The following is a 56,614-nucleotide window of genomic DNA, read 5'->3' on the forward strand; positions in this document are numbered from 1 at the left end:
CCGGACCGAGGTGCTCGGACAGGAAGCCGTGGAGGTGCTTCAGGTAGCGGCGGGGGCTGGGGGCGCTGAGCGTCTCCAGCGGCGCGTCGAAGCCGTGGAAGGCCACCTGCTCGTCCGCCGGGCGGCCCTCGTTGTGCTCGCGCAGCCATGCGACGAGCTCGCGGTTGGCGTCGAGCCGGCCGAAGCCGTGGCTGAAGCCCTCCGCCATGACCTGGTCGAGCGTCCCGGCCCCGCCGCGGACGAACGCGTCGACCTCCAGTGCGGCGATCCGGTCGGACTCCACCGCGATCGATCGGAACCCGTGCTCGACCAGCACCTTGAGGATGCGGTTGCGCAGGTGTGCGAAGGCCGGCTCCAGGTGGGTCGGCTCGCCGAGCGCCAGCAGCGCCGGCTGCGGCTCCAGCGCCTTGAGGAGGGCGGACAGCGCGGCGGTCAGCCCGCGGCCGCCGTCGAGGACGAACGATCCGTGGACGGCTTCGGTGACGGAAGGTGTCGAAGTCATGGCTTCGACCGTATCGTTGAACCAACGGTGTAAAGCTGAGTGCTCCGGCACGCAAGGGACAGGGCATCGAGCCGCATGAACCTTAAAACGAGGGGTCGCGCCGAGAGCGACCGCCGCCGCCCCGTGGACCTCGCCCGGGAGCACGGGATCTCCACCCAGGCGGTACGCAACTACGAGCGGGACGGCGTGCTGCCGCCGGCCGAGCGCACCCCCAGCGGCTACCGCAGCTACTCGGCCGTGCACGTCCGCGCCCTGCGCGCCTTCCTCGCGCTCGTCCCCGCGCACGGCTACCCGGCCGCCGGCGAGATCATGCGCGCGGCCAACCGCGGCGAGCTGGACACCGCCCTGACGTGGGTCGACCGCAGCCACGCCCAACTGCTGCGCGACCGCGAGACCTTGGACGCGGTCGAGGCGGCCGTCGCCTCACTCGGCCGGTCGGCGGCCGGTGGTGCACCGGCCGCCGGTCCGTCCGGAACCGCCGCCTCGGACCGCCCCTTCTCGGTCGGCCGACTCGCGCACCGCCTCGGCCTCGCACCCGCGACCCTGCGGAAGTGGGAGCGGGCCGGGATCCTCGTGCCGGCGCGCGACCCGCAGACACACCACCGCAGCTACACCGCGGGCGACATCCGCGACGCGCAGCTCGCCCACCTGCTCCGGCGCGGCGGCTTCCCGCTGGCCCACATCGCCACGGTGCTCCACCAGGTCCGCGGCGCCGGCGGGCCCGAGGCGCTCGCCCTCTCGCTCGGCGACTGGCGGCAACGGCTCACCGACCGCGGACGCGCCATGCTGACGGCCGCCGGAGAGCTCGCCGCGTACCTGCGCGCGCAGGAGACCGACTCCGTTGCGGCTCGTTCCACCGCCCGGTCGTCACGGGAGGCAACGCCGGACGGGTCCGGCCCGGCGGCCCCGGCCGGGACGGCCTGACCTGCCGCCCGAGCCCGACCGAGCCCGGGTGCGGGTGCGGGTGCGAGGCGGTGGGCCGGCTACAGCAACCCGTGCAGACGGTGCCCGGACCGTCCTCCGTCCGTACGCCGGACGGCGACGACGGCGGCGTCGTCGCCGAGCCGCCCACCGGCGTGTGCCAGCAGATCGCGGCGGATGTGGTTGACCAGCGCCTCCGGCGTACTGCCGGCCCAGCGGGCGACCCGTTCCGCGAACGGGTAGAACGCACCGGAACGGTCGCGGGCCTCGACCACACCGTCGGTGTAGAGCAGGAGCACGTCCCCGACCTCGAAGGGGAACGTGTCGTCCGGGTAGTCGGCCGCCGCCAGGACGCCGAGGCCGAGGGGCGGCGCGGCACCCGCTCCGTCGAGGCCGATCACGCGGTCGTGGTGAAGCAGCAGCGGTGGCGGGTGTCCGCAGTTGGTCATGCGGGCCACCGGGGCGTCGTCGGGGATGTCGAGGAACAGGGCGGTGACGAAGTGCTCGGCGGCCTCCCGCTCGGTCTGGGCGAAGTCGACCAGGTACCGGCTGACATTGTGGTCCAGCGTCCGGGCGAGGTCGGGCAGCGTGGCGTGCTCGGCGGCGACGAGCCGGAAGGCGCTCAGCAACAGGGCGGACTCCCCGATGGCCGCCAGGCCCTTCCCCCGGACATCCCCGACGATCATCCGCGCCCCGCCGCCCGTGCGGGTCGCCGTGTAGAGGTCACCGCCGATCTGTGCCTCCTGCTCGGCGGCCAGGTACACGGTCGCGATCTGCAGCGGGCCGATCCGCTCGGGAATAGGGCGCAGCAGGGCGCGCTGGGCGGCTTCGGCCACCGACTGGGCGCGGGCGAGCTGCCGGTCGCGGCGCTCCCGGACCACTGCGAAGACCACGATCATCATGGACAGCGCGGCGAGTGCGACGAGCTGGGCCGGGTGGCTTCCGGCGGTCAGGCCACCGCGCAGGACGCCGATGAGGACGCCGACGGCGACCGTGAGCGCTGCGACGGCGGCGGTCACCCGCGGACCGGCGAACGACGGGGTCAGCGCGGGAGCGATCACGAGCAGCGGGCCGAGCCGAACCGAGTCGGGCGACCGGACGATCACCACGAGGAGTACCAGGAGGAGACCGACCGGTACCAGCACCAGGGCCGGGACGCGCCCCCACGGCCTCGCCTCGGCCGAGCGCCGTTCGACGTCCATGCCCCAAGGATGCGCCGCACCCGCGGACCGGCGCATCCGGCACGTGCGGGGTCGGTGACAGGCCGCCCGTACGGCGTACGCCACGACGGAATCCGGTCACCGGGCGCGGTGGCCGTCGTCGAGCCGTCCCGGGCAGGCCGGCGGCCAGGCGGGACGCCCGAGCCCCGGCACCCTGGCCGGGAGCCACACCGCTCCGAGGGCATCGCCCTGCCGCTCACCCGCTACCGAACGAGTAGAACTGCTCCGCCCAGATGATCTTGCAATCGGGGGTGTAGCGCGTCCCCCAGCGCTCGGCCGACTGGGCGACGAGGAAGAGTCCGCGTCCGCCTTCGTCCGTGGCCGCGGCGTAGCGCAGGTGCGGGGCGGAACTGCTGGTGTCCGAAACCTCGCAGATCAGCGCGCGGCCCAGGATGAGGCGCACGGCGATCGGCCCGGCGCCGTAGCGGATCGCGTTGGTGATCAGCTCGCTGAGGATCAGTTCGGTGGTGAATTCCAGCTCCGCCAGCCCCCACTCCGCCAGTTGTCGACCGGCCTCGGCCCGGATGCCCGCCACGGCCGCCGGATCCGGCGGGACGTCCCACCGGGCGATCCGGTCGGCCGGCAGTGCGCGGGTCCGCGCGACGAGGAGGACGACGTCGTCCGTGGAGCTCGCGGGCCGCAGCGCCTCCAGCACCGCGTCACAGGTCTCCTCGGGAGCCCGGTGGGCGTCGGCCAGGGTCGTGCGCAGCACTTCGAGTCCGCGGTCGATGTCCCGGCGCCGGTCCTCGACGAGGCCGTTGGTGTACAGGACCAGCCGGCCGTCGTCGGGCACCCGCAGCCGCGTGGTCTCGAAGGGCAGTCCGCCCACGCCGAGCGGAGGTCCGGCCGGCACGTCGACGTACTCGACGGTGCCCTCGGGCGTGACGAGCGCGGGCGGGAGGTGGCCGGCCCTGGCCAGCTCGCAGTACTGCGACACCGGGTCGTAGATCGCGTAGAGGCAGGTGGCTCCGGTGATCCCAGGGTCGTCACGCGTGGTGACGTCGTCCCTGTCGATCCGACTGACCAGCTCGTCGAGGTGGGCGAGGAGGTCGTCGGGGGGCAGGTCGAGCATGGAGAAGTTGTGCACGGCCGTCCTGAGACGGCCCATGGTGGCGGCCGCGTGCACACCGTGCCCGACGATGTCGCCCACCACCAGGGCGACGCGGGTGCCCGACAGGGGGATGACATCGAACCAGTCCCCGCCGACGCCCGACTGCGCGGGCAGGTAGCGGTAGGCGACGTCGAGGGAGTCCTGCTCGGGCAGCCCGTGCGGCAGCAGGCTCCGCTGCAGGGTCACGGCCGTACTGTGGTCGCCCGTGATGGCCGAGACGATCTGCTCCTGGGTGGCGTACTTCGTGTCGAAGAAGCCCCCGTTGCGGCCCAGGCGCAGCACCGCCACCCGGTCGGCGACCGCCCGCACGTTGTCCAGGTCGTGGCTCACGATCAGCACACCGAGTCGCTGCGCCCGCAGGCGCTCGACCAGCTCCAGGACCACTGCGGTCGCACCGATCCCGAGGGCGGCGGTGGGCTCGTCCAGAACGACCATCCGGGGCTCGCCGATCATTGCGCGTGCGATGGCGACGCTCTGACGCTGGCCGCCGGAGAGCACGCCGACCGGGACGCGCAGGCTGGGGATCCGGAGGGACAGGGCGCTCAGCAGTCTGCGGCAGCGCTTCTCCATCTCGATCTCGTCGAGGACGCCGAATCTGCGCAGTTCACGACCGAGGAAGATGTTGGCGACCGTGTCGAGGTTGTCGCAGAGCGACAGGTCCTGGTGGACGGTGGCGACGCCGAGGTTCTGGGCGTCGATCGGCCTGCGGAAGTCCACGCTCCGCCCCTCCCACTCGATCGCTCCGCTGTCCGGCGCGGACACCCCGGAGACGACCTTGACCAGGGTGGACTTTCCGGCGCCGTTGTCCCCGACCAGCGCGACCACCTCCCCCTCCTCGATGTCGAGGTCGACGTCGCTCAGCGCCTGGACGGCGCCGAACCGCTTGGAGATGCCGCGTACGGCCAGCAGCGGAGTTCGTACCAAGGGAAACCGTCTCCTTCCCGTCGCGGTTCACCGGGGACGGACCGGACCGGAGCAGCGCGATGTCGAACCTCGTTCGGACCGACGAGTGGCGCACAGCCTCCTTCCCATACTGACCCGGGCGGGCACAGGTCCCAACTCCGGTCGATCACCGCACGCGGGCCGGCTCCCGCGCCGGCGGGAGCCGAATCCTTTTCCCGGCCGGTGGCTCTTATGGTCGAACGGCTGTGAGGGCGTGTCGGAGGAGGCCCCCCGTTCCGCGATCGATCGAACAGCGAGAGGCCCCTGGTGAATCCTTTCCCATCTTCATGTGCATCCCGAGGGGTGCTGCTGGTGCACGGCGCGTGGCACACCGGTCGCGCCTGGGACGGCGTCGCGGCCGGGCTGCGGGCACGCGGTGTCCCCGTGGCCGTCGCCGAGCTGCACCGCGGGTCGCTGGCGGCCGACATCGCCGCGGCGGAGACCGCCCTGGACCGGCTGACCGAGGTGGGCGGCCCCGCCGTCGCGTGCGGTCATTCCTACGGCGGTGCCGTCATCACCGGCCTTCCGCCGCGCAAGATCGACCACCTCGTGTACCTCGCCGCGATGATGCCCGACCGCGGCGAGACCGCCCTCGGCCTTCTCGCCGGTGCACCGCCCACCGACCTGGGAACCAGCATGATCGGCGATCATGCCGGAACCACGACGATCGACCCGGAGGCTGCGGGAGGACTGTTCCACGCCCAACTCGGCACGGAAGGACGTGCCCGCCATGTCGCCGAGCTCGTCCCCCAGCTGATGGCCCCCGGCCATCAGCCGACGGCCAGCGCCGCCTGGCACCAGCGGCCCAGCACCTACGTGGTCTGCACCGAGGACCGCGCCATGCACCCGGACCTGCAACGCCGATTCGCCGCTCGCGCAACTCGCGCGCTCGCCTGGCGGAGCGACCACGGCGTCTTCGCGTCGCACGAGGAAGAGACCATCGGACTGCTCCACCGGATGGCCACCGGACGCCTCCTCACCCGGTCCGCTGCGTCCGTGCCGCTGCCGGGGCGACGTGACGGCAGGCGGCCGGAGCGCGGCGGAGCGACGGTGCCCGGGGGCCGGAACGGTGGTGATTCCGGGTGAACGGACGCGGCGCGTCGGCACGATGGCACGGGAGACCCGCGGGTGGGCGGCTAGGACGGGGGAATGCACCTTCTCTCTCGGACCGCGCTCCTCGCGGTCGCGCTCGTGATGCTTCCCGGTACCGCCCGGGCGAGCGGGCTCGGCGGGTGGGATCCGGCTGCCGTTCGGGCGGCGGCACCTCCGGTCGTCCGTCCCGCGCCCTTCGCCGCGCCCCATGCCGCGCCGCCGGACGACTCTGCAGACGGACTGCCCGAGTACCGGTTCACCGGGGCCGGGTTCGACGCCTGCTCGGCCCCGCCGCTGGAGGCCATGTCCGCCTGGAGTGTCGCCTCGCCGTACGGTGCGGTGAACATCTACAGCAGTGGCGGCCAACGCGCCTGCAGTCAGGACCGGTTGACGCCGCAGTGGGTCGGCATGGTCCGGGCGATGGGGTGGCGGCTGGTGCCCACGCACGTCGGGCTCCAGGCACCGTGCGCCGAGCGGGCCGACAAGCCGCTGCGGATCACCCCGGCCCGGGCCGAGGAGCAGGGCGAGCAGGAGGCCGGTGAGGCGGCCGCGGCGCTGCAGGTGCTGGGTCTGGGGCCGGGCAGCCCGGTGTACCTCGACATGGAGGCGTATCCGACGGGCGACGCGGTGTGCAGCCGGGCGGTGGTCGACTTCACCGTCGGCTGGACCCGGGCGCTCCGGGCGGCCGGGTACCGGTCGGGCTTCTACTCCAGCCTGAACTCGGGCATCGCCGACCTCGTCACCGCCGCCCGGGCCGGCCGTGCCCCCATGCCCGACGCGATCTGGTACGCCCGCTGGGACGGCCACCCCACGACCACCGGGCAGGCCGGGCTGCCCGACGACCTGTGGACCGGCCGCCGCATCCACCAGTACCGGGGCGGCGCCGACGAAACGTACGGCGGTGTGACGCTCAACGTCGACCGCGACGAGCTGGACGGCCTGGTGGCCGGTGGGGCCTGGTAGCGGCGGGCGGGCCGGGCCGTGACGATCCGCCCGGAGACCGCGGGCTCGGACGCGACGTCAGGGTGACGCCCTCCGGCGACGCTTCCGAGAACACGGAGGGGGCCACCCGTCCTGGGGCACCACCCCGGGCCGGGCACGTCCGGTCGGATCGTCGCCGGCCCCGACCGCCTGCCCCGGCCGCCTGCCCCGACCGCCTGCCCCCACCCGGCGCGGGCGGTCGGTGCGCTGCCGGCGGGCGGGCCCCGAAATCGCCTACCGCGCACGGCGCCGGCCCTGGACAATCGGGTCATGCGCATACGAGAAGTCCGCACCGTGGACCTGCCGCTGCTCCAGGACGTCGAGCGAGCGGCCGGGCGGCGCTTCAGCGACATCGGCATGCCGGAGATCGCGGATGACGAACCGCTGCCGCTCGACGAGCTCGCGCGCTACCAACGGGCGGGGTTGGCCTGGGCGGCCGTCGACGGGGCCGACGTTCCGGTGGCCTATCTCATCGCCGAGCACGTCGACGGCAACCTGCACGTCGAACAGGTCTCGGTGCACCCCGACAGCGCACGCCGAGGAATCGGACGGTCCCTGCTGGACCACCTCGCCGAACGGGCGGCGGCCCACGGCATCCCGGCCCTGACCCTCACCACGTTCGCCGACGTGCCGTGGAACGCCCCCTACTACGCACGCTGCGGGTTCCGACCGATCGACGAGGACCTGCTCGGCCCGCACCAACTGGACATCCGCGCAAGGGAAGCGGCCCACGGCCTCGACAGGTGGCCGCGGCTCTTCATGAGCCGACCGGTGTGACGGCGGCCCCGTGCTCGCGGACACCACGAGGCCGACGGGCTCCACCGGCCCGGCGGGCCTGCCTACCCCAGGAAGGCGTTGACGGCCGACACGAATCGGGCGGCGTCGTCGAGCCACGGGAAGTGACCGGCGCCGGGTTGGACGACCAGCTGGGCCTCCGGGTAGAGACCGGCGAGCTCGGCGACGGCGCTCGGCGGGGCCGACAGGTCGACTTCACCGGCGAGGACCAGGACCGGCGCGGGAAGCGTCGCGAGCGCGGCCCGGGTGGCCTCCGGGTCGAAGGCGCCCTCGGAGCCGTACACGGCCGCGGCCTCGCCGTTGCGCAGTTCGTCCCCCGCCGCGGCGTGCGCCCGGGACGGCTCGTCCCAACGGCCGTACGTGAACGGCGCGACGGCCTCCCAGGCGGTGGGCGTCGGCCGACCGGCCACGATCGTCTCCAGGGCCGCGAACGCCTCCGGGAACCACGGCTCCTCCTTGCGGAGCAGCGCCGTCTGCAGCCGGGTTTCCCCGGTGATGGTGACCCCGACGGCGAACACGCTCGGCGTGATCAGGACGAGCCTGGCGACGCGTTCGGGGTGCCGCTCCGCGTAGCGGGCCGCCAGGTTGGCGCCGGCGGAGTGCGCGAGGAGGTCAATCCGCTCCAGGCCGAGGCGCTCGCGAAGGGCCTCGACGTCGTCCACCAGCCGGTCGCAGCGGTAGCTCGCGGTGTCCTCGGGCACCGCCGACCGTCCCGTCCCCCGGTGATCCAGCATGATCACCTGGCGGTGGGCGGGCAGACCGCCGAGGTCACCGAGGTAGCGGGAGTCGGACATCGGCCCGCCGGGCAGGCAGACCAGCGGGGCCCCGTCACCGAAGACGTGGTAGGCGAGTTCGGTGCCGTCGTGGGCGAGGAAACTGGGCATGGCGGCGACCGTCTCATCCGTGGTCCGTCCGGGTCAACCGCGCTGATCAAGGATCACCCGGTGCCCGGCGGCGATCCGGGGCGGCCGCTTCCACGACGCGTGCCGCGGCGGCGCCGCCGCCGCTCCACCGGCACGATCGGCACATCGCCCTGGCGGTACATCATCCCTCCCACACCGGCACCACCGGGCGTCGGAACTCCCACGGTCGGAACGTGGCCCGAGGGTCTGACAACGCGCCCGGAATACACCCCCGCCGCCGGATTGTCCGACCCGACTGGTAGACATCTGTCCGGTCCCGACCCCGGAGGAGCAGCGCATGACGGTCAACGAACACATCCAGCAGTTCCACGGCCTGCCGGTCTTCGACCTCTACCAGGCGGTCGAGCAGGACGGCGAGCTTCCCGACCCGGCGTCGGTCGCGTGGAAGATCGGCATCGAGTTCGACTCGTCGTGGACGTTCGCGGACCTCTGGGAGCACTTCGTCGAGAAGGTGGACACCGGGCGGGTCACCGCGGTGGTGATCGGCGAGTGGTCGCACGACGGACCGGAGAGCTTCGCCGGGCCGCTGGCGGCCGTCCTCGCGTCGGCCGACCGGCTGCCGGCACTGCGCGGCCTGTTCGTCGGTGACATCACGTACGAGGAGAGCGAGATCTCCTGGATCGACATGGTCGACATCACGCCGGTGCTCACCACGTTCCCGCTGCTCCGGGAGCTGGTGGTGCGCGGCGCGGCCGGGGAGACGGTCGAGGGCGAGGGCATCGGGGTGCAACCGGTTCGGCACGAGCACCTGCGCGCGTTGCGCTTCGAGTCGGGCGGCCTGCCGGCCCAGGTGCTGCGGGCCGTCGCGAGCAGCGATCTCCCGGCGCTGGAGCGGCTGGAGTTCTGGCTCGGTGTGGCGGGCTACGGCGGTGACGCCACCTTGGACGACCTGGCGCCGTTCCTGGACGGCTCGCGGTTCCCGGCGCTGCGCCACCTCGGCCTGCAGGACAGCGAGATGCAGGACGAGATCGCCGCCGCCGTCGCCCAGGCTCCGGTCGTGGCCCGGCTGGAATCGCTCAACCTCTCCATGGGCATCCTCACCGACCAGGGCGCGGCGGCCCTGCTGGAGGGCCAGCCGCTCACCCACCTGCAGGCGCTCGACCTGCACCACCACTACCTCACCGCGTCGATGCAGGAACGGGTGCGCCGGGCCCTGCCCGGCGTGGCGGTCGACCTCTCCGCGCCCGGTAATCCGGACGACCGGTGGCGGTACGTCGCCGTGGCCGAGTAGCGGACGCGTCCGCGCGGCCCGGACCGCCGACCTACCCGCCGCCCCGCACCCGCACCCGCACCTCAGCCGAGCACCAGCACCGCCAGGAGAAGCCGTGGCCGTCACCCACCACATCGAGGAGTTCCACGGGCTGCCCGTGTTCTCGTTCTTCGCCGATCCCGGTGCCCGGCGCGAGCTGCCCGCCTCCGACGCGGTGGCTTGGCGGATCGCGGTGGACCACGTCTCCGGCACCGAGTTCGAGGACTCCTGGCGGGCCTTCCACGCCGCCGTCGACCCGTCCGCGGTGAAGGCGCTGGTCCTCGGCCCCTGGTGGGCCGAGGACTACGAGCCCGTCACCGCCGCGCTGGCCGCAGTCGTCCGCGACGCCGCGCTGTTCCCGGCGCTCGAAGCGCTCTTCGTCGCCGACGTGACGTTCGACGAGTGCGAGATCTCCTGGCTGGAGATGGCCGACGTCACCCCGCTGCCGACGGCGTTCCCGCGGCTCACCGAGCTCGTGGTGCGCGGCGGCACCGACCTGGCGCTCACTCCGTTCCGGCACGAGCGGCTGAGGGTCCTGCGGTTCGAGGCGGGAGGCCTGCCGGGCTCGGTGGTGGAGGCGGTGACGGCGTCCGAGCTGCCCGCGCTGGAGCGGCTCGACCTCTGGCTCGGCGTCGACGAGTACGGCGGCGACGCCGGCCTCGGCGACCTCGCCCCCCTCCTGGACGGGGCCCGCTTCCCCGCGCTGCGCCACCTCGGCCTGGCCAACAGCGAGATCCAGGACGAGATCGCCGCCGCCGTCGCCCGGGCCCCCGTGGTGGCCCGGCTGGAGTCCCTGAACCTCTCCATGGGCGTCCTCAGCGACGAGGGGGCCGCCGCCCTGCTGGAGGGCCAGCCGCTCACCCACCTGCGGGCGCTCGACCTGCACCACCACTACCTCACCGAGCCGATGCAGGAGCGGCTGCGCCAGGCCCTGCCGGGAGTGGAGATCGACCTCTCCGACGCCGAGCACGAGGACGACCCGGAGGACCGCTATGTCGCGGTCGCCGAGTAGCCCGCTGGCGGTGCTGGGCAACCCGGGCCACCGGCGGGTGACGCTGTTCACCGCCGCGGCCCTGGCCGCCGGCCTGCCCGAACCGGTCGTGGTGCCGTGGATCGACGTCCTGCGCGGCACGCACCGCGTGCCCGAGGGCAGCCTGCTGCGGATCGACTCCCCGGGTGAGGAGGAGGCCGTGGACGCTCTGCTGCGCCGGCCGGTGCTGGGCGCCGGCTACGAGCCGACCCGGGTCGAGGGCGGGGCGGCCTGGTACGCGGGGGTCGTCGCCGCGCTGCGCGCGGTGGCCCGGGTGCCGGGCATCCGCCTGCTGGGCGATCCGGAGGAGATCGCCGTGATGTTCGACAAACGCCGCGCCCACGCCCGGCTGGCCGCCGCCGGGGTGCCCGTCCCACGGGCCCTGGCCGGCCCGCCCGTAGCCGGCTGGGAGGACCTGCGGGCCCGGCTGGAGGCGGCCGGGCTGCGCCGCGTCTTCGTCAAACCGGTGCACGGCTCCTCGGCGTCCGGGGTGGTGGCGCTGGAGTTCGGCCCGCGCGGGCAGGTCCTGGCCACCACCTCGGTCGAGTCGGCGGACGGCCGGCTGTACAACTCGCTGCGCGTCCGGCGCCATCGCGACGAGCGAACGGTGGCCGAGCTGGTCGACCGCCTCGTGCCCGACGGTCTGCACGTCGAGCAGTGGATCCCGAAGTCCGCGCAGTCGGGGCGCTCGGCGGACCTGCGGGTGGTGGTGATCGGCGGGCGGGCCACCCACGCGGTGGTGCGGACCAGCACCCAGCCGATCACCAACCTCCACCTCGGCGGCGCCCGCGGCAGCCTCGACCTCGCGCAGCAGGCCGCGGGCGACGCCTGGCCGGCCCTGCTGGAGACGGCGGAGCGGGCCGCCGCCTGCTTCCCGAACTCCGCCATGGTCGGCGTCGACGTGCTGCCGGCCGGCGGCTGGCGGCGGGGTCTGGTCGGCGAGGTGAACGCCTTCGGCGACCTGCTGCCCAACCTCACCGGCCTGCCCGGCGGCCCGGCCGAGGGACTCGACACCTACGCCGCCCAGCTCGCCGCACTCCCCCGCACCGACCCCGACGGCCGGCCCGGACCGGTCGACCGCACACGCCTGGAACCGACCGGATGAACCACCGACACCCGCCTGCCCGCCACCGCACGGACGCCGACGCGAGCCCGACCGTGACGGCCAATGCCACGGCCCCGGGCGCCGTCACGGCGAACGCCGTCGACGCCGCGCCCGACATGAACACCGTGGTGGGCAGCCACGACCTGCTCCTGGTCACCCTCGACACCCTGCGCTTCGACGTCGCCGAGGAGCTGGCGGCGGAAGGGCGGATCCCCAACCTCGCCGCCCACCTCCCCGGTGGCCGGTGGGAGCGCCGGCACTCGCCCGGCAGCTTCACCTACGCCGCGCACCAGGCGATCCTGGCCGGCTTCCTGCCCACCCCGGCCTCCCCCTCGGGACCACACCCGCGACTGTTCGCGGCCCGCTTCGCCGGTTCGGAGACCACTGCCCCGCGCACCTGGGTGTTCGACGCGCCCGATCTGCCGAGCGCCCTCGCCGGGGCCGGGTACCGAACGGTCTGCATCGGCGGCGTCGGGTTCTTCAACAAGCAGGGCGCCCTGGGTTCGGTCCTGCCCGGGCTGTTCCAGGAGAGCCACTGGGAGCCCGAGATGGGCGTTCCCTCGCCCGTCTCCTTCGAGGCGCAGGTCGCCCGGGCCGAACGCGTGGCCGCCGACCAGCCGGCGGAGCAGCCGCTCTTCCTCCTGCTCAACGTGTCGGCCCTGCACCAGCCCAACTGGTTCCACCTGTCCGGCGCGACCCGCGAGGACGGTGACTCCCGTGCCAGCCACGCGGCCGCGCTCGAGTACGTGGACGCGCACATCGGACGGCTCTTCGCGGCGATGAGCGCGCGCCGGCCGTGCTTCGCGATCGTCTGCTCCGACCACGGCACGGCCTACGGCGAGGACGGCTACACCGGCCACCGGATCGGCCACGAGGTGGTCTGGACGGTCCCGTACGCGCACTTCACCATCCCCGCCACCGGAGCTACCGCATGACCGTCACCCCGGCCGTCCCCACGACCTCGGCCGCCGCGGCGTCCACCGCCGCCGGCGCGTCAGGCTCGCCGTACCAGTCGTACGTCTACGCCTACCCGCACAAGACCGCCTACCGGGCGCTGCCGGAACGCCCGCCACTGCGCGGGCTCTGGGCCGGTGAGCCCCAGCACGCCCTCTCGCTGTACCTGCACATCCCGTTCTGCGAGGTGCGCTGCGGCTTCTGCAACCTGTTCACCCGGATCGGCAGTCCCGAAGGCCTGACCACCGCCTACCTGGACGCGCTCGACCGCCAGGCCGTCGCCGTCCGCGAGGCGCTCGCCGGCGACGCCCGGTTCGCGCTGGCCGCGTTCGGCGGGGGAACGCCGACCCACCTCTCGGCCGCTGAGCTGGAGCGGCTCTGCGACATCGCCGAGCAGCGGATGGGCGCCGACCTGCAGGCCGTCCCGCTCTCCGTGGAGGCCTCCCCCGCCACCGCGACCGCCGACCGGCTGGAGGTGCTGGCCGCCCGGGGCACCACCCGCCTCAGCCTGGGCGTGCAGTCCTTCATCGACCGCGAGGCCCGCTCCGCCGTGCGCCCGCAGAAGCGTGCCGAGGTCGAGGCCGCCCTCGGGCGGATCCGCGCCGCCGGGTTCCCCGTCCTCAACATCGACCTGATCTACGGCATCGACGGCCAGACCGAGGCCAGTTGGCGGCACTCGCTGGACGCCGCCCTCGCCTGGCAGCCCGAGGAGCTGTACCTCTACCCGCTGTACGTCCGGCCGTTGACCGGCCTGGCCCGGCGCGGTGAGCCGGAGAGCCCGGCCGCGTGGGACGCCCGGCGGCTCGCGCTCTACCGGGCCGGCCGCGACCACCTGCTCGACCGGGGCTACCGACAGGTCTCGATGCGGATGTTCCGCCGCGCCGCGTCCCCGCAGGCGACCGCCGGCGAGTACGCCTGCCAGACGGACGGCATGGTCGGCCTCGGCTGCGGAGCCCGCTCCTACACCTCGCGGCTGCACTACTCCTTCGACTACGCCGTCGACGCCACCGAGGTCCGCGGCATCATCGACGCGTACGTGGCCACCGAGGACTTCCACCGCGCCGAGTACGGGCGGTACACGACGTCCGAGGAGGCCAGGCGGCGCCACCTCCTGCAGTCTCTGCTCCAGGCCGAGGGCATGGAGGTGGCGGACTACCGGGCCAGGTTCGGCTCGACGCCCGCCGACGACTTCCCGATCGAGCTGGCCGCGTTCGGGGCACGCGGCTGGCTGGCCGACGGGAGCGGCGGGCGCCTGGTGCTCTCCCCCGAGGGACTGGCGCACTCGGACGCCGTCGGGCCGGTGCTGTTCTCCCGGGAGGTTCGCCGGCTGATGGCGGAGTACGAGGCGAAATGACCTTCCTCGGCATGCCCTCGCGCGGCCCCGGACCCGGCGCCGGCCCCGCCGGCTCACCCGCCCCCGCCGCGCCGGGCGGCGGCCTCGACCTCTCCCTGCTCTACCGGGGCCCGCTCGCCTCCTGCGACTACGACTGCCCGTACTGCCCGTTCGCGAAGCGGCGCGACACCCCGGAGCAACTGCGGACGGACCGCGCGGCGCTGGAGCGGTTCACCGGCTGGGTCGCGGACCGGGCGGGAACGGGCGACACGCTGTCGCTGCTGTTCACCCCGTGGGGCGAGGGCCTGGTGCGGTCCTGGTACCGGCGCGCCCTCGTCGGGCTGAGCCGCCTGCCGCACGTCCGGCGGGTGGCGATCCAGACCAACCTCAGCTGCCGCACCGACTGGCTGGCCGAGGCCGACCTCAGCACCCTCGCGCTCTGGGTGACGTACCACCCCGGGCAGGTCGGCCACGACCGCTTCGTCGCCAAGTGCCGGGAGCTCGACCGGCTCGGTGTGCGGTACAGCATCGGCGTGGTGGGCGAGCCGGAGCACCTGGCGGCGGCCCGCCGGCTCCGCGCCGAGCTGTCCCCGGCGGTCTACCTGTGGATCAACGCCGCCGAGGGCCGCAGCTACCCGGATGCCGACGCCGCCGACTGGCAGGCCCTCGACCCGCACTTCGGGTACAGCCGGAACGCCCACCCCAGCGCCGGTCTCCCCTGCCGCACCGGCGAGTCCGTGCTGTCGGTCGACGGCGACGGCACCGTCCGCCGCTGCCACTTCGTGCGGGACGTCCTCGGCAACCTGTACGACGGCTCGTACCGGGCACGGCTCCGGGCCCGCCCCTGCCCGCTGCCGGTCTGCGACTGCCACATCGGCTACGTCCACCTGGAGACCCTGCCGCTCTACGAGGTCTTCGCCGGGGGCGTGCTGGAGCGGGTGCCGCACGACTGGCGGCCGCGACGGGAGCCCACGACGCCGGGCCCGCCGTGACGGCGGCGCCCGGGTGTCGCCGGGCTGCCGCCGTCACGGATCGGACCGATGTCGCAGGTCAGTTGACGTTGACCGCCGACCAGGCCGCCGCGACCGCCGCGGCCTCGGCGGAGCCGGCGCCGTAGAGGTCGGTGGCGGCCTTGAGGGTGGCGGTGCGCGCGCCCGCGTAGTTGGTGGTGGACGTCATGTAGACGGTCAGCGCCCGGTACCAGACCTGCAGCGCCTTGTCCCGGCCGATCCCCGTGACGGTGGAGCCGTTGGAGGTGGGCGAGTTGTAGCTGACGCCGTTGATGGTCTTGGCGCCGCTGCCCTCCGAGAGCAGGTAGAAGAAGTGGTTGGCGACGCCGGAGGAGTAGTGGACGTCCAGGTTGCCGACGCCGGGCGACCAGGAGTCGGCGGAACGCCCGTCCCTGGAGGGCTTGTCCATGTAGCGCAGCGGTGTGCCGTCGCCGTTGATGTCGATCAGCTCACCGATCAGGTAGTCCGGGGTGTCGGCGGGCAGGTCGGCGTACCACTCGACGCCGGTGCCGAAGATGTCGGAGGTGGCCTCGTTCAGGCCGCCGGACTCGCCGGAGTAGTTCAGGCCGGCGGTGTTGGACGTGACGCCGTGGCTCATCTCGTGCCCGGAGACGTCGAGGGCGGTCAGCGGGTGCCGGTTGGAGGCGCCGTCGCCGTACGTCATGCAGAAGCAGGCGTCGGACCAGAACGCGTTCACGTAGTTCCTGCCGTAGTGGACGCGACTGACGGCACCGACGCCGTCGCCCCTGATGCCGAGACGGCCGAAGGTGTACTTGTAGAAGTCCCAGGTGGCGCCGGCGCCGAACTGGGCGTCCACGGCGGCCGACTGGTCGTTGGCCGCAGTGCCGTCGCCCCAGACGTTGTCGGCGTCGGTGAAGAGCGTGCCCTGGCCGCCCTGCTTGTTCTTCAGCGAGACGGTGTACTGGCCGCCGCGGGTGTTGTCCTTGAGCTCGTAGGTCGATCCGGTCCAGTTGGTGGTCAGCGAGACGCTGCCGACGAACACGCCCTTGCCGGAGCCGGTCGCGTTCGAGGTCTGCACCTGGTCGTGGGTGGAGAGGACCTCGCCGCCGACGGCGTCGGTGACGACCAGCATGCTGCTCGGGGTGCCGTCGGCGCGCATGCCCTCGACGGTGGTCCGGTAGGCCAGCCGCGGGGTGCCGGAGGCGGCCCACACGACCAGGTGCGCCGTGCCGGCCCGGTCGACGGAGACGAGGGCGGGCTCGTCGCCGTCGGAGACCCCGACGGTGGCGCGCACCGCGGCGGTCGCCGTGGCGGCGGCCTGCGGGGCGGTGAGCTTCGGCGTGAGCGAGGCCGGCGCGACGGAGCCGCGGACCGCGCGGTCGGTGGACTTGACGACCCCCTCGGCGTCCTGGTGGACGATCAGGTCGCCGCCGAGCACCGGCAGGCCGGCGAAGGTGCGCTCGTAGCGGAGGTGGTGGGTGCCGTCGGCGTCCACGACGGTCTGCTTCACGACGAGCCGCTCCTGAGCGGAGAGGCCGAGCGCGCGGGCCGTGGCGTCGGGCGCGGGTGCTGCGTGTGCCACGCCGGCACTGACCTGGATCACGCCGGCCAGCAGGGCCGAGGCGGACAGAACGGCTCCGAGGGCGAGCTTACGCTTCACGAAGGTTCCTTCCGTGTCTACCGCGTGTGCGCGGTCGCGCCACGCTCCGAGGCGCCGGGTTGGCGCGCACTGGGGCGGAGCGGGCGCTGACGTGCGCCCGTGCGACCGTCGGCATCCGTCGATGCGGGGAAGTGCGGGTGCCGGTCGCGCCGGGTGGCCGGAATCATGACGAAGGATCAGGTGCGGCGAACAGACCGCCCGCGGCGATTGGCAGGAGCTCGCCAGACGGCCCGCCCCGCGGCCGGCCGGGCACCGGTGGCCGCCGGGCGGATCCCTGCAGGTAACGGGAGCCGCGGACGGGCGGGCCCGCCGCCGCGACGTCCGCGCCGGGGCCGCCGAATCGACCTCTTTCGCCGAAGGGCCGCACGGCCGTGTTGGCGGAATCCCGCCAGCGCCTGCCGCTTGCCCGGCGAAACCGAATTCAGTAGGCGGCCGGCGCGAATGAAGTGGAAATGCGGGTGAATTCCGGGCACGACTTCGAGGCGAATGCCGCTCATCGGAATTCGCCTGACGGGCCGGACGGAATCCCTCTTCTCCGCCAGATCCGGGTGGACGCGTTTCGGGCCGCCCGGCGGACCCCCTCTCCGATCACTCAGGCCCGGCGCAGTGCAGGGCCCGCGTCTACTCAGCGGCCGCGGACCCGGCTGCGTCACACCCCGCCCGACCGGCGACGGAGCCGCGGCGAGCACTCCGTTCGTAGGCGCACCGCCTGCCGGCGCCTCGCGCCCGCACCACGGACCGACACCGGCCGGACCGCCGCCGCCAGCGACGGCACCGGGGGCGCCGTCGGGCCGGAACCCGGGCGCGCCGGCGTCGACCTGCGGGCGGCCGGACAAGGCCTAGCCTGGTGAGTAGGAGGAGGCGATGGACATGCTTGGAGACGCACCGCTGCTGGCCATCATCCCGGCAGCCGACATTGCACGGGCCAAGAGCTTCTACACGGACACCCTCGGCCTGAAGCTCAGCGACGACAGCGGACACGACCTGACGTTCGAGTGCGGCGGTACCGAGTTCGGCATCTACGAGACCCCGAGCGCGGGCCAGGCGGCGCACACTCTGGCCAGCTTCAAGGTCGACGACCTCGACGCCGTGATGACCGCGCTGCGCGGCCGCGGAGTCACCTTCGAGGAGTACGACATGCCGGGCCTGAAGACGGTCGACGGCGTGGCCGAGGCCGAGGGAATGCGCGCGGCCTGGTTCAAGGACAGCGAGGGGAACATCCTCTGCGTCAACGAGCTCAGCCGTCGGTGACCCGACGGCCGGTCCGGCCCGTCACGCGGAGCGGGGCCCTCCCCGGCCCCGCCGCGTAGGCGGGCGGTCGGCTTCGTCGGGAGCGGACGCACAGCCCCCGGGCAGGTCGGCCTCCTGCACCGACGGCCCGGGGGCGGGGTGACGTGTGCCTCGGCCCGGTCCCCGCAGGCCCCGGGCCCCGGCGGCGCCGTCCCGGCGCAGCGCCGCCTCGCGCGGGGCGACACCCGGGAGAGCCACCTCGCCCCGAGAGCTCCGCCCCGTACGTCGACCCGGCCGGAGCACCGCCCGGCGGCCACGCCGGTCGGGCGCTGCCGGAGGACTGCGGCCGGCCCGCCCAGGGCCGGGAAGCCGAGGACCGACGCGCCCGCACGGGGAAGCGCAGGACTAGGCTGCTGACCATGGGTGCGTATCCGACGTCCGGGGAGTCCGTGGCGCGCCGGGCCGGTCCGGCGCACCTGTCCACCCCTGCGACCGGGACCCCGGCCCCCGGCCGGACCGCGGCGGCGGCCGCGGGGCTGGAGGCAGTGGAGCGACTGCTGGCCGCACGCGGCGTGGCCGTCCTGAGCGGGGCCGGCCTGTCCACCGAGTCGGGGATTCCCGACTACCGGGGTGCCACCGGCAGCCGCCGCCGCGGCACACCGATGACGTACCAGGAGTTCACCGGGAGCGAGGCCGCCCGGCGCCGGTACTGGGCCCGCAGCCACATCGGGTGGCGGGCGATCACCGGGGCCGAGCCGAACGCCGGGCACCGCGCGGTCGAGGCGCTCCGCCGGTCCGGACACGTGTCCTCGGTGATCACCCAGAACGTCGACGGGCTGCACCGGGCGGCCGGGACGGCGGACGCGGTGGAGTTGCACGGCGGGCTCGACCGGGTGGTCTGCCTCGGGTGCCGGCGCACCAGCCCCCGCGCCGGACTGGACCGCCGGCTGGAGGCGCTGAACGACGGTTTCCGCGAGGCGCAGGCACCGCTCAACCCGGACGGGGACGTCGAGCTCGCGGACGAGCGGGTGGCCGCGTTCCGGGTCGCGCCGTGCGAGGCCTGCGGCGGCGTACTCAAGCCCGACGTGGTGTTCTTCGGCGAGGCCGTTCCCAAGGAACGCGTCGAACGGTGCTACCGGCTGGTCGACGGTGCGCGGGCGCTGCTCGTCCTGGGCTCGTCGCTGAGCGTCCTCTCGGGGCTGCGGTTCGTCCGCCACGCCGCCCGCAGCGGCCGGCCGGTCGCGATCGTCAACCGGGGCACGACGCGCGGGGACGACCTCGCGGTGGCCACGGTCGCGCTCCCGCTCGGCAGCGCGCTGACCGCGCTGGCGCACCACCTCACACCGTCCGCCGGAGCACCGACGGCCGAAGCGCCGTCCACCGAACGGACGTGACGCTCCGCCAGGCGTCGGCGCGCCCCGGGCGGAGGGACGCGGCCACCGGGATCGGCGGTCGGACCGGGCGACCACGAGGGCCGGCTCCTCGCCCGACCGCTGAACCGCAGAGGCGCCGCGCCCCGGCGACCCTCGGAGTTCGGTAAACCAAACGCCTGGAGGCGCTCAGGGGGCCTCCGGGGACGGCCGGGGGGCGGTGTCCGGGCGGCAGTCGCCGGGAGCCGGGGCGCTGAGGTGGAGGCGCTGTTCGGCCCGGTAGTGCAGCAGCAGGACGGAGCGGACCGGGCCGTCCAGGGCGGTGTAGGAGTGCGGCATCGCCGCGTCGAAGGCGATGTAGTCGCCGGGCCCGAGCTCCACCTCGCGCCCGTCCACCCGGACGCCGAGCCGGCCCGTCTGGACGATGGTGTGCTCGGTGCCGGTGTGGCCGAGGGAGTCCTGGGTGCCGTCGGCCCGCACCTGCTGGTCGTAGACCTCGAACACGGCGTCGCCGGACTCGATCCGGCGCAGCGGGCGCAGGTCGACGCCCTTGCCGCTGAGCACCTCGACGTCGGCCGCGCGGACCACCGTCACCTCGCGGGACGGCGGGCGGTCGACCAGGTCGGAGATGGGCACCTCCAGGACCCGCGCGAGGCTGAACACCGTCTCGATCGTCGGGTTGCCGGTGCCCTGCTCCAGTTGGGAGAGGGTGGCCTTGCCGATCCTCGATCGCCGGGACAGCTCGGAGAGCGACAGCCCCCGCTGGGTCCTGACGCGCTTCAGATTGGCGGCCAGCATGTCCCGGACCGATCCCTCGGTGGCGCTCACGCTTCCTCTTTCCTCCAGATGCCGTTCGATATACCGTACAGGCTGTGCCGGCGGACCAGGCCATGATGCCGATCGCTCCCCGACCGGGGTGGAGCGCGCGCCGTGTCCGACCGGACGCCGGCCGGCTGCCGTCGAGCGGCAGCCCGGACCCCCATTCGATTCAGGAGACGGCTGTGACCGAGCGGACACCCGACAACCAGGAGTTCGAGGCCCCCGTGAGCGAGCGCAGGAAGCGGAAGAACGGCCTGCTCCAGGGGGTGAGCGAGGAGCTCGCCGCGCACATGCGGCAGGGGTGGGGCGACACCGAGCTGCGCGGCCTGGAGCCGATCCCGCAGGCCGCGCACACCGCCCGCCGCCGGGCCGTGCTCTCCGCCCGCTTCCCGGGCGAGCTGCTGGTGGTCCCCTCGGGCAACCCGAAGGTCCGCTCCAACGACACGGACTACCCCTTCCGCCCGTCGTCCGACTACGTCTACCTGACGGGCGACCAGTCCGAGGACGCCGCCCTGGTGCTGGAGCCCCTGGCGGACGGCGGTCACCAGGCGGTCGCCTACCTGCTGCCGCGCTCCGACCGCGAGAACGGCGAGTTCTGGCTCGACCTGCACGGCGAGCTCTGGGACGGCCGGCGCCCCAGCCTCACCGAGAACGAACGCCTCCTCGGCCTGCCCTGCCGTGACGTCCGCACGCTGCTGGAGCGGCTCGGCGAGGCCATCGGCCCGGTCCGGCTGCTGCGCGGTCACGACACGGACATCGAGGCCGCGCTGAGCGACGCGGTGAGCCTGCGCGACGACGAGGAGTTCCGCGAGTTCCTTTCCGGGATGCGGCTGGTCAAGGACGAGTTCGAGATCGCCGACCTGCGGTTCGCCTGCGAGGCGACCGCGCGCGGTTTCGAGGACGTCGTACGCGCCATGGGTGCGGACACGCCGACCTCCGAGCGGGTCATCGAGGGCACCTTCTTCCTGCGCGCCCGGACCGAGGGCAACGACATCGGCTACAAGTCGGTCTGCGCCGCCGGCGAGCACGCCACCACCCTGCACTGGGTGCGCAACAACGGCCAGGCCCGCCCCGGCGAGCTGCTGCTGCTGGACGCCGGCGTGGAGACCGCCAACCTCTACACGTCCGACGTCACCCGCACCGTGCCGGTCAACGGCCGGTTCAGCCCGATCCAGCGCAAGGTCTACGACGCGGTGTACGCCGCGCAGGAGGCCGGGATCGCCGCGGTCAAGCCCGGTGCCGGCTTCCGGGACTTCCACGTCGCCGCCCAGCGCGTGCTCGCCGAGCACCTGGTCGCCTGGGGCCTGCTGGGCGACCGCTCGGCGGACGAGGTGTTCGGGCTGGGGCTGCACCGCCGCTGGACGCTGGCCGGCACCGGTCACATGATCGGCCTGGACGTCCACGACTGCGCCGTGGCCCGCCGCGAGGCGTACGTCGACGGCCCGCTGGAGCCCGGGATGGTGCTCACCGTCGAGCCGGGGATGTACTTCCAGGCCGACGACCTTTCCGTACCCGAGGAGTACCGGGGCATCGGCGTCCGGATCGAGGACGACATCCTGGTCACCGCCGACGGCAACGAGAACCTCTCGGCCGGCCTGCCGCGGCAGGCCGACGACGTCGAGGCCTGGATGGCCCGCGTCCGCGGCTGAGTCGCCCGCCGGTCGACCGCAGCGCAACGGCCGGCCCGCACCACCCGGTGCGGGCCGGCCGTTCTCGCGAGGACGCACTACAGCAGGCCGTGCAGCCGCAGGTCGGCGACGCACTTGACAATGAACTCCGGGGTGAGCGAGGGCACTTCACCCCCGCCGACGCCGAGCTCGCGGACCGCCGCGGTGAAGCGCGCGGCCGGGGTCGCCGAGCCCGGCCGCGGCTCGCCGGGGCGGGCGTAGGCCGGCAGCAGGGGCAGCAGGGAGAGCCGGCGCTGGTGGTCGGGCAGGCCGCGCAGCGCCGCCTCGAAGCGCTTGTGCCACTCCCGGTGGTCGTCGAAGCGGGCGATCGGGTGGCCCGCCGCGATCAGCCAGTCCACGATCCCGTCCAGCGAGATGCCGTCGTCGTTCGCGTTGACGGTGTGGAAGGTGGTGAAGCCCTCCGCGCCGCGGGCGGCGAGGGCGGTGATCGCCTCGGCGGTGAAGTCGACCGGCAGGCCGCTGTAATGGGCCCGGTCGCTGCGCCTGCCGTCGTGGTCGAGCCGGTAGAAGGAGCGCGGCGCCATGCCGGAGGCGAGGACGCTGAGGACGACGCGGGTGAACCGGTCGGGCAGGTTCAGCCGGCCGGGGAGGCTGCGGTGGGCGAGGATCATGTCCGGTCGGAAGACCGTCACCGGCAGGCCGGTCCGCTCGTGCGCCTCGCGCAGCAGCACCTCGCCGGCCCACTTGCTGGTGGCGTAGCCGTTCGCGTCGGAGTCGTCGAGCGGGCGGACGGGGGCCGCCGCGCGGATGTCGGCCGCCTCGTCGAGCAGCGTCGTGTCGGGGCGCATCGCGGCGGCGATGGTGGAGACGTAGGCGAAGCGCTTCGGGCGGCCGGTGAGCGCCAGGGCGATCAGCTCTGCCGTCGCGGCGACGTTCGGGGCGAACAGCCGCCGGTACGGGAGCACGTGGTTCACCAGGGCGGCGGCGTGCACGATCTGATCGGTCCGCGCGGCGAGCCGGGCCCAGGTCGTGTCGTCCAGGCCCAGTCCCGGCTCGGCGAGGTCCGCGGCCAGGACGTCGAGGCGGTCCCCCGCAGCCTCGACGAGCCGGTCGGCCCGCTCCTCCCCCGCCGCGGCGCGCAGACAGTCGAGGACGCGCCGGCGGGCGGCCGCATCGTCCTCGGCCCGGGCCAGGCAGGTCAGCCGCCCGCCGGCCCGGACGAGGCGTTCGAGCCATTCGACGGCGAGGAAGCGGCCGAGGTAGCCGGTCGGGCCGGTGAGCAGCACGTCGCGGGCCGTGGCCCGGCCGTCCGGCGGTCCGGCCACGGCCCCGGACGCGGGGGTGAGCAGGCGGGCGTCGAGGAACCTGTCGAGGGTGAGGTCGGCGGCCCGGGCCTCGACGGCGTCCGCGCCGTGCACGGAGGCGAAGGTGGCCCGCGGCGCCGTGGCGCCGGACACCGGAGCACCGGGTGACTCGTGGCCGACCGGCGGGGCCCCCGCTGGCGGGGCCCCGGTGCCCCGGCCGAGGCGCTCGGCGATGCGGGCCAGCGTCGCGGTCGGCCCGAGCACCGCCTGGACCGGCACCTCCGTGTCGAAGACCCGTTCCAGCACGGTCGCGAAGGTGTGGGCGGAGAGCGAGTCACCGCCGAGCTCGACGAACGTGCTCTCCGGCCGCACCAGCGACGCGGGGTGGGCGAGGGTGATCTGGACCGCGGTACGGACCGCCTCCAGTGGTTCCACCTGCCCGTCGCGGGCGTGTAGCGCGGCCAACTGGCCGGCCCGGCCGGCCGCGATGTCCGCGTACAGCTGTTCCAGCCTGGCGCCGTAGCGCTCCCTGAGGGCGGGGCGCAGCAGCTTGCCGACCCCGGAGAGCAGTCCGTTGGCGAGGCCGAACGGCTCCCGCTCGATCAGCACGTCCTGCGGGATCTCGTAGGCGTACAGGCCGGCCTCGTGGGCGAGTTCGCGCATCGAGTCGAGGACGGCCGCGCGGGCGGCGGCGTCGTCGGCCTGCCCCGGCCGGTCCCGGTCGGGGACGACCACCGCCAGCAGGAACGCCTGTTCGCTGCTGCCGTAGACGTAGACCTGGGCGACGGCCGGGCTCGTGGAGTAGAGCGCCTCCAGCTTGGAGACCGCGACGAACTCGCCCTGGGAGAGCTTGACGACGTTGTTGATCCGGTCGACGTAGACCAGGCGGTCGGGCTCGATCTGGGCGAACACGTCGCCGGTGCGGTAGTAGCCGTCCTCGTCGAAGGTGCGGGCGGTGACCTCGGGCTGCCGGTAGTAGCCGGGCACCAGGTCGGTCGACTTGAGCCGCAACTCGCCCCGGGGGTGGGGCTTGTCGGTCGCGAAGTAGCCGAGCTCGGGGACGTCGGCCAGACGGTAGTCGAGGATCGGGGGGCGGCGGACCCGCTGGTCGACGATGACGGCGCGGGTGGTCTCGGTGGAGCCGTAGCAGTCGATGATCTTCGTGCCGAGAACGTCGCCCATGAAGGTGTGCATGGCGGCCGACAGCGGCGCGCTGCCGCACAGGGCGCTCATGATCCGGCCACCGAGCATGCCGTCGCGGACGTGGTCGCGCGCGGCCGCCTCCGCCTCGGCACGGGCGGCGCCGCCGCGGGTGCGGCGTTCGGACTCCAGCAGGTGGCGCTGGTGGACCATGTCGCAGATCCGCGGGACGAGGCTGAGCACGGTGGGGCGGGAGAGCCGGATGTCGTCGAACAGGGTGGACAGGTCACCACGGGCGGCGAAGTGGCCGATGCCGCCGCAGGCGAGCGCGGAGACCAGCCAGGAGCGGCCGTTGACGTGGCTCATCGGCATGTAGTGCAGGACGATGGTCGGCACGGGTATGCCGTCGACCGCGGCCATGCCGCCGCAGGCCTTCTGCCACATCCGGGTGATCATCGCGGCGGTGTAGATCGCGCCCTTGGGGGTGCCGGTGCTCCCGGAGGTGTAGATCAGGCCGGCCAGCCGTTCCGGATCGCCCTCGTGCGGTGCGGCGCGGGGGAGTTCGGCGCCGCGGCGCAGCTCGTCCGCCAGCGGCGCCACCGCGGCCCGGCCGTCCAGCTTGTCGGCGGCGGCGCGCAGCGCCTCCCGGTGGTCGTCGACGCGCTGGTCGCAGTCGAAGACGACCAGGCGCTCGACGGTGTCGGAGGCCAGGACGGTGTCGACGGCGGCGTCGAGCGAGCCGATGTCGGCGGCGAGCAGGCGCGGCCCGGTCTCGGCGACCACCGGGGCCAGCCGGGGCGCGGGCGCCCCGGTGGCCAGCGGGACGGAGACGGCGCCCAGGTACATGCAGGCCAGGTCGATGACGGCGTAGTCGACGCCGGTGAAGCCGAGGGTGGCGACGAAGTCGCCGGGGCGCAGGCCGCCGCCGGCAGGGTCGGCCCAGGCGGTGGCGAGCCGGCCGACCCGCTGCCACAGTTCGGCGTAGCTCACCGTCTCGAAGGCGGGCAGGAGTTCGCGGGTGGTGCGGCCGGTGGCGGTGTCCCGCACGGTTCGTTCGGCGCGGCGGGCGAGGGCCGGCCGGTCGGCGTAACCGCGCATGGCGGTCTCGATGGTGGCGACGAGGCCGCCGTCGCACGCCCGGATCGCGTCCGCGACGTCGGGGGACGGGACGGAGGCGGTGAAGTCGGGGTCGTGCGCGCGCAGCGCCGCGGCCCGGGCCGCGAGGTCGCGGCCCGGCTGGTGTTCGGACATGGGTGCTCCGGTGTGTGAGGGGTCGTTGGGCCGGCCCGGGGCCCGCCGCCCGGGGCCTCAGGCTGCGTCGGCGGGCAGTCGGCGGGCCCCGAGGCCGACGGCGAGCGCCAGCAGCAGGTAGATCAGGACGGCCGCCACCGCCGGGGCGGCGATGCCGTTCCCGGACTGCAGGCCACCGAGGAGGGCGACGCCGATCGTGGTGCCCGACGAGCGGCCCGCGGACATCAGCCCGCTGGCGATCGCCGAGCGGTGCTCGGGGGCGGTCGCCATGACCAGGGTGATCTGGGGAACCGTCGCCAGGCCGAAGCCGAGGCCGATGAAGGCGAGCCCGGCCCCGGTGCCGATCGGGGCGTCGCTGCCGACGAGGACCAGCAGGACTCCGCCGACCAGGGTCAGCAGGACGGCGATGCCGAGCACCCGCGGGGCGCCGAGGCGGGCGTGGATCCGCCCGGCCACCAGGGGCATCAGGGTGATCGGCAGGGCGGAGGGCAGGAAGCACAGCCCGGTGGTCACCGGGTCGTACCCGCGCACCTGCTGGAGAAACATGCTGATCGAGAAGACCAGCCCGTAGTAGCCGGCGAAGAGCAGCAGTCCGGCCGCGACGAAGTTGCGGAAGCCGGGGGCCCGGAACAGGTCGCCCGGGATCATCGGGTGGGCGCAGCTGCGCTGGCGGGCCACGAAGGCGGCGAGCGCGAGGGTCGCGGTCACCGCCGCCGCGACGGGCAGCGGCCTGCTCCAGCCGAGCTCCCGGCCCTCGGTGAGCGCCACCGCGATGCCTCCGAGGACGACGGCGGCCAGCAGCTGACCGGGCACGTCCTGGGGCTCCTTGCGCACGCTCGCTCCGCCCCCGGGCATGTGACGGGCCGACAGCCAGAGGATCGCCAGTACGACCGGCACGTTGACCAGGAAGATGCTGCGCCACCCGACCGCCGCGACCAGGACGCCCCCGAGGATCGGGCCGAAGGCGACCGGGCTGCCGCCGACCATGGCCCAGACCGAGACGGCCTTGGCCCGGTCGTCCGGGTCGCGGTAGGTGTCGGTGAGCATCACCAGGGTGGCGGGCGTCAACAGGATCCCGCCGAGGCCCTGCAGCGCCCGGGCGGCGACGAGGGCGGCGCCGCCGGGCGCGAGGCCGCAGAGCACGGACGTCACCCCGAACACGGCGACGCCCGCCCGGAAGACCGGCACCGCCCCGAACCGCCCGACCAGCGCCGCGCCGGCCAGCACCAGGCTCGCCATGACGACCGCGTACGCGTCGACGACCAGCTGCATCGTCGACAGCCCCGCTCCGAGGCCGGCCCGGATCTCCGGGATCGCCACGTTCACGATGCTGATGTCGATGACGACCATGGCGGTGGCCAGGCTCGCCGCGGTGAGGACCCGGCGGGGTCTCGGGGGTGCATCGCCCAGGGCCGGCACGTCGTTGTCGAGTCTGGTCGGGTTGGCCATGCGGCTGCCATTTCCGGTGAGGCGGTGAATTCCTGCGGAGTGGTGCCGGGAAATCCTAGCCGGGCCCGATGGGGCGTCAACCGGGTTGCCTGCCGGACTGGTCGGGATGCGCCGGATAGGTCCGATTCCAGGGTTCGGTCTAGAAGATCCCCGGCTTCCCCGCCGCAGCTGACGCTCCGTAGTGTCGGACCGTCGAGAACAGCGAGAGGAGGCAGCATGGGGGCACCCCGAACGGATTCACCACTGCCTTTCCCGGAGCGGACCACCGGAATTGCACAACAGCCGTCGTCGATGCCGTTCCGGCGCTATGCGCGGAGCGAACCAACTTCCACTGCAGGCTGGTTGAGGCGATGGCCGGACCAGGAGCCGAAGCGCGCGCCGGTGTGGGCGTCGGTCGACCTCCGGGACGGAAACCAGGCCCTGGCGGAACCGATGGACCCGCACCGGAAGCGGCGGATGTTCGATCTGCTGGTGGCGACCGGATTCAAGGACGTCGAAATCGGATATCCGGCGGCCAGCACCGACGACTTCGATTTCGTCCGGGAGCTGGTGAGCAAGGACGGAATTCCGGACGACGTCACCGTGTCGGTATTCACGCCGGCCCGGCCGGAACTCATCGAACGGACCTTTGAGGCGATTCAGGGAGCCGACCGCGCGACGGTCCACCTGTGCCACGCGACGGCCTGCCTCTGGCGCGAGGTGGTGTTCGGCATGTCGCGGGACGAGGTCCGGCGGATGGCCCTCGAAGGGGCGCAGCAGCTGGTGCGGCTGGCCGAGCGGGCCGGCGGCACGGACGTCCGGTTCGAGTACTCGCCGGAGACCTTCAACCTGACCGAGCCGGAGTTCGCACTGGAGATCGCGAACCTGGTCACCGCGACCGTCGGGGCCACTCCCGACCGGCCGCTGGTGCTGAACCTGCCCACCACGGTGGAGACCCACTCCCCCAACGTCTTCGCCGACCAGGTCGAGTGGATGCACCGCAACCTGGACCAGCGCGACGCGATCGTCCTGTCGGTGCACCCGCACAACGACCGCGGCACCGCCGTCGCCTCGGCCGAGCTGGCGTTGCTGGCCGGCGCCGACCGGGTCGAGGGCACTCTCTTCGGCAACGGCGAACGCACCGGCAACGTCTGCCTGGTGACGCTCGCGCTGAACCTGTTCAGCCAGGGCGTCGACCCGCAGCTGGAGCTCTCCGACATCGACGCCGTCCGCGAGGTCGTCGAGGACTGCAACCGCCTGCCGGTGCACCCCCGGCACCCCTACGCCGGCGACCTGGTGTACACCGCCTTCTCCGGCACCCACCAGGACGCCATCGCCAAGGGGCTGGCCGCGCTCGCGGACCGGGCCGACCGCGAGGGCCGCGACGTCGCGGAGCTCGCCTGGCAGGTCCCGTACCTGCCGATCGACCCGAAGGACGTCGGTCGCGACTACCGGGCGATCATCCGGGTGAACAGCCAGTCCGGCAAGGGCGGCATCGCCTACGTGCTGAAGGCCGGTTGGGGCGTCGACCTGCCCGTTGAGCTGCGCCGGGACTTCGCCTCCGTGGTCCAGGGCGCCGCCGACGCCCTCGGGCGCGAGCTGGAGCCGGCCGAGCTCTGGCAGCTGCTCCGGGACACCTACTGTCTGGACGACTCGCCGGCCCCGGCGGACGCCGCCGACGAGCACGAGGCGGTCGCGCGGCAGTCCGCGGCGCACGGAGTCGCGTTCGCCCGGGTCGTGGCCGCCGGCACGGCGGCCGCGGCCGGCGAGCCGGCGGTCTGCTTCACCGCGCTGGAGACCGACGGGCGGACGGTCTGGGGAATCGGCCTGGCCGCCACCGCCGCCGGCGCGGCGCACCGTTCGGCCCGCTCGGCCCTGCGCCGGGCCGGCCTCGACGAGGAAGTACGGGAAGCACAGTGAAGGGCAACTCCTACCTCTCCGTCGCCCCCGGCGTGTACCGGGAGGACGACGGCATGCTCTACGAGGACTTCGTCCCCGGCGAGGTCGTCGAGCACCGGCCCGGCCGGACCATCACCATGAACGACAACACGTGGAGCTCACTGCTCTGCCTCAACCAGCACCCGCTGCACATCGACGCGGTCTACGCCGAACAGACCCGGTTCAAGCGGATCCTGGTGTCCAGCCTGGTCACCTTCGGGATCGTCAACGGCATGACGGTGTCGAGCATCAGCGCCAAGTGCGTCGCCAATCTCGGCTGGGACAAGGTGCGGATGACCGCGCCGGTCTTCGTCGGCGACACCCTCTACGCGACGACCCGGATCCTCACCAAGCGCGAGTCGGCCACGCGGCCCGGCGAGGGGATCGTGACCGTCCACACCACCGGCCTCAACCAGGACGGTGCGTCAGTGATCGAATTCGAGCGGACGATTCTCGTCCCCCGGCAGGAGGCGGACCGATGATCCCGGTCATCACCCTGGAACCCGGACCCGCCGAGGCGGACCACGCCGGCGCCGAACGCAGGATCGCCGACGAGATCTCCGACGCGTGCCGCAACACCGGCTTCTTCGTCGTCCGCGGGCACGGCATCGCCCGCGAGGTCTTCGACGACGCCTACCGCACGTCGCTGGACTTCTTCGCGCGCCCGCTGGACGCCAAGCGCGAGCTGGCGATGCGCACCAGCAGCGCACGCGGCGACAACGACTACAGCCCGTACGGCTACAGCGCGCTGCTCTCCGAGAACGCGTACGCCTACACCGGCCGGCCGGGCATGCCCTCGGACTACGTCGAGAAGTTCAGCGCCGGGCGGCTGATCCTCGACGACACCGAGGACCTGCCGTTCCCCGCCGACGAGCAGGGCGCGCAGCTGCGCACGGCGCTGAAAGGGTACTTCGCGGCCTGTGAGAGCGTCGCCGGCCGGATCGCCGAACTGCTGGCCCTCGCCCTGGACCTGCCGCGTGACTTCTTCGCCACCCGCACCGACACCTCCAACGACTCGCTGCGCTCGCACCTCTACCCCGGTGTCGCCCCGGAGTTCCTCAACGACCAGGGCATGGGGCAGCACACCGACGGCACGCTGATCACGCTGCTCACCCAGGACGGGCCGGGCCTGCAGCTCCGGGACCGCGCCGGCCACTGGCTGGACGTGCAGGTGCCGGACCGGGAGAGCTTCATCGTCAACATCGGCGACCTGATGGCCCGTTGGTCGAACGACGAGTACGTCTCCACCCCGCACCGGGTCCGGCTGGCCGACCGGCGGCGGCAGTCCATCGTCTTCTTCAAGCTGGCCAACGACGACACGGTCATCGAGTGCTTCCCGAAGTTCACCGCGGACCGCCCGGCCGAGTACGAGCCGATCCGCTACGAGGACTTCTCGCTGGAGAAGATGAACCTGCTGTTCGGACGGGAGGGCGCACGGTGAGGTCGTACGCGAGCCTGCTCTACACGCCGGCGCTGCGTCTGGCGTCGGTGGCCGAACCGGGCCGCATGCACGCGGACATGCTGGTCCTGGACCTGGAGGACTCCACCCACCCGGCCCGCAAGGCCGAGGCCCGGGCGCTGCTGGCCGACGCGGACCTGACCCGGGCCGGGCTGCCGGCCCTGGGCCTGCGGGTGAACAGCATCGCCACTCCGGACGGACTGGAGGACCTGCGGACGCTGCTCGAACTGGACGCCGTGATCGGCGGCGTCCCGATCGACGTCGTCTTCATCCCCAAGATCGCCGGCCCCGGCGACGTGGCGATCTACCGGTCGCTGCTCGGGCTCACCTCGAACGCGCCGCAGATCTGCAGCTTCATCGAGACCGTGGACTCCGTGGAGAACGCCTTCGCCATCGCCGAGGTGAGCGACGGCCTCTGCTTCGGCCAGGCGGACCTGACCGCCGAGATGTACGCCGAGAACGCGGCCTACCTCGACTACGCGCGGGCCCGGCTCTGCGTCGCGGCGGCCCGGCACCGGGTGCCCGCCATCGACACCAACTCCTTCGAGCTGCACGACCTCGACGTGGTCGCGGCGTCCTGCCGGGCGGCCCGGGAGGCCGGGTTCACCGGCAAGGCGGCCATCCACCCCCGGCAGGTGCCCGTGATCGCCGAGGCCTTCACGGTCGGCGCGGACGAACTCGCCGAGTACCGGCGGGTGGTCGCCGACTACGACGCCACGCCGTCCGGCTTCGCGGTGGAGAAGGACCGCGTGCTGGCCCCGCCGTTCGTCCTGCGGGCCCGGCGCATGCTCGCACTCCACGCGCCCGCCGAGGCCTGAGCAGCGGCGCGGCCCGAACAGCGCAGCCCGAACAGCACGGCGCGAGCAGCACCGGCCCGAACACCCGCCGGTGCTGCACCCGCGAGGCCCCGAGCGCGCTCCGGAGCACCGCCGCAGCACCGCCACCGACCACCCCAGCACGCGTACCCTCACCACGAACCGGGGAGCCCCCTGTGAAGACCCTGCCCCAGCACGCCCTCATCGACGTCTCCGCCCACCCGACCGAACTGGTCGACGGCCGCCTGCAGGCCGTCGGCGACGCGCTGGTCTCCGAACTGGTCCGCCTGGTCACCCGGGGCCAGGGCGTCGCCGTCTGCCACGGCGTCGCCAGGACGCTGGAGCACCACGGCCTGGACGTCCACGACGAGCAGCACGCCGCGGTGGGCCGCGACTACCTGGAGTCGCTGTTCCGTGCCTTCGGCGAGCGGATCGACGTCGCGCCGTTCAGCCCCGTCGCCATGGACTACGACCGCATCGCCGGCATGGACGTCGACGGCTACAACAAGAACACCTCCTTCACCCCGAACGGCGACCACACCGCCGAGCGCGAGTTCCTCACCACCAAGTGCGTGCACTTCGACTCCGCCACGCCGTTCGTCGGGAACATCTACGGCCCCAACACCAACATCCGGGGCGGCGTCCCGGTTGTCTGCGACACCCGCGCCTACTGCAAGGACACGGGCGTGGCCCCGGGTGACCTGGTCGAGCTGATGCCGCACAGCTACAACGTCGCGGTCCGCGAGGAGCACGCCGGGCCGGTCCTGGCCGGCTACGCCAGCGCGCTGGACGTCGACCTCTCCGCCGACCTGGCGATGGTCGTCCTGCTCAACGAGGTGGACGGCGGCCTCGCGCACGCCGGCTCCGAGCCCCGCCCGGTCGACCCGGCGCTGCCGTCCCGTCGCCCGATCCGGCACCTGGAGTACCAGTTCGCCGAAGGCGTCGAGCTGGCCAAGTGGTTCACCCACTACGGCCTGGACGTCCCCGCGCCCATCATGGAGGCCCCGGACGACGCCTCGCGCGAGCGCTACCACCGCGGCATCGCCCCGGTCGGCACCGAGGACGGGGCCGCCGGGTGATGAGCACCACCGACACCGGCGTGCCGGCCATGTCCGCCCGCGACACCGCCGAGCTCGACGAGCTCCTGGCACTGCTCGCCGCGGACGACTGGCCCGACGACATCGCCGAGGCCCGGCTGTTCTACGACGCCTGGGGCACACCGATCGCGGACGACGTCACCGTCGAACCGCGCGACGGCGGCCACCTGCTGACCCCGCCGAACGCGGAGGGCACCCGCACCGGGCTCTACTTCCACGGCGGCGGCTACGTCTACGGCTCGCTGCGCAGCCACGGCGCCATGGTGGCCGAGATCGCCCGGGCGGCCCGCTGCCGGATGTTCTTCGTGGACTACCGGCGGGCCCCCGAGCACCCCTTCCCCGCCGCGCTCGACGACGCGGTGGCCGCCTACCGGAGCCTGCTGGCCGACGGGACCGCCGCCGAGGACATCGTCCTCGCCGGGGACTCGGCGGGCGGCGGCCTGGTGCTCACCACGCTGCTCCGGCTCCGGGACGAGGGCCTGCCGCTGCCGGCCGCCGCGGCGTGCATCTCGCCGTGGACCGACCTGACCGGCAGCGGGGAGACCCACCGCACCCTGGCGGACCGGGACCCGATGATCAGCCAGCACGTCGTGGCGCTGGTCACCGCGTCCTACCTGGCCGGCACCGCACCGACCACCCCCTACGTGTCCCCGCTGTTCGGGGAGCTCGCCGGCCTGCCTCCGGTGCTCGTGCAGGTGGGCAGCCGCGAGGTCATGCTCAGCGACGCCGAGCGGTTCGTCGCCGCTCTGCGGGAGGCGGGCTGCACCGGCGAACTGGAGGTCTGGCCCGGCATGGTCCACGTCTGGCACCTGCACCACACCCGGCTGGACAAGGCCCGCCAGGCCGTGGCCCGGCTCGGCGACTGGCTGCGCACCCGGAGCGGGGGTGCGACGCGATGACCGGTCCGGTCGGGCCCGTCGGGCCCGTCGAGTCCATCACCGGTCCGCACCGGTACCGGAACAACCAGAAGATGGTGCCCGCCAGCGAGGCCGCCTGGGGCCTCGCCCGGAAGCACGGCATGCTCGGCCTGGTGGTCGAGGCCGTCGAGGGCCAGAACCGGCTGCGCGAGGTGCGCGGCGGGCACGAGTTCGCCAACCTGTCGTCCTGCTCGTACCTGGGCCTCAACAGCCACCCGACGGTGGTCGAGGCGGGGCGCGCCGCCCTCGCGGAGGAGCGGATCACCGGCCTGTCCATGGGCGAGTTCCGGATCCGGCTGGGGATCATGGAACGGCTGGAGGAGGAGCTCTCCGAGCACTTCGGCGCGCACGTGCTGCCGTCGGTGTCCTGCGGGGTGCTGAGTGCGGCGATCCTGCCGCTGCTGGCATCGGGGCACCTGACCGACGGCGAGCCGCTGGTCGTGGTCTTCGACCGGTTCGCGCACTTCTCGATGAACTTCCTCAAGCCGGTTCTCGCCGACGAGACGCTGGTGCTCACCTGTCCGCACAACGACATGGCGTACCTGGAGGAGGTCTGCCGGAAGTACCCGCGGGTGGCCTACGTCTGCGAGGGCGTCTACTCGGTCGGCGGGCAGGCGGACCTGGCGGGCATCAAGGCCCTCCAGGAGCGCTACGGCATGTTCGTCTACCTCGACGACTCGCACGCGCTGTCGGCGGTCGGCGAGCGGGGCGTCGGCTTCGCCCGCACGGTCTTCGACGAGCTCGGCTCCCGGACCATCGTGGTCGCCTCGATCGCCAAGGCCTTCGGCAGCACCGGAGGGATCGCCATGACCGGGGACCGGGGAGTGTTCGACTTCCTCTACCGGTCGGGGCCGCTGGCCTGGTCGCAGGGGCTGCGCACGGCCGCCATCGGCACCACCCTGGGCGCCCTGGAGGTCCACCGCGGCCCCGAGCTCGGCGAGCGCCAGGCGCAACTGGCCCGGAACATCGAGCTGTTCGACGAACGGCTGCGCGGGCACGACCTGCGCGGCACCGGGTCGCACATCAAGTTCGTGGTCACCGGCGACAACGACCGGGCGGTGCGGCTGTCGAACGAACTCTACGAGCGCGGCTACTACTGCTCGGCCATGTTCTTCCCGATCGTCGCCCGGGGCCAGTCCGGCGTCCGGATGATGCTGCGCGGCGACATGCCGACCGAGCTCACCGAGCGGTTCGCCGCGGACCTGCTGGACGTCCTGGCAGGGCTCGGATGACCCTCCCCCGCCCGGGGCCGCCGGAGCACTCGGCCGACGACGTCCGAGCCGTTGCCGCCCTGATGCGCAGCGGCCTGCGCAGCGGCGCCGTACGGCGGATGGCCGTGCCGCTGCGCCTGACCGTCGAGGACGGGCAGGGTGCCAGGTTCCTGGCGATGCCCGCCGTCTCGGCCGACTTCGGGCTCTACGTCTCCAAGACGGCGACCATCACCGCCGGGCCCGGGCCGACCGTCACCGCGGTCGTCCCGGTCTTCGCCACCACCGGGGAGCTGCTGGAGGTGCTGGACGGCGCGGCCGTCACCAACCTCAAGTGCGCGGGCGTCACGGCCCTGGTCACCGACCGCTGCGCGGCGCCGCACAGCTCGGAGCTCGGGATCGTCGGGTCCGGGGTTCAGGCCTGGCAGCAGTACCTCGGCGTCTCGGCGGTGCGGGAGATCACCCGGGTCCGGGTCCACTCGCGCACCGCCGCCGGGGCCGAGGCGCTGTGCGCGCGGATCAACGCCCTCGGCCGGGCCCGGGCGGTGGCCTGCGCCTCGGCCGAGGAGGCCACCGCGGGCGCGGACGTCGTCTCCACGGCGACGACGTCCGCGCTCCCGCTGCCGATCGCCGCCGACCTGCCGGACCACGTGCACATCAACTGCATGGGCGCGCACACCACGGAGTCCCGCGAGGTGTCGCACGCCCTGCTGGCCGCCGTCACGGTCGTGGTGGAGGACGTGGGCATCGCCGTCGCCGAGGCCGGCGCGGTCCACCGCACGGCGCTCGACCTGGAGGCGCTGGAGACCGGCGGGCACACCGGGCTCGAAGCCCGGCCGACCGTCTTCAGCTCCACCGGCCACGGCTCGCTGGACCTCATCACCTGCGCCCACCTGGTGGGGCGCACGCACCGCTGAACGTCGGTACGTGCGGGCGTGCGCACAGCCGCACCCGCACACCCGCACACCCGCACACCCGAACGTCATCGAAGGGAAGACCGCACGTGGCACACGCCGGCAAGGACCCGGACACCGGGGCGAACGGCCCCGAGCCGTCCGAGGCCGAGACCGCGGACCGGGAGTTCGCCGCCGCCCTGGCCCGCCTCGGCATCGAGATGCCGCCGGACCTGGCGCCCGGCGTCCTGGCCGGCTACCGCCCGATGCGGGCGATGGCGGCCCTGCTGCGCGGGCTGGACGGCACGGACGGCCCGCTGGGGGGACGCCATGTCTGACCCCACCCCCGCCATCGTCTCCGCGGCCACCCCCGCTGCCGCCGCGCCCGGCGCACCCGCCGAGCTCTCCGTCGCGGAGGCCGGGGCGCTGCTGCGCGCCGGGCGGCTCACCGCGGTGGAACTGGCCGTTCACGCGCTGGAGCTGGTCGAGGCCCACGACGCGTCCCTGCGCTCCTTCGTGCTGGTCACCCCGGAGCGGGCACTGGAGCGCGCGCGGCAGGCCGACCGGGAGCTTCGCGAAGGCACCGACCGCGGGCCGCTGCACGGCATCCCGTACGCGCTGAAGGACATCTTCGCCGCCGAGGGCCTGCCCACCACCAACCAGTCCCGGCTGACCCTCGACGACGTCGCCACCGCCGACAGCGCGGTGGAGGAGCGGCTGCGGGCCGGCGGCGGCGTCCTGCTGGGCAAGCTGACCACCTACGAGTTCGCGATGGGCGGCCCCAGCCCGGACCTGCCCTTCCCGCCGGCACGCAATCCGTGGAACACGGAGCACATCCCCAGCGGCTCCTCCTCCGGGGCCGGCGTCGCGGTGGCCGCCGGCTTCCTCCGCGTCGCCTTCGGTTCCGACACCGCCGGCTCGATGCGCGGCCCGGCCTTCCACTGCGGGACGGTCGGCCTGAAGCCGACGTACGGGCTGGTCTCCGGGCACGGCGCCACCCCGCTGTCGCCCACCATGGACCACTTCGGTCCGCTGGGATGGACGGTGGCCGACACCGCGGCCGCGCTCCAGGCCGTCGCCGGACCGGACCCGCGCGACCCGCGCACCCGTGACGCGCCGACGCCGGACTACCTGGCCGGCCTGACCGGGGACGTGCGCGGGCTGCGGGTGGCGTACTCGACCGCCTGGTACGCGGCCGACCCGGCGACCCTGCCGGAGATCACCCGCGGGATCGAGCGCGCCCTCACCCACCTGGAGGGGCTCGGCGCGATCGTCGAGGAGTGCGAGCTGCCACCGTACGAGCTGTTCAACGCCTGCGGCCGGATCGTGATGGCGGCGGAGGGGTTCGCGACCCACGAGAAGAACCTGCGCGAGGCACCCCGGGAGTTCGGCCGCTTCACCTACCAGAAGCTGCTGCCCGGGGCCGGCATCGGCGCCGAGGACCTGCGGCGCGCGCTGGACGCCCGGCTCCGGCTCGCCGCGGCGCTCGACCGTCAGGTCTTCTCCGGCCACGACGTGCTGGTCACCGCCTGCGGGCAGACCACCGCGGCCCGGTTCGACGACTTCCCGCGCCACTGGCCGCCGCCCCGGCTCGCCAACGACATGCAGACCATCCCGTTCGCGCTCACCGGGCACCCCGCCATGTCGCTGCCGCTCGGCTTCGCCGGCAACGGCCTGCCGATCGGCGTGCAGCTGGTCGGCCCCCGCTTCGGCGAGGCGGGCCTGTTCCGGGCCGCGATCCCGCTGGAGGCCGAGTTCGGCCGGCGCGGGGTGCGCCCCGCGCTGACGGGACCGGCGTGAACGAGCCTCACCGCCCCCCGCTCCCCGGGGGCTTCTGGTGGCTGTGGACCTCGACGCTGGTGAACCGGGTCGGCCTCTTCGTGATGCCGTTCCTGTCCCTCTACCTCACCGTGGAGCACGGGTACTCCGCCACCGCGGCGGGCCTGATGGTGTCCCTGTACGGCTTCGGCGGGATCCTCGGATCGCTGTCCGGCGGCGCCCTCGCCGACCGATGGGGGCGGCGGCCGACCATGCTCACCGGCCAACTGGGCGCCGCGGTCTGCACACTGGGCCTCGGCCTGGCCGACCGGCTCGACCTGATCGCGCTCTGGGCCGCCGCGCTGGGCGTCACCCTGAAGATGTCCCAGCCGGCGGTCGGGGCGATGCTCGCCGACCTCGTCCCGCCGGAGTCCCGGCCGCGGGCCTACGCGCTCAACTACTGGGCCCTCAACCTGGGCTTCTCCGTCTCGGCGCTCTCCGCGGGCACGCTCGCCGCGTTCGGCTACCTGACGCTCTACCTGGTGGACGCCGCCACCACGCTGCTCTGCGCGGTACTCGTCTTCCTCCGCCTCCCCGAGACCAGGCCCGTCGCGCCGGCTGCGGTCCGCTCGCAGGATCCCCGCCCGTCAACGGCCGAGGTGCTGCGCGACCGCCGGTTCATGTGCCTGGTCGGGCTCAACCTGCTGGTGGTCGCGGTGTTCAGCCAGCGGCACGTGGCACTGCCGCTCTCCACCGCCGAGTCGGGCCTCTCCCCCGCGCAGTACGGCCTGGTGGCCGCGGTCAACGGCGTCATGATCGTCACGCTCCAGCTCGCCCTGACCCGGTTCACCCAGCACCGGCCGGCCGGCCGGGTGCTGGCCGTGGGGGCCTCGCTGGTCGGGCTCAGCGCGGCCCTCAACGCCGGCTCCGACACCGTGCTGCTCTACTCCGTCGCCGCCGCCGTCTACACGCTGGGCGAGATCGTCTACGTGCCGACCAGCGAGGCCCAGGTTCCGGCGATGGCACCGGCGTCGGCCCGCGGCCGGTACGAGGGCGTGATGGCCCTGACCTGGTCCGTCGGCGGCTTCCTCGCCCCGCTCACCAGCGGCCTGCTGATCGACGCCTACGGCACCGGCGCCCTCTGGCTGGGCTGCGCCGTCGTCGGCGCGCTCGCCGCCCTCGGCTACACCGCGCTGCTGCGCCCGCGAACGCTCCCCGTCGACGCCCCGCCGTCGACACGACCCCTCCCCCAGGAGTAGTGAATGGACCTCACCACGACGGCGCCGCAGCCGGCCGCCTCGACCACCGCCACCACCGCCACCACCGCGGCGACCGCGACCGACCCGCAGCTGCTGCTCACCGCGCTCGACCACCAGTTCCGCGGCTTCCGCACCTTCTGGTTCGACCGCATCTCGCCCGCCGGCCCGCTCGCCCTGCCGGCCACGCGCGGCGCCGAGCTCGAGCGGGCCTCCGTCCGGCTGGCCGGCCTGCTGCGCCGGGCCGCGTCGGGACTGGGCGCGGACTGCCTGGCCCGGCACCGGGCCCTGGGCCTCGACGAGCGGCTGACCGGGTTCTACGCGGACGAGGAGTTCGAGCAGACCTACGCCACCGCAATCGGCCGACCGGACGTCGTGCTCACGGAATCCGGCTGGAAGTTCATCGAGTTCAACTTCTGCTCGGCCACCGGCGGGCAGGTCTTCACCCACCTGCTGAACGACCTCTGGCGCCAGCTGCTGCCCGGCCGGGCCGCGGACTCCCTCGTCCTCGCCGACCCGATGGCCGCGCGCAACGACCTGCTCCGCGGCGTCCTCGCGGAGTACGGTCTGGAGCCGCGCCTGGCTCTGGTCGGCTACCTGCCCGACGTCTTCGTCACGGACCGCCGGTACTACGAGATCGAGATCGACGCGCTGCGCAAGGGCGGGATCGGCGCGGAGTACTTCGACACCGACGAGTTCACCGACGCCCTCGCCACCCGTGCGGGCGAGTTCCCGCTGGTGCTGGAGCGGGTGGTGCCGCAGGAGTGGCTCGACGCCGGACGGGACCTCGCCCCGCTGCTCACCATCAGGAAGTGCGGGGCCACCGTGCTGACGCCGCAGAGCTCCTACCAGGCGGCGAACAAGCAGCTCTTCGCCGCGCTGTCCGCCGGGCTGGACTGGATGACCGACGACGACCGGGAGTTCGTCGCCGGCTACCTCCCCTGGTCGCGGACCGTCCGGGAGGAGACGGTCGAGTTCGAGGGCGAGTCCTGGAAGCTGACCGACCTGCTGGTGCGCCGGCGGGAGGAGTTCGTGCTGAAGCGCTCCGACGGGGACCAGAACGCCGACGTGCACCTCGGCTTCCGGACCGGCGCGGCCGAGTGGGAGGCGGTCATCGCCAAGGCCCGGGAGGCCGGCACCTGGATCGTCCAGCAGGCCGTCCACAGTGCCGACCTCGCCGTGACCGTGCTCGACACCGGCAGCCGCGAGTACCGACCGCTGTCGACGAAGGCGGTGTTCGGCCCGCTCGTCATCGGCGGCCGGACGGCCGGCTGCCCGGTCCGTTACGAGGTCCCGGCACCGCTGGGCTCCGAACCGGGGACGCCGGGTTCGAGCATCCTGGGCACCGCGGCCTGGGCCGCGTGACCGGGTGGCGGCCCCGGGACCGGTGACCGCACGGTCACCGGTCCCGGCCGGTCCGGCCGGTCCGGCCAGCACGGCCAGCACGGCCAGCACGGCCGGCTGCCCGCGCCACCGGGTCAGCGGTCCGGCCGGCGCTCGTCCCTGCGGGCGAGCGCCACCAGCTGGACCCGGGAACGCACCCCGAGCTTGCGGTAGATCCGGGTCAGCACCGCCTCCACCGTCTTGACGCTGACGTACCGGGCGGCCGCGATGTCGCGGTTGCCGTACCCGTCCGCGACCAGCTCCGCGATCCGCTTCTCCGCGTCCGTCAGACCGGCGAGCCAGGACGGCGCCCCGGCCCGCTCCGACCGGGCCGCACCCCAGAGCGGTGCACCCGCCGCCCGGAACACCACCTCGGCCGCCGCCTGCAACTCCCTCGCCCGGGCCGGGCGCCGGCGCCGGCGCTCCACCGCCGAGTGGGCCAGCAGCACCCGGCCGCGCTCCAGCGGATACCCCAGGTGGTCGAAGGTGTCGAGGGCCCGGAGCAGCAGTTCCTCGGCCGGCCCGAACTGACCGTCCGCCGTCCGGCAGAGCGCCTCGGCACGGTCCAGCGAGGCCAGCACGCCGCGCCGCCCCAGCTCCTCGGCCCGGCGCCGGGCACCGGCCACCTGCCGCGCCCCGGCGTCCGGATCGCCCGCGGCGACCAGGGCCTCGGCGAGGTCGGCGTCGTAGCGGATCACCGCCGGATCGGCGATCGCCAGCTCCCGGGCGAGGTCGCGCACCCTGAGCAGGTCCGCCAGGGCGCCCACGGTGTCCCGCAGCAGCAGCCGGGTCAGGCCGGACAGGTGCAGGCAGTGCGCGGCGACCAGCACGTCGGACTCCTCCTCCGACGCCGCCAGGCCCAGTTCCGCGTACGCGAGCGCCCGCTCCAGTTCCCCGCCCGCCAGCTCGCCGGTCGCCGCGGCGTACCAGGGCGGTCCGGGCGAGGCGCCCAGCGTGCGGGCCAGGTCGAGCAACCGGCCGGCCTCCTCGCGGGCGGCCCGGCCCTCGCCCCTGGCCGCGTGGACCTGGACGGAACCGTCGAGCAGCCAGAGCAGGTCGGCGGGGCCGCCGCCGGCGACCAGCGGCCGGAGCTCGTCGAGCAGCCGGCCGGCCTCGGCCGGCCGGTCGTCCAGCAGGGCGAAGCAGGCGGCGGCCCGCCGCGGGTCCGCGGTGACCCGCGGGGCTGCGCCCGCCGCGCCCGGTGCCAGGGCCAGGCGCAGCGTGGCGGTGTGCTCCACCGCACCGCGGCCCTGCTCGATCCGGGCGGTCAGCGTCATGGCGGCGGCGCGGGCGGCCGGGTCGCCGGCCCGCTCCGCCCACTCCACGGCGCTGCGGGCGTGCGCCATGGCCTCGGCGCAGAAGCCCCGCTTCAGGTGGGCGCTCCAGGCCAGCCGCAGGCGCGCCGCCGAGACCAGCGCGGGCTCGTCAGCGGCGCCGGCGTCCACCAGGGCCTGGGCCGCGACGCCCTCCAGCAGGGCGGCGCCCCGCCCGGCGGCGTCGATGACGGCGATCCGCGCCCGGGCCCGTGCGGCGGGCCCGGCCCTGGTCCGGCCGATCCGTTCCAGCGCGGTCCAGGCGAGGTCGAACCGCCCGGCCGCCTCGGCGTCCCTGGCGGCGGCGACCAGCAGGGCGGGCCGGGCATCGCCGGCCCGCTCGCCGGCCAGCAGGCCGAGCTCCGCGGCGCGTACCCGGTCGCCGCGCTCCCGGGCGCCCGCGGCGGCCCCGGCCAGCGCCTCCACCAGGGCGGGCGGGATCTCGGCCGCCGCCCACGAGGACGCCTCGTGCCAGGCCCGGTCGGCGGGTCCGGCCGAGGCACCGGCCAGCACGTGGTGGGCGCGGCGCACCGCCTCGTCGCCGGCCTCCGCGACCACACCTTCCCGCACCACCGGTGCCGGGAAGGCCACCGCGCCGTCGACCACCCGGACCAGCCCGGCGGCCTCGGCGGCCGCCAGGGCCGCGTCCGCGGGCGGCCCGGCGGCGCGGCGGACGGTGGCCACCGACGGGTCGGCGGCCAGGGCCGCCAGCAGCAGCACCCGCCGCGCCGGTTCGGCCAGGTCCGCCAGCCAGGCACGGACCGCCTTGCGGGCGAACGGCGCCAGCGGCCGGGTGTCCAGCGCCGTGGCGGGCGTGCCGGCCCGGGCGAGCCCGGCGGCGATGTCCGAGACCAGCCGCGGGTTGCCGCCGGTGGCGGTGTGGATGCGGCCGGCGGTCCGCAGCGGGACGCCCAGGGACCGCGCGACGGCCGCCGACTCCTCCGGGCCGAGCGTGGGGATCCCGATCTCCACCGCCCCGCCGCCGAGGACGTCGTGCGGCGAGGGGCCGTCCGGCCGCAGCGCCGCCAGCAGGGAGACACTGCCGCGGATCCGCCGGGCGGCGAACCCGAAGACGTCCAGGCTGGCCGGCCCCCACCAGTGCACCTCGTCGGCGGCCAGCAGCGGCCGGGCCCGGCGTCCCCAGGTCTGGAGGCAGGAGAGCACCGTGACGCGCAGCGTGGTGGTGTCGGGTTCGGGCCCGGTGACGCGCCGCAGCACCCAGTCGATCGCCCCGCGTTGATGGTCCGACAGCTCGCCGGACACCTCGGCCGGGCAGGCGGTGAACAGGTCGACCAGGGGCGCGTACGCGACGTCGGCGTCGGCGGGTGCCGAGCTGAGCCGCACCACCGGGTCCCCGGCCGCCTGCCACTGCGTGCAGACGGCGTCCAGCACCGCGGACTTGCCGAACCCGGTCGGTCCGACCACCGCCACCGCGCCGCCCTGCCGCAGCTCCCCGCAGACCTGCTCCACCAAGGGGCGGCGCTCGGTCATCGCAGCGACGCCATCCAGGCCTCGACCTCGTCCGCCTGCCGCGGCAGACCGGACGACAGACAGACCGCGCCGTCGGCGGTGATGAGGAAGTCGTCCTCGATCCGCATGCCGATGCCGCGCAGTTCCTCGGGGACCGTCAGGTCGTCCGGCTGGAAGTAGAGGCCGGGCTCGACGGTGAGGACGTGGCCGGGCTCCAGCACGCCACCCAGGTACGTCTCCTGACGGGCGCTCGCGCAGTCGTGGCAGTCGAGGCCGAGCATGTGGCCCGAGCCGCAGACGGTGTACCGGCCGGACAGCGCGGAGTGCGGCGCGAGGGGCGGCTCGCCGCCCGGCCGCAGACCCCAGCCGTCGAGCCCCTCGGCGATGACCGCGGCCGCGGCGTCGTGGAAGTCGCCGAAACGGGCGCCGGGCTTGAGCGCGGCGATGCCCGCCGACTGGGCGGCGAAGACCAGGTCGTACACCTTGCGTTGGACGTCGGTGAAGCGACCGCTGACGGGCAGCACCCGGGTGATGTCGCCGGTGTAGAAGGAGTCGGCCTCGACGCCGGCGTCCAGGAGCAGGATGTCGCCGTCGCGGACCGGGCCGTCGTTGTGCATCCAGTGCAGGACGCACGAGTGCGCGCCGGCACCCACGATGGTCTCGAAGCCCAGGCCGTACCCGTCCATCCGGGCCCGGCGGTTGAAGGTTCCCTCGATCCAGCGCTCGCCGCGGGCCACACGGGTGGCGTGGCGCAGCTCGCCGACGACGTCGTGGAAGCCGGCGACCGTGGAGCCCACGGCCGTGCGCAGCTGCTCGATCTCCCACTCGTCCTTGACCAGGCGCGATTCGGAGAGGTAGGTGCGGAGTTCGGCCTCGGCCACGTCGTCGCGCGGCACCAGGGCGTCGACCAGTGCGTCCTCGCCGCGCAGCACCCGGGTCGGGACGTGGCCGCCGAGGGCGCGTTCGAGGTCGTCGCGGGCGGCGGCCTCGATGCCGAACGCGTCGGCGGTCTCCGACAGGGTCCGGCGCCGTCCGACCCAGAACTCGCCGTGCTGCCGGTCGCGGTAGAACTCCGCACTGTTCGGCCCGCCGTCGCGCGGCGACCGCGGCCGGGTGAACAGGGTGACGTCGTGGCCGGTCCCGGTGGGCTCGAAGAGCAGGACGCTGTCCGGGACGGCCGAGGTGCCGAGCTCGGCGGTGAGGTGGATGTACGCCGAGTGCGGCCGGAACTGGTAGTCGAAGTCGTTGCTCCGTGCCTTGATCCCGCCCGACGGCACGACGATCCGCTCCCCGGGGAAGCGTTCGGACAGCGCCGCGCGCCGCTTGGCCGCGTACGCCGCGCCGGGCACCGGCGGCAGCTTCAGTCCGGTGTCCGCCCACCCCTGCTGGAAGCACGCGGCCAACGCGTCCGGCACCGCGCGGTCGTGGCTCTGCACACCACGCGACCCACCCTGTCGTTCCACCGTAAGCCTCCGATCCTGTTTGGTCTGCTCACCGGGGAAGCTACCATTTCACATGTGACACATCCATAGCGAGGAAGCGATCAGCGGAGCTTTCGTTCCAGGTGAGGCGTCCGGGGCGAGCAGAACGGGGCAGACCGAGTCCGGTTCGCCCGGCGCCGTGGTTACCGACGCTGCAACACGAGACGGTGAGCCGGACGGACTGTCCGGCCCACCGTCGCGGCAGGGTTCCTGCTCCTTGTCCTTGCCCGGGACCGGGCCGTTGTCCGTCCCGGGCGGCTCCAGCCGGACCGTCACCTTGTGGGTCGACTTCTCACCCTTCTCGGCCCTGCCGCCCAGGCTGACGACGCTGAAGAGCAGCCCGGCGTCGGCGCCCCTGGTGCGCGTGAGCTCCATACCGAGTTCCGGCGCGATCTCGCCCAGGCCGAACACCACGCCGCCCTGGCCGCGCAGCGCCGGTCCTCGTCGGGGGTGTTACCCGCAGCTGTGTCCTTTTCCTTCTGTTCGCTCCGTCTGGTCCCGGCAGTGCGGGACGTCCTGTGGCTCCAGGAGGGCCGTCAGCCGGTCGCGCAGCTCCGCCGCCGCCGGACCACCACCACCTCCTCGGTGACGGCGATGGCCTCTGGCAACCTGCCGGCCCGGCCCAGGTGGCCCCCGAACAGACCGAGGGTGTCGACCAGCGCCGGCCCGTGCCGGACGGGTTCGAGCTCTGCCAGGCGGCGGCGCGCCGCCACGACCGCCTCGATGGCCGCCAGACCCTCCGTCGGCCGCCGGGCGAGCATGAGCAGCAGGCTGGCCGTGGTGAGGGCGGTCGCCGACTCGGGCAGGTCTGCGCTGGGCCCCAGCAGCTCGACGGCCTCCAGCGCGAACGGCACGCTCTCCTCAAGCCGTTCCAGCTCGTACAGACACGTGCCCAGGTGCACCAGGTAGCGACCGAGATCGGCCCGGAACGCCTCCAGTCCGGCCATTGCCAACTCGCGGCCGAGGCCGACGACTTCCTCGACCAGGGGAAGCGCCTCCTCCGACCGTTCCTGTGCGCGGAGTTGGGCGGAGAGGTTGTTCAGGGTCCTGGCCAGGTCGGGACGAGAGGGCACGCGGCGCAGGACGGCATCGGCCCGGTCGTGGTCGTCCGCTCCCAGCAGCGTCGCGGCCGCCAGCGCGTCCTTGAAGGCCAGGTACTCGGGTTCCTCCTCACCCTGCCTCAGCGTGAGGCGCCAGTACTGGGACTCGTGAACGAGCAGTCGCGTCTCGACGTCGTCGGGGTCGGCGGACGCCGAGCCCGTGGTGTCCGCCATGCCCTGGTCCAGCAGGTCGGCCAGGGCGGTCATGTGCAGGGTCAGGACATTGTCGAAGCCGACCCTGCCGAGGTCCGGGAGGGGCAGTCCGGCGGCCAGCTCTCGCCAGTCCGGGCCGGCACACCCGCGTACCTGCGGCAGGTACCGGGCGAACGCTTCCGCGGCCTGGCGGTACAACGCCGTCCGCTCGGCCTCGTCCGCCGCCAGGGGCGGCAGCTCCACCACTGGTGCGCGACGCAGGAGGTCCGCGGCGGCACCACCGGCGGTGCGGGCGTGCTTCCACCAGTGTCCGGCCGTCCGGGCGATGAGGACCAGCTTGAACGGCACCTGCCGTTCCCGGACCGTCCCGAGCAGCAGCGCCAGCTGGTCCACCCTGGTCTCGGCGTAGTCGAGCACCACCAGCAGGGGGCCTGTCGTCTCCCGCAGCCTCTTCAGCGACGACTCGTCCGTCGGGATGGTGGGCCGCAGCCAGACCACCGTCCAGGGCGGCCGGTCCAGGTCGCCGTCCTGCTTCGGCTCTTCCGTCAGGCGCCGGCTCAGCTCACGGACGAGACGGGTCTTCCCCTGCCCCCCGGGGCCGTGCAGGAGCCAGGCGCCGAAGCCGTCCTGGCGGCACCAGGCGACCAGCTCGTCCAGCAGCGGTCCGCGGCCGTGGAAGCCGACGACCTGCCGCTCGGCCTGGAGCAGCGCGGTCGGCGAACCGTTCGGACCGGCGAGGCGCCGTCCAGCTTCATCACGTACCGGTTGCCGACCACCCCGCTCCCCGGGTTGATCCAGCCCGCCTCCTGCTTGCCCTCGACGAAGTCGGAACTCTCCTGGGCCGCCGCCGGAACTCCCCAGGTCTGGCACTCCTGCCGGGGCAGGGTCGTCACCAGCTTCCCCCAGCGAACCGTGGCGCCCCCGGGCGGCTGCCACCGCCCGTCCGTGATCTCGACCAGGGCGGCGTCGTCACGGCCTCCGCTCGTACCGCGCCACACCACCCGCCCACGGAACACCGCGTCCCACCCCGGCCGGTACACCCCGGTCGTCTCCGCGTCGCCGACCACGTGGGCCGAGGTCAGCACGAGCCGGGCCCGACCGCATACCCCGAGCCGCGGCCGGACGGCCGCCAGCCCGATATCCAACTCACTTACTCCGTCCGTAAGATCATGCTTTCAGCGGACACCCTAGGAGGCGCAGGTCTGCGGGCGCAGGCGAAACGGCACGTCGCTTGGCGAAGTCGACGGCGTGTACGGGGCGCAGGAGAGGGCTCCCCCGGCGCGCCGGCGGCGGTCGGGTGGCCACCGAGCACCGGGGCGGTCGGCGGTCAGTGAGCAGCGGGTGGGATCTCGCCGGAGCCGCGGGCGATCAGTCGGGTCGGGACCTCGATCCGCCGGGCGGGGCCTCGATCGCCGTCGATCCGGTCGAAGAGCAGCCGGGCCCCGGTCGTGCCGAGGCCCGCCGGGTCCTGGGCGACGACGGTCAGGCCCGGGTCGAGCAGGTCCGCGAGTTCGAGGTCGTCGAAGCCGACCAGGGCGGGCCGTCCGGCGCCCGTGGGCAGGTGGTGCAGCGCGGCCAGGGTGATCCGGTTGTTGCCGGTGAACAGCGCGGTCACGGCGCCGGGCCCGCCGGTGAGGCGCGCCACCGAGCGGGCCACGGTCGCGCGGTCGGTGGGGCCGGTGGCGATCCACCGCTCGTCGACGGGCAGGCCCGCCTCGACCATGGCCTCCCGGTAGCCGCGGAGGCGCGCGGCGCAGGTGTGGATGTGCGGGAGGTCGCCGACGAAGCCGATCCGGCGGTGGCCGTGCCGGATCAGGTGCCGTACCCCCGCCCGGGCGCCGACCGCGTTGTCGCTGAGCACGGCGTCGGCCTCGATCCCCGTACCGGGCCGGTCGAGGAACACCACCGGCGTACCGGCGGCCGCCTCGGGCAGCAGGTAGCGGTGGTCGTCACCGGCCGGCACGATCAGCAGCCCGTCGACCCGGCGGGCGCAGAAGGCCAGCGCCAGCTCGCGCTCGCGCCGCGGGTCCTCGGCGCTGGATCCCGCGAACAGCAGGCGGTCCCGGGCCCGGGCGACCTCCTCCACGGCGCGCGACAGCGCCGAGGAGAAGGGGTCACCGAGGTCCTCCAACAGCAGGGCGATGCTCGCGGTGCGGCCGGTGCGCAGCAGCCGGGCGCTGTCGTTGCGGCGGAAGCCCAGTTCGGCGATCGCCGCCCGCACCCGCCCGGCGGTGGCGGGCGTGACGCCGCTCTCGCCGTTCACGACCCGGGACACGGTCTTGAGCCCGACGCCCGCCGCCACGGCCACGTCCCGCATGGTGGGCCGGGATCCCGCTCTGCTCCTGGTCATGCCACCGCAGCCTAGCGGCGCCGCACCGAGGCCGTGCCGGCGCGCCGCTCGTACCGCGAGCGTGCCCGGCGGTGGGCCTGCTCCAGCAGGTCCCGGATCGCCGCTCCCGTGCGGGGGCCGGGGTTCACCACGGCCAGCCAGCCGGCGGCGCCGTAGACGGGGTGTGCGATCACGGTGTCGGCCTCGCCGGGGTCGACCGCGGCAGCGGCCGGATCACCGGGGGCGTGACCCGTCCACCGCGTGAACGCCTCCCGCCCGGTGGCGACGTTCACGCGGAAGGCGTCCGGCCGGTCCAGGCGTGAAGCCTCGTCGCCGGGACCGTCCTTGGTCACCACCGTCGCGAACGGCTGGGTGCGCGTCGGGGTGACGCCGTCGGGCGCGTAGTAGAAGAACGCGTCCCCCCAACTGATCTCCGGGGTACCGTCGCCGGGGGCCGGCCTGAGGGTCAGGACGCCGTCGAGGCCGTCCACGAAGCTGATGATCTCGTCCATCGTCATGTGCTCTAGCGTGGCGTTCACGTGCTTGTGGAGACTTCGAGGCCGAAGGGACGGGTTTCAGGGTGCAAAGTCTCAAATCGGGTGGCCTGCGCACCGTCGACGTCGCGCGGCGGGCCGGGTGCTCCGTCCAGCAGATCCGCAATCTCGAACGCGACGGGGTGCTGCCGCCCGCGATGCGCACGGCCGCGGGCTACCGGATCCACGGCGAGGTTCACCTGCAGTCCGCGCTGGCCTACCGGGCCCTCGCCGCCGGCTCAGGCCCGACCGAGGCCAGGAGGATCGTGCGCGCCGCGCACCGGTTCCCCACCTCGTCGGAGGTGTTCGCCCTGCTCGACGCGGCGCACGCCCGGCTCCACGCGGAGCGCACGGAACTGGGGCAGGCCGAGGAGGCCGCGCAGGCGGTGTCCGACGAGCCGATCGAGGACGTCCGCGCCTCGGACGCGATGAGCGTCTCCGAACTCGCCACCGCTCTCGGCGTGCGCCCTTCGACGCTGCGGCACTGGGATGCGGAAGGCCTCGTGGTGCCCGACCGCGACCCCGCGCGCGGGGCGCGCCGCTACACGCCGGCCCAGGTGCGGGATGCCCGGATCGTCCACCAGCTGCGCAGGGCCGGCTATCGCATCGCACCGCTCCGGGCCCTCGTCCCGGAGCTCCGACGGGCACACCGGTCGCCGGACATCACCACCGCGCTGGCCAACCGGGACGCCGAGCTCGCGGCTCGCTCCAAGGCCCTGCTCGACGGTGCCACAGCACTCGGCGCCATCCTCTCCGTGCACGGAGGGACGGCCTGACCGGCCCCGCGGATACCGGGGCAGCCATCGCGGGCAGCCGGGGCGACGGCGCTGCCCACCGCCTGGACAACGTTGTCAGAAGTGGTCAGAATCGGCCCGACCGACCACCTCGGCCACCGGCTCGCCCACCGCCACCACCGCGGGGCCCTCCCGGCGGCCGGACACCCGCCCGCCCGCGAACGCCGGAGTAGCCACGATGAGCCATGACCGGGCCACCGCCACCGACGACCAGCGCCCCGAGCGGCCGCCCGTGCTCGCCGCGCTCGACGTCGGCGGCACCAAGATCGCGGGTGGCCTGGTCGGACCGGACGGCGAACTCCTCCACCGGGTGCAGCTGCCCACCCCTGCCCGGGAGAACGCCGAGGCGGTGCTCGCCACCGTGCACCGGGTCCTCGACCTCGTCGCCGAGCACCCCCTGGCAGCGGCCGCCCGGGCGGTCGGCATCGGCAGTGCCGGGCCGGTCGACATCCGGCGCGGCACGGTCAGCCCGGTGAACATCCCCGGCTGGCGCGACTTCCCGCTGCGCGACGCCGTCGCCGAGCACCCGGGCATCAAGGGCCGGCCGGTCGTCCTCGGTGGCGACGCCGTCGCGATGGCCGCCGCCGAGCACTGGCGGGGCGCCGCCCGCCCCTACCGGAACGCGCTCTGTATCGTCGTCTCCACCGGCGTCGGCGCCGGGCTGATCATCGACGGCCGGCTGCACACCGGCCCCACCGGCAACGCCGGTCACCTCGGCCACCTCACCGTGGAGCTCGACGGCCGCCCCTGCCCGTGCGGGTCGCGCGGCTGCATCGAGGGCCTGGCCAGCGGGACCGCCATCGCCCGCGCCGCCCGCGAGGCCGGCTGGCGCCCGGCGGGCACCGAGACCGCGACCGGCGTCGGCGGCAACGCCGACGCCTCGGCCGCCGCGGTGGCCGAGGCCGCCCGAGCCGGCGACCCGATCGCCCGGCAGGCCTTCGACGGCGCCGCCCGCGCGCTCGCCGCCGGGATCGCGGCCACCGCCACCCTGGTGGAGATCGAGGCCGCCGTGGTCGGCGGCGGCGTCGCCCAGGCCGGCGAGATCTTCTTCGGGCCGCTCCGGCACCACCTCGCCGGCTACGCCACCCTCCCCTTCGCCTCCGGCGTGACCGTCCTGCCCGCCCGGCTGGGCACCGACGCCGGCCTGGTCGGCGCCGCCGCCCTGGCCCTCGACGCCCTGCCGACCGGCGCACCGCCGACCGACGGCCGCTGAACCGGCCGCGTCGGCGCCGGCGGAAGCGACGCCCGGCGGCCGGTGGCCGCGGGGTCAGGCCAGCCGCTTCAGCAGCTCCTCGGCCAGCGGACCGGCGGAGGAGGGGTTCTGGCCGGTGACCAGGTTGCGGTCCTCGACGACGAAGGGCGCCCACGGCTCGCCCTCCTGGACCAGGACGCCCGCCTCGCGAAGCCGGTCGTGGAGCAGCCACGGCGCCTTGTCGGCGAGGCCGGCCTGGGCTTCCTCGGCGTTGGTGAAGGCGGCCACCCGGTAGCCGGCGAACGCGTTGCCCCCCTCGGCGTCGACCGCGGCGAGCAGGGCGGCCGGGCCGTGGCAGACCACGCCGAGGGGCTTGCCGGAGCGCAGCGTGCGGGCCAGCAGCCGGCCCGAGTCGGCGTCTCCCGAGAGGTCCTCCATCGGGCCGTGGCCGCCGGGGTAGAAGACGGCGTCGTAGTCGTCGAGCTCGACGTCCGCGAGGCGGACGGGGTGCTGGAGCTCCGTGAACCCCGCGAGCGTGTCGGCGACCCGCTGTGCCCCCTCCGCGCCCCCGTTCGCCTCCGGGGCGAGGCTCGCGCGGTCCACGGTGGGAACCACACCGCCCGGGGTGGCGACGGTGACGCCGTGGCCGGCGCCCTTGAACAGCCCGTACGGGACGGCGGCCTCCTCGGCCCAGAAGCCGGTGGGGTGCTTGGTGCCGTCCGCCATCGTCCAGCGGTCGGCGCCGGTCATCACGAAGAGGATCCTTGCCACGGTGCGGTCTCCCAGCGTCGGGTCGGAACCCCGTCCGCCCCCGGCACCGGGGCGGATCGCGGGCACGCAGTGTCGGGGCGCACGGTTTCGGAGCCAGCGGTGTCGGAGCAAGCGGTGTCGGGGGGTTTGTCGCCCTCGAACCTAGGCGCGCTCACGCGCCGACGGCCGCCGGCAACGCCGGTGCCGGGCACCGGACGGTCGATTCCTCACCGGGATCGCCTACACATCCGGGCATGGGCGGGAACCGATCACCCCGCCCACCCGTCATCCTCGTGGAGCCGCCACCACGTCGCCACTGACGCGGACTCAGTGCCCCTTTCACTGTTCACCGCCGAGGCCCGAGGAGTCTCGATGATCGGGTCAAGCCGTCTCGGCCCCCGGCCGATCAACGGTGAGGACCGGCGATGACCGCCTGGACGCGTCTGCGGCCCGCGACGTGCTTCTCGACGCGGAAGTCCCGGTGCGGGTCGGCCTTGACGATGCCGGTGTTCGCGAACAGGACGGACGGTTGGGACACCCGTCACGGCCGTCGCCTGTGACGCTCGGGTCGGTACGGGTCGCCGGCGCAGGACCGACTGCAGCGCGCAGGACGTCCCGGCGACGTCCACCACCCGGTCAGCCTCGTCGGCCGGGTCCAGGGGTGGCCACCCCTCCGAGGTCACCGAAGGCGAAGGCCCCGAGCCGCATCCGCCCCTCCCGGGCCGCTGACACCCTACGGAGATCCATGCCGACGCCGTCGACTCCCTGATCGCCCGCGTTCACGAAGTCCTGGTGGAGCTGCTGACCCATGGGGCTGCCGCCGTGGGCGCCGCACGGCAGGGACTGCGCCGGGCCGTGCAGCGCGTACTGGCGGATCGTCAGCCGTTGGCGCGCTGGGCACGGTGGGCGGCGACGCGCACCCGGGTGGCGCAGCGGGGGGTGCAGTAGCGCTGCGGGGCGCGGCGACCGGTGTCGATGAAGAAGCGGTCGCAGTCGGGCGCGGCGCACCGGCCCCATGCGCAGGATCCGCGTTCGCCGAGCCAGAGACCGAGGGCGAGGGCGGAGGTGGAGAGGAGCCAGTGGGTGAGGCCGGCGCCGGGGGGCGCCTGGGTGTGCAGCGACCACGGACGGCCGGGGAGGCGGACGAGGCGGGGCCGGGCCGGGTAGCGGTCGAGCAGGGTGTTGATGGCCTCGGCCGCCTCGTCCTCGTCGCGGAGGGCGAGGATGCGGATCAGGTGGGCGGTGGCCCGGCGCAGCTCCCGGGCGTCGGCGTCCGTGAGGCGGAAGGGCGGGCCGCCGTGGCGTTCCAGGAGGGCCTGCAGGTCTGCGGCGCCCACTCGGGGGTCGTCCCGGACGGTGTTCGCCAGTTCGGCGATGAAGTGCAGGCCTCGGGGGTTGTCGCCGCTGAGGTCGTCGGTCATGGGTTCGCCCTTGTGATCGCTTGTCAGACACCCCATGGTAACGTCAGAATCGGTTTTTAGGCGTTACCACGTGTCAGGCGATACCCAGGGGGCGAGATGCGATTCCCGGCTACGACGTCGGTGCTGGTTGTAGGGGGAGGCCCGGTCGGCCTCACGTTGTCGCTCCTGCTGTCGGAGTACGGCGTGGAGCACCTGCTCGTCGAGGCGCACGAGGGCACCTCACTGCACCCCAAGGCGCGCGGCGTGTCGGCGCGTTCGATGGAGGTCTTCCGTCGGCTCGGCCTGGAGGCGGACGTCCGGCGGGCCGGACTCCCGGCCTCGCACGTCTTCTTCTACCGCGGCCGGGACCTCGTCGACCCGGACTTCGTGCGTGCCGGGATCGCGGGCGGGGCGGAGGAGGGCGCCGGGCACACGCCGTCGCCGGGACTGATCTGCTCCCAGGACGCCCTGGAGAGCGTGCTGCTGCGACGTGGGCGCGAGCTCGCGCCGGACGGCGTCCGGTTCGCCACCCGACTGGTGTCCTTCACCGAGGACGGCGGGGGTGTGCGGGCGGTGCTGGAGGACCGGACCACCGGCGGGCGGCACACCGTGCGTGCCGACTGGCTGGTCGGCTGCGACGGTGCGGCGAGCACCGTGCGTGCCGCCGCCGGGATCGCGATGGACGGGCCGACGGGGCTGGGGCACTTCCTCAGCATCCGCTTCGAGGCGCCGCTTGGCGAGGTCGTGGCCGACCGGACGAGCGCGTCCTACTTCCTCACCGCCCCCGGCCGCGGCGGCTTCCTGGCCGTGGACAACGACCGGCACTGGATCTACCAGCACCCCTACGACCCCCGCGACGACGACGCCGCAGGACTCCCGCACGATCACCGGCGGCTGGCACGGCTGGTCCGGGACGCCGCCGGTGTGCCCGGCCTCGACGTGGCGGTCCGCGACACCATGGCCTGGCGGATGGACGCCCGACTCGCCGAGTTCTACCGCAGGTCACGGGTGCTGATCGCGGGTGACGCGGCCCACGTGGTACCGCCGACCGGCGGGCACGGCATGAACACCGGGATCGGCGACGCCCACAACCTCGCGTGGAAGCTCGCCGCCGTCGCCCGGGGGTCGGCCGGCGAGGGGCTCCTGGACACCTACCAGGGTGAACGCCGCCCGGTCGCCCGCCAGGTCATCGACCTGTCCCTGGCCAACTCCCGCGCCCGAGGCGGCTACCGGATCGACGACGAGCTCCTGCTCACCGCGGTCTACCGCTCCAGCGCCGTCATCGCCGACTCCGACGGGCCCGAGCACCCGCCGCTGGACCCGGCGCGCGAGCTCCGGAGAGGCGAGCCCGGAGGCCGCGTCCCGCACCTGCCACTGGCCTCGGTCTCCGGGGTCTCGTCCACGCTCGATCTCGTCGGCCCCGGTTTCACCCTTCTCACGCACGCCGACGACGCCGCCTGGCGACGACGCGCGGACACCGCCGGGGCGGCGGGGCTGACCGTCGCCGTACGTCCGCTCACCACCGGAGCGCGGAACGCGACGGACGGTGGGGCCTGGACCGCGGCGTTCGGTGTGCCGTCGACGGGAGCGGTCCTCGTGCGTCCCGACGGCCATATCGCCTGGCGGGCGCCGCATCCGTCGGCGGACCACACCGAACTGCGCGACGCACTGCGACGGATCCTCTCGGTCCGGGCCGCCCGGGAGTGACCGGCGGGACCGTGGCGGTCGGCCCCCGCGATCCGCCGCCCCGACGGCCGGCAACTCCGCGGTCGGCCTCCGCCTCCCCGTCCTCGGCACCGAGGGCCTCACCGGTGCGTGGACGTCCGCGGCATCGTCGAACCGGCCGAGGACCGGGAGGGGCCCCGCCGCGGCGGGCCGTCGTCCGGGTGACGCCGCAGGGCAGAACCGGGTACCGGCGCGGCGACGAGTTCTGCGACACCGACAGGTCTACATCTTGACCGGGACGACCAATTCACCGGACGACCGACTCATCGGGAGTGCAGACATGGGCCTCATCCACATCGAGCTGTTCGCGACCCTCGACCTCGTCGGGCAGGCGCCCGGCGGACCCGACGAGGACCCGGTGGGGTTCCCGTTCGGCGGCTGGCAGGCACCCCTGCTGAACGAGGTCACCGGGGCGCAGATCGGTGCCGCGTACGAAGGCACGGACGCCCTCCTGCTCGGCCGGCGGACGTACGACATCTTCGCCGCCTACTGGCCGCACCAGAAGGACGGCGAGATCGCCGAGCTCTTCAACCGCGTCCCGAAGTACGTGGCCTCCCGCGGCACGCCCGACCTCCCGTGGGCCGGGTCCACACAGCTCGGCCCGGACCTGGCCGCCGCGGTGCGCGAGATCCGCGAACGGCACGAGAACGTGAAGGTCGTCGGGAGCCTGGACCTGGTGCAGACCCTCCTGCGGGAGAAGCTCTTCGACCGGCTCGACCTGTGGGTGCACCCGATCGTGCTCGGCGTCGGGAAGAAGGTGTTCGACGGTGGCGCGGTGCCCACGAACCTCACGCTCCTCGAACCGCCGGTGGCCGACCCGCAGGGCACCGTGTACGTGCGCTACGGGCTGGCCGAGGGCACGCCCGCGACGGGCGACATGAGCGCGCCCGACCGAGGTCTCGGCGGCGACGCCCTCCGGTGATCCTCCGATGACCGCCGTCCCCAGCGACGGGACCACCGCGGGTGTCGAGTCGCCCGCCGCGCCGCCCACGCCGCGGCGCTCGCCGGCGCGGTCGGCGGGGTACCTGCGGCTTCGCCAGCGCGGGGTGAGGGCACCACCTGACCGGCAGGCCCGGGCGCCAGGCGACGTCGCGCCCGGCACCCGGGCCTGTCACCCGTCCGCGGCGACCTCGGCCTCCCACCGGAGCAGGTCGCCCGGCTGGCATTCAAGCACCTCGCAGAGCGCGGCGAGCGTCGTGAAGCGCACCGCCTTGGCCCGACCGTTCTTGAGTACCGCAAGGTTGGCGGGGGTGATGCCCACGCGGTCCGCGAGCTCGCCCACGGACATCTTCCGCCTCGCCAGCATCACGTCGATGTCGACGGCGATCGGCATCAAATCACCTCGTCCAACTCCGCCTGCATCTGCGCCGCCTCGACGTCACGCGCGACGGCCTGGGCGAGCAGCATCCGCAGCACGAGGACGATGAGCGCGACCCCGAGGATGGCCACGCCGATCCCGCCCATGATCACCGTGACGCCCGGGTCCTCCCGCTGGCCCGGCGCGTTGATGGCCGTGACCGCGAACCACACGAGGGCCGCCGCCACGATCGCGCCGATCACGCCGTCCACGTACCGGAAGGCGGCGTGGGAGAACACGGTCCCGCGGCGCACCATCGCCACCAGCCGCCATACGCAGACCAGGGCGACCTGGGCCGCCATCAGCCCCAGGATCGTGATCAGGCGCAGCGGGGTCAGCGGGAGCGACCCGTCTTCCGGATCGGTGGCCAACGCCCACACCATCAGCACCTGCACACACACGGTGCCGGCCAGCACCACCACGAGCACGGCGCGCAACGCACGTACGGTCAGTCTTCCCACGACCCGTCCCTCCATCGACTTGCGATGGAAATCTATCGAATTTCGATATCCACAGCAAGGCTGGAACGACGAGCGGCGACCCCACATCGCGGCGGCCCCGCATCTCAGCGGGACCGCCGCCGGCCGGCTCGACCCGACGGGGGCTTCCGGGACGACTGCGCCCCCTCCCGAAGCACCGAGAGGGGGCCGCTCTACTGGGACCGCTCTACTGGGACCGCTCTGCTGCGGACAGCCGGGGAGGGCGGCCCGGACCAACGGGGCCGGAGGCCCCCTGCGGGCAACGGCGGAGGTCAGCCGTCGGCGCCGGCCGCCAGGACCGCCGCGTCTAGCGCACCGGTCAGGCGGTCCAGCAGGGCGCGCAGTGCACCGAGGTCCTCGACGGGGAGGCTGGTGGCGGCGAGGAGCCGACGGGGCACCTGGCCGGCATGGTCGCGCAGGGCCAGCCCGGCATCGGTGAGGCCGACCGTGACCGACCGCTCGTCCTCGCGGCTGCGCTCCCGGCGGACCAGCCCGGCAGCCTCCAACCGCTTGAGCAGCGGGGAGAGCGTGCCCGAGTCCAGCCGCAGGAGTCCGCCGATCCGCTTCACCGGCAGCTCGCCGTGCTCCCAGAGCACCAGCATCACCAGGTACTGGGGGTAGGTGAGCCCCAGATCCTTGAGCAGCACCCGGTAGACGCCGCCGAAAGCGCGCGAGGCGGCATTCAGCGAGAAGCAGATCTGCTGGTCGAGGCGGAGCAGCTCGGCATCGCGGAGCTCGTCCGCGCCGTGGAGCTCGTCTGCGTCGTGGAGCGTCTCATCGGTCTCGGGGGACGTGGCCATACCCCCATCCTACCGATCGCGCACGCCATTCAGTTGTGCGCAATTGAATTGCGTG

General features: G+C 74.1%; 49 protein-coding genes (1 of these 49 cut by a window edge). 29 read left to right on the forward strand and 20 right to left on the reverse strand.

Going from position 1 to position 56,614, the window contains the following annotated elements; all coding sequences use genetic code 11:
- Positions 1–502, reverse strand: partial view of an erythromycin esterase family protein gene (locus ACF9IK_RS02910; protein ID WP_395292651.1) — the 5' portion only. The gene continues 794 nt to the left of window position 1, outside the view; 502 of the gene's 1,296 nt are visible here — the first part of the coding sequence; the start codon lies at positions 500–502; the stop codon falls past the left edge of the window.
- A gap of 75 nt (positions 503–577) precedes the next feature.
- On the opposite strand from ACF9IK_RS02910, the gene ACF9IK_RS02915 reads away from it, so the two are divergent.
- On the forward strand, positions 578–1,426 hold the full coding sequence (locus ACF9IK_RS02915) for a TioE family transcriptional regulator (protein WP_395292652.1): 849 nt from the start codon (positions 578–580) through the stop codon (positions 1,424–1,426).
- 59 nt (positions 1,427–1,485) lie between these two features.
- Here ACF9IK_RS02915 and ACF9IK_RS02920 read toward each other — a convergent pair whose 3' ends face one another.
- Together ACF9IK_RS02920 and ACF9IK_RS02925 are read right to left on the reverse strand one after the other, a co-directional pair.
- Complete coding sequence (locus ACF9IK_RS02920; RefSeq protein WP_395292653.1) at positions 1,486–2,625, reverse strand: PP2C family protein-serine/threonine phosphatase; 1,140 nt, start codon at positions 2,623–2,625, stop codon at positions 1,486–1,488.
- 214 nt (positions 2,626–2,839) lie between these two features.
- Positions 2,840–4,678, reverse strand: coding sequence for a SpoIIE family protein phosphatase (locus ACF9IK_RS02925; protein ID WP_395292654.1), 1,839 nt, complete (start codon positions 4,676–4,678; stop codon positions 2,840–2,842).
- 330 nt (positions 4,679–5,008) lie between these two features.
- Here ACF9IK_RS02925 and ACF9IK_RS02930 point away from each other — a divergent pair, with 330 nt between their 5' ends.
- The 3 genes from ACF9IK_RS02930 (at position 5,009) to ACF9IK_RS02940 (ending at position 7,546) form a co-directional block, all read left to right on the forward strand.
- The gene (locus ACF9IK_RS02930) at positions 5,009–5,782 is read left to right on the forward strand and encodes an alpha/beta hydrolase (protein WP_395292655.1); all 774 of its coding nucleotides are present in this window, start codon (positions 5,009–5,011) and stop codon (positions 5,780–5,782) included.
- 63 nt (positions 5,783–5,845) lie between these two features.
- Positions 5,846–6,751 carry a DUF1906 domain-containing protein gene (locus ACF9IK_RS02935; protein ID WP_395292656.1) on the forward strand — a complete coding sequence of 302 codons (906 nt, stop codon included), beginning with the start codon at positions 5,846–5,848 and terminating at the stop codon, positions 6,749–6,751.
- A 288-nt stretch (positions 6,752–7,039) separates the two neighbouring features.
- Positions 7,040–7,546: a GNAT family N-acetyltransferase gene (locus tag ACF9IK_RS02940; RefSeq protein WP_395292657.1), complete on the forward strand. Its 507-nt coding sequence runs from the start codon at positions 7,040–7,042 to the stop codon at positions 7,544–7,546.
- A 62-nt stretch (positions 7,547–7,608) separates the two neighbouring features.
- On the opposite strand, the gene ACF9IK_RS02945 is transcribed toward ACF9IK_RS02940, so the two are convergent.
- Positions 7,609–8,448: an alpha/beta fold hydrolase gene (locus ACF9IK_RS02945; protein ID WP_395292658.1), complete on the reverse strand. Its 840-nt coding sequence runs from the start codon at positions 8,446–8,448 to the stop codon at positions 7,609–7,611.
- Between the two features lie 316 nt (positions 8,449–8,764).
- On the opposite strand from ACF9IK_RS02945, the gene ACF9IK_RS02950 reads away from it, so the two are divergent.
- From ACF9IK_RS02950 to ACF9IK_RS02975, 6 genes are all read left to right on the forward strand, one after another.
- On the forward strand, positions 8,765–9,718 hold the full coding sequence (locus ACF9IK_RS02950; RefSeq protein ID WP_395292659.1) for an STM4015 family protein: 954 nt from the start codon (positions 8,765–8,767) through the stop codon (positions 9,716–9,718).
- 94 nt (positions 9,719–9,812) lie between these two features.
- Positions 9,813–10,748, forward strand: a complete 936-nt coding sequence (locus tag ACF9IK_RS02955) for an STM4015 family protein (RefSeq protein WP_395292660.1) — start codon at positions 9,813–9,815, stop codon at positions 10,746–10,748.
- Positions 10,729–11,871: an STM4014 family protein gene (locus ACF9IK_RS02960; RefSeq protein WP_395292661.1), complete on the forward strand. Its 1,143-nt coding sequence runs from the start codon at positions 10,729–10,731 to the stop codon at positions 11,869–11,871. The genes ACF9IK_RS02955 and ACF9IK_RS02960 overlap by 20 nt, the downstream gene beginning before the upstream one ends.
- 116 nt (positions 11,872–11,987) lie before the next feature.
- A complete protein-coding gene (locus tag ACF9IK_RS02965; protein ID WP_395298456.1) occupies positions 11,988–12,806 on the forward strand; it encodes an STM4013/SEN3800 family hydrolase in 819 nt (272 codons plus the stop codon).
- Positions 12,803–14,179, forward strand: a complete 1,377-nt coding sequence (locus ACF9IK_RS02970) for an STM4012 family radical SAM protein (RefSeq protein ID WP_395292662.1) — start codon at positions 12,803–12,805, stop codon at positions 14,177–14,179. The genes ACF9IK_RS02965 and ACF9IK_RS02970 overlap by 4 nt, the downstream gene beginning before the upstream one ends.
- Positions 14,176–15,150: an STM4011 family radical SAM protein gene (locus tag ACF9IK_RS02975; RefSeq protein ID WP_395292663.1), complete on the forward strand. Its 975-nt coding sequence runs from the start codon at positions 14,176–14,178 to the stop codon at positions 15,148–15,150. The genes ACF9IK_RS02970 and ACF9IK_RS02975 overlap by 4 nt, the downstream gene beginning before the upstream one ends.
- A 58-nt stretch (positions 15,151–15,208) precedes the next feature.
- Here ACF9IK_RS02975 and ACF9IK_RS02980 read toward each other — a convergent pair whose 3' ends face one another.
- A complete protein-coding gene (locus ACF9IK_RS02980) occupies positions 15,209–16,789 on the reverse strand; it encodes a M4 family metallopeptidase (protein WP_395292664.1) in 1,581 nt (526 codons plus the stop codon).
- An 864-nt stretch (positions 16,790–17,653) separates the two neighbouring features.
- Here ACF9IK_RS02980 and ACF9IK_RS02985 point away from each other — a divergent pair.
- Both ACF9IK_RS02985 and ACF9IK_RS02990 read left to right on the forward strand, forming a co-directional pair.
- Positions 17,654–18,040 carry a VOC family protein gene (locus tag ACF9IK_RS02985; protein WP_395292665.1) on the forward strand — a complete coding sequence of 129 codons (387 nt, stop codon included), beginning with the start codon at positions 17,654–17,656 and terminating at the stop codon, positions 18,038–18,040.
- Positions 18,041–18,438: 398 nt separating this feature from the next.
- Positions 18,439–19,413, forward strand: coding sequence for an NAD-dependent protein deacetylase (locus ACF9IK_RS02990; RefSeq protein ID WP_395292666.1), 975 nt, complete (start codon positions 18,439–18,441; stop codon positions 19,411–19,413).
- A gap of 165 nt (positions 19,414–19,578) precedes the next feature.
- Here ACF9IK_RS02990 and ACF9IK_RS02995 read toward each other — a convergent pair whose 3' ends face one another.
- Complete coding sequence (locus tag ACF9IK_RS02995) at positions 19,579–20,217, reverse strand: helix-turn-helix domain-containing protein (RefSeq protein WP_395292667.1); 639 nt, start codon at positions 20,215–20,217, stop codon at positions 19,579–19,581.
- Between the two features lie 65 nt (positions 20,218–20,282).
- On the opposite strand from ACF9IK_RS02995, the gene ACF9IK_RS03000 reads away from it, so the two are divergent.
- Positions 20,283–21,857, forward strand: coding sequence for an aminopeptidase P family protein (locus tag ACF9IK_RS03000; protein ID WP_395298457.1), 1,575 nt, complete (start codon positions 20,283–20,285; stop codon positions 21,855–21,857).
- A gap of 77 nt (positions 21,858–21,934) precedes the next feature.
- Here ACF9IK_RS03000 and car read toward each other — a convergent pair whose 3' ends face one another.
- Entirely contained in the window at positions 21,935–25,531 is a 3,597-nt protein-coding gene (car, locus tag ACF9IK_RS03005) for a carboxylic acid reductase (RefSeq protein ID WP_395292668.1), read from the reverse strand.
- A 57-nt stretch (positions 25,532–25,588) separates the two neighbouring features.
- The gene (locus ACF9IK_RS03010; RefSeq protein ID WP_395292669.1) at positions 25,589–26,980 is read right to left on the reverse strand and encodes an MFS transporter; all 1,392 of its coding nucleotides are present in this window, start codon (positions 26,978–26,980) and stop codon (positions 25,589–25,591) included.
- Positions 26,981–27,196: 216 nt separating this feature from the next.
- Here ACF9IK_RS03010 and ACF9IK_RS03015 point away from each other — a divergent pair, with 216 nt between their 5' ends.
- From ACF9IK_RS03015 to ACF9IK_RS03070, 12 genes are all read left to right on the forward strand, one after another.
- Positions 27,197–28,879, forward strand: coding sequence for a 2-isopropylmalate synthase (locus ACF9IK_RS03015; protein WP_395292670.1), 1,683 nt, complete (start codon positions 27,197–27,199; stop codon positions 28,877–28,879).
- A gap of 53 nt (positions 28,880–28,932) precedes the next feature.
- Positions 28,933–29,379: a MaoC family dehydratase gene (locus ACF9IK_RS03020; RefSeq protein WP_395298458.1), complete on the forward strand. Its 447-nt coding sequence runs from the start codon at positions 28,933–28,935 to the stop codon at positions 29,377–29,379.
- On the forward strand, positions 29,376–30,338 hold the full coding sequence (locus tag ACF9IK_RS03025; RefSeq protein WP_395292671.1) for an isopenicillin N synthase family dioxygenase: 963 nt from the start codon (positions 29,376–29,378) through the stop codon (positions 30,336–30,338). The genes ACF9IK_RS03020 and ACF9IK_RS03025 overlap by 4 nt, the downstream gene beginning before the upstream one ends.
- Positions 30,335–31,174 carry an HpcH/HpaI aldolase/citrate lyase family protein gene (locus ACF9IK_RS03030; protein WP_395292672.1) on the forward strand — a complete coding sequence of 280 codons (840 nt, stop codon included), beginning with the start codon at positions 30,335–30,337 and terminating at the stop codon, positions 31,172–31,174. Before ACF9IK_RS03025 ends, ACF9IK_RS03030 begins: the two co-directional genes overlap by 4 nt.
- 173 nt (positions 31,175–31,347) lie before the next feature.
- Positions 31,348–32,250, forward strand: a complete 903-nt coding sequence (locus ACF9IK_RS03035; protein WP_395292673.1) for a hypothetical protein — start codon at positions 31,348–31,350, stop codon at positions 32,248–32,250.
- Entirely contained in the window at positions 32,250–33,167 is a 918-nt protein-coding gene (locus ACF9IK_RS03040) for an alpha/beta hydrolase (RefSeq protein WP_395292674.1), read from the forward strand. Before ACF9IK_RS03035 ends, ACF9IK_RS03040 begins: the two co-directional genes overlap by 1 nt.
- Entirely contained in the window at positions 33,164–34,417 is a 1,254-nt protein-coding gene (locus tag ACF9IK_RS03045; RefSeq protein WP_395292675.1) for an aminotransferase class I/II-fold pyridoxal phosphate-dependent enzyme, read from the forward strand. The genes ACF9IK_RS03040 and ACF9IK_RS03045 overlap by 4 nt, the downstream gene beginning before the upstream one ends.
- Entirely contained in the window at positions 34,414–35,310 is an 897-nt protein-coding gene (locus tag ACF9IK_RS03050) for an ornithine cyclodeaminase family protein (RefSeq protein ID WP_395292676.1), read from the forward strand. Before ACF9IK_RS03045 ends, ACF9IK_RS03050 begins: the two co-directional genes overlap by 4 nt.
- Positions 35,311–35,396: 86 nt before the next feature.
- A complete protein-coding gene (locus ACF9IK_RS03055) occupies positions 35,397–35,624 on the forward strand; it encodes a hypothetical protein (protein WP_395292677.1) in 228 nt (75 codons plus the stop codon).
- Positions 35,617–37,086, forward strand: coding sequence for an amidase (locus ACF9IK_RS03060; protein ID WP_395292678.1), 1,470 nt, complete (start codon positions 35,617–35,619; stop codon positions 37,084–37,086). The genes ACF9IK_RS03055 and ACF9IK_RS03060 overlap by 8 nt, the downstream gene beginning before the upstream one ends.
- Positions 37,083–38,303 (forward strand): MDR family MFS transporter, encoded by a 1,221-nt coding sequence (locus ACF9IK_RS03065; RefSeq protein ID WP_395292679.1) that lies wholly within the window; start codon positions 37,083–37,085, stop codon positions 38,301–38,303. Before ACF9IK_RS03060 ends, ACF9IK_RS03065 begins: the two co-directional genes overlap by 4 nt.
- Before the next feature lie 3 nt (positions 38,304–38,306).
- Entirely contained in the window at positions 38,307–39,665 is a 1,359-nt protein-coding gene (locus ACF9IK_RS03070) for a hypothetical protein (RefSeq protein WP_395292680.1), read from the forward strand.
- A gap of 113 nt (positions 39,666–39,778) precedes the next feature.
- Here ACF9IK_RS03070 and ACF9IK_RS03075 read toward each other — a convergent pair whose 3' ends face one another.
- The 6 genes from ACF9IK_RS03075 to ACF9IK_RS03100 form a co-directional block, all read right to left on the reverse strand.
- Complete coding sequence (locus ACF9IK_RS03075; protein ID WP_395292681.1) at positions 39,779–42,487, reverse strand: helix-turn-helix transcriptional regulator; 2,709 nt, start codon at positions 42,485–42,487, stop codon at positions 39,779–39,781.
- Complete coding sequence (locus tag ACF9IK_RS03080) at positions 42,484–43,902, reverse strand: aminopeptidase P family protein (protein WP_395292682.1); 1,419 nt, start codon at positions 43,900–43,902, stop codon at positions 42,484–42,486. The genes ACF9IK_RS03075 and ACF9IK_RS03080 overlap by 4 nt, the downstream gene beginning before the upstream one ends.
- A gap of 75 nt (positions 43,903–43,977) precedes the next feature.
- Entirely contained in the window at positions 43,978–44,361 is a 384-nt protein-coding gene (locus ACF9IK_RS03085; RefSeq protein ID WP_395292683.1) for a trypco2 family protein, read from the reverse strand.
- A gap of 122 nt (positions 44,362–44,483) precedes the next feature.
- Complete coding sequence (locus tag ACF9IK_RS03090) at positions 44,484–46,070, reverse strand: hypothetical protein (protein ID WP_395292684.1); 1,587 nt, start codon at positions 46,068–46,070, stop codon at positions 44,484–44,486.
- Positions 46,071–46,527: 457 nt separating this feature from the next.
- Complete coding sequence (locus tag ACF9IK_RS03095) at positions 46,528–47,550, reverse strand: LacI family DNA-binding transcriptional regulator (protein ID WP_395292685.1); 1,023 nt, start codon at positions 47,548–47,550, stop codon at positions 46,528–46,530.
- Between the two features lie 11 nt (positions 47,551–47,561).
- Positions 47,562–48,047 carry a DUF6194 family protein gene (locus ACF9IK_RS03100; RefSeq protein ID WP_395292686.1) on the reverse strand — a complete coding sequence of 162 codons (486 nt, stop codon included), beginning with the start codon at positions 48,045–48,047 and terminating at the stop codon, positions 47,562–47,564.
- Positions 48,048–48,109: 62 nt separating this feature from the next.
- Here ACF9IK_RS03100 and ACF9IK_RS03105 point away from each other — a divergent pair, with 62 nt between their 5' ends.
- Positions 48,110–48,838: a MerR family transcriptional regulator gene (locus ACF9IK_RS03105; RefSeq protein WP_395292687.1), complete on the forward strand. Its 729-nt coding sequence runs from the start codon at positions 48,110–48,112 to the stop codon at positions 48,836–48,838.
- A 196-nt stretch (positions 48,839–49,034) separates the two neighbouring features.
- On the forward strand, positions 49,035–50,069 hold the full coding sequence (locus ACF9IK_RS03110) for an ROK family protein (RefSeq protein ID WP_395292688.1): 1,035 nt from the start codon (positions 49,035–49,037) through the stop codon (positions 50,067–50,069).
- Positions 50,070–50,123: 54 nt separating this feature from the next.
- Here ACF9IK_RS03110 and ACF9IK_RS03115 read toward each other — a convergent pair whose 3' ends face one another.
- From ACF9IK_RS03115 to ACF9IK_RS03125, 3 genes are all read right to left on the reverse strand, one after another.
- Entirely contained in the window at positions 50,124–50,819 is a 696-nt protein-coding gene (locus tag ACF9IK_RS03115) for a type 1 glutamine amidotransferase domain-containing protein (RefSeq protein WP_395292689.1), read from the reverse strand.
- Between the two features lie 385 nt (positions 50,820–51,204).
- Positions 51,205–51,336 carry a hypothetical protein gene (locus tag ACF9IK_RS03120; protein ID WP_395292690.1) on the reverse strand — a complete coding sequence of 44 codons (132 nt, stop codon included), beginning with the start codon at positions 51,334–51,336 and terminating at the stop codon, positions 51,205–51,207.
- Positions 51,337–51,676: 340 nt separating this feature from the next.
- Positions 51,677–52,219, reverse strand: a complete 543-nt coding sequence (locus tag ACF9IK_RS03125; protein WP_395292691.1) for a CGNR zinc finger domain-containing protein — start codon at positions 52,217–52,219, stop codon at positions 51,677–51,679.
- A 96-nt stretch (positions 52,220–52,315) separates the two neighbouring features.
- Between ACF9IK_RS03125 and ACF9IK_RS03130 the strand changes: the two genes are divergently transcribed.
- Together ACF9IK_RS03130 and ACF9IK_RS03135 are read left to right on the forward strand one after the other, a co-directional pair.
- Positions 52,316–53,905 (forward strand): FAD-dependent monooxygenase, encoded by a 1,590-nt coding sequence (locus ACF9IK_RS03130; RefSeq protein ID WP_395292692.1) that lies wholly within the window; start codon positions 52,316–52,318, stop codon positions 53,903–53,905.
- Positions 53,906–54,203: 298 nt separating this feature from the next.
- Positions 54,204–54,845 (forward strand): dihydrofolate reductase family protein, encoded by a 642-nt coding sequence (locus ACF9IK_RS03135; RefSeq protein ID WP_395292693.1) that lies wholly within the window; start codon positions 54,204–54,206, stop codon positions 54,843–54,845.
- A 189-nt stretch (positions 54,846–55,034) separates the two neighbouring features.
- Here the strand turns inward: ACF9IK_RS03135 and ACF9IK_RS03140 are convergent, their stop codons facing one another.
- From ACF9IK_RS03140 to ACF9IK_RS03150, 3 genes are all read right to left on the reverse strand, one after another.
- Positions 55,035–55,256 (reverse strand): helix-turn-helix domain-containing protein, encoded by a 222-nt coding sequence (locus ACF9IK_RS03140; RefSeq protein WP_395292694.1) that lies wholly within the window; start codon positions 55,254–55,256, stop codon positions 55,035–55,037.
- Complete coding sequence (locus tag ACF9IK_RS03145; RefSeq protein ID WP_395292695.1) at positions 55,256–55,741, reverse strand: DUF2975 domain-containing protein; 486 nt, start codon at positions 55,739–55,741, stop codon at positions 55,256–55,258. The genes ACF9IK_RS03140 and ACF9IK_RS03145 overlap by 1 nt, the downstream gene beginning before the upstream one ends.
- A gap of 290 nt (positions 55,742–56,031) precedes the next feature.
- Entirely contained in the window at positions 56,032–56,559 is a 528-nt protein-coding gene (locus ACF9IK_RS03150; RefSeq protein ID WP_395292696.1) for a MarR family winged helix-turn-helix transcriptional regulator, read from the reverse strand.
- Between the last annotated feature and the right edge of the window lie 55 nt (positions 56,560–56,614).

This window comes from Kitasatospora hibisci (assembly GCF_043950205.1).
Lineage (GTDB): Bacteria > Actinomycetota > Actinomycetes > Streptomycetales > Streptomycetaceae > Kitasatospora > Kitasatospora hibisci.

What these genes read in the sequence shown, in the direction of transcription:
- ACF9IK_RS02915 (WP_395292652.1), top strand. Translation starts at nt 578, where the DNA reads ATGAACCTTAAAACGAGGGGTCGCGCCGAGAGCGACCGCCGCCGCCCC.
- ACF9IK_RS02920 (WP_395292653.1), bottom strand. Translation starts at nt 2,625, where the DNA reads ATGGACGTCGAACGGCGCTCGGCCGAGGCGAGGCCGTGGGGGCGCGTC.
- ACF9IK_RS02935 (WP_395292656.1), top strand. Translation starts at nt 5,846, where the DNA reads ATGCACCTTCTCTCTCGGACCGCGCTCCTCGCGGTCGCGCTCGTGATG.
- ACF9IK_RS02940 (WP_395292657.1), top strand. Translation starts at nt 7,040, where the DNA reads ATGCGCATACGAGAAGTCCGCACCGTGGACCTGCCGCTGCTCCAGGAC.
- ACF9IK_RS02945 (WP_395292658.1), bottom strand. Translation starts at nt 8,448, where the DNA reads ATGCCCAGTTTCCTCGCCCACGACGGCACCGAACTCGCCTACCACGTC.
- ACF9IK_RS02950 (WP_395292659.1), top strand. Translation starts at nt 8,765, where the DNA reads ATGACGGTCAACGAACACATCCAGCAGTTCCACGGCCTGCCGGTCTTC.
- ACF9IK_RS02960 (WP_395292661.1), top strand. Translation starts at nt 10,729, where the DNA reads ATGTCGCGGTCGCCGAGTAGCCCGCTGGCGGTGCTGGGCAACCCGGGC.
- ACF9IK_RS02965 (WP_395298456.1), top strand. Translation starts at nt 11,988, where the DNA reads ATGAACACCGTGGTGGGCAGCCACGACCTGCTCCTGGTCACCCTCGAC.
- ACF9IK_RS02970 (WP_395292662.1), top strand. Translation starts at nt 12,803, where the DNA reads ATGACCGTCACCCCGGCCGTCCCCACGACCTCGGCCGCCGCGGCGTCC.
- ACF9IK_RS02975 (WP_395292663.1), top strand. Translation starts at nt 14,176, where the DNA reads ATGACCTTCCTCGGCATGCCCTCGCGCGGCCCCGGACCCGGCGCCGGC.
- ACF9IK_RS02985 (WP_395292665.1), top strand. Translation starts at nt 17,654, where the DNA reads ATGGACATGCTTGGAGACGCACCGCTGCTGGCCATCATCCCGGCAGCC.
- ACF9IK_RS02990 (WP_395292666.1), top strand. Translation starts at nt 18,439, where the DNA reads ATGGGTGCGTATCCGACGTCCGGGGAGTCCGTGGCGCGCCGGGCCGGT.
- ACF9IK_RS03000 (WP_395298457.1), top strand. Translation starts at nt 20,283, where the DNA reads ATGCCGATCGCTCCCCGACCGGGGTGGAGCGCGCGCCGTGTCCGACCG.
- car (WP_395292668.1), bottom strand. Translation starts at nt 25,531, where the DNA reads ATGTCCGAACACCAGCCGGGCCGCGACCTCGCGGCCCGGGCCGCGGCG.
- ACF9IK_RS03010 (WP_395292669.1), bottom strand. Translation starts at nt 26,980, where the DNA reads ATGGCCAACCCGACCAGACTCGACAACGACGTGCCGGCCCTGGGCGAT.
- ACF9IK_RS03015 (WP_395292670.1), top strand. Translation starts at nt 27,197, where the DNA reads ATGGGGGCACCCCGAACGGATTCACCACTGCCTTTCCCGGAGCGGACC.
- ACF9IK_RS03020 (WP_395298458.1), top strand. Translation starts at nt 28,933, where the DNA reads ATGCTCTACGAGGACTTCGTCCCCGGCGAGGTCGTCGAGCACCGGCCC.
- ACF9IK_RS03025 (WP_395292671.1), top strand. Translation starts at nt 29,376, where the DNA reads ATGATCCCGGTCATCACCCTGGAACCCGGACCCGCCGAGGCGGACCAC.
- ACF9IK_RS03040 (WP_395292674.1), top strand. Translation starts at nt 32,250, where the DNA reads ATGAGCACCACCGACACCGGCGTGCCGGCCATGTCCGCCCGCGACACC.
- ACF9IK_RS03045 (WP_395292675.1), top strand. Translation starts at nt 33,164, where the DNA reads ATGACCGGTCCGGTCGGGCCCGTCGGGCCCGTCGAGTCCATCACCGGT.
- ACF9IK_RS03050 (WP_395292676.1), top strand. Translation starts at nt 34,414, where the DNA reads ATGACCCTCCCCCGCCCGGGGCCGCCGGAGCACTCGGCCGACGACGTC.
- ACF9IK_RS03060 (WP_395292678.1), top strand. Translation starts at nt 35,617, where the DNA reads ATGTCTGACCCCACCCCCGCCATCGTCTCCGCGGCCACCCCCGCTGCC.
- ACF9IK_RS03070 (WP_395292680.1), top strand. Translation starts at nt 38,307, where the DNA reads ATGGACCTCACCACGACGGCGCCGCAGCCGGCCGCCTCGACCACCGCC.
- ACF9IK_RS03075 (WP_395292681.1), bottom strand. Translation starts at nt 42,487, where the DNA reads ATGACCGAGCGCCGCCCCTTGGTGGAGCAGGTCTGCGGGGAGCTGCGG.
- ACF9IK_RS03095 (WP_395292685.1), bottom strand. Translation starts at nt 47,550, where the DNA reads ATGACCAGGAGCAGAGCGGGATCCCGGCCCACCATGCGGGACGTGGCC.
- ACF9IK_RS03100 (WP_395292686.1), bottom strand. Translation starts at nt 48,047, where the DNA reads ATGACGATGGACGAGATCATCAGCTTCGTGGACGGCCTCGACGGCGTC.
- ACF9IK_RS03110 (WP_395292688.1), top strand. Translation starts at nt 49,035, where the DNA reads ATGAGCCATGACCGGGCCACCGCCACCGACGACCAGCGCCCCGAGCGG.
- ACF9IK_RS03125 (WP_395292691.1), bottom strand. Translation starts at nt 52,219, where the DNA reads ATGACCGACGACCTCAGCGGCGACAACCCCCGAGGCCTGCACTTCATC.
- ACF9IK_RS03130 (WP_395292692.1), top strand. Translation starts at nt 52,316, where the DNA reads ATGCGATTCCCGGCTACGACGTCGGTGCTGGTTGTAGGGGGAGGCCCG.
- ACF9IK_RS03135 (WP_395292693.1), top strand. Translation starts at nt 54,204, where the DNA reads ATGGGCCTCATCCACATCGAGCTGTTCGCGACCCTCGACCTCGTCGGG.
- ACF9IK_RS03140 (WP_395292694.1), bottom strand. Translation starts at nt 55,256, where the DNA reads ATGCCGATCGCCGTCGACATCGACGTGATGCTGGCGAGGCGGAAGATG.
- ACF9IK_RS03150 (WP_395292696.1), bottom strand. Translation starts at nt 56,559, where the DNA reads ATGGCCACGTCCCCCGAGACCGATGAGACGCTCCACGACGCAGACGAG.